The sequence below is a fragment of the Rhodoferax ferrireducens genome (assembly GCF_003347515.1).
Lineage (GTDB): Bacteria > Pseudomonadota > Gammaproteobacteria > Burkholderiales > Burkholderiaceae_C > Rhodoferax.
In genome coordinates this window covers 112409-168657 of record NZ_QEII01000303.1, presented here as the reverse complement: position 1 = coordinate 168657, position 56249 = coordinate 112409, and the positions used below count along the sequence as shown (strand labels likewise).

Genomic DNA, 56249 nt, shown 5'->3' with positions numbered 1-56249 from the left:
CCGCCACGATCAGAATCACCCACATCAGGCCGAGCGAAAAGCGCAGGCCGACCAGGATGCTGGACAGGGCGCCGGGCAGAATGATTTGCGTGTACAGCTGCCAACGCGACAGGCCGTAGGTGCACCCCATCTCGATCAGTCCCGGGTCCACGTTGCGGATGCCGTGGAAGGTGTTGAGGTAAATCGGGAAAAACACCGACACCGCGATCAAAAACAACTTGGCGCTCTCGTCGATGCCGAACCACAGAATCACCAGCGGAATCATGGCCAGCGCCGGGATGTTGCGCACCATCTGGATGGTGGAGTCCAGCAGCGTCTCGAAGAAGCGCACCGAACCGGTCAGCAGGCCCAGCAGCAGCCCCAAGCCGCCGCCGATGGCCAGCCCGGACAGCGCGCGCACGGCGCTCACCTGGACGTGCACCCACAACTCGCCCGACTCGGCCAGCGTCCAGGCTGCCGTGATGACGGCCAGCGGTGCCGGCAGCACCCGGGTCGACATCCAGCCCAGGCTGGAGGCGATTTGCCAGGCCACGATCAGGGTGACGGGGACGAGCCAGGGCAGCAGGTACTGCCATAGCGCCAGCGCATCGGCCCGGATCTTTGGCCATTGAACAGAGAGCGCGAGGCCGTCCTGAAGCAGCGGCCACGGTTGTTCAGGATGCACGGTGGTGGCAGCCGCGCCGGTCTGCAATTCTGGGGAAGGGCTGGTTGTGTTCATGAGGGAAGTCCTTGCGTCAGTGCGTGAATGGGGTTACTTGGCGGCGGCCTGGGTTCGCGGGGCGGTCGTGGTTTGCCAGACGATGTCGGCCACCTTGACCGGCTTGGGGATCAGCGCCAGGCGCGCAAAGGCATCGGCCACGCGCTGCTGGTCCGCCACCATGTCGGGCTTGAGCAAGCCCACGGGTGAGGGCGGGCGGCGCTGCAGAAACAGGCTGACCACGCCGGCGTCCAGGCCACTGAAGTCCGAGATCAGCTTGATCGCCTCTGGCCGGCGCGCCTGCGCAAACTGGTCGGCGCGCGTGAGTTCCTGGAACAGCGCGCCGATGGCGTCGGGATGCTGGCTGGCGAAGGGGCGCGACGCGAGATAGAAAGAGTTGTTGCCGGACAAGCCCTGGCCCGTGGTCAGCACGCGCGGCTGGATGGCCAGCTCGGTCGCCGCATAGAACGGGTCCCAGATCGCCCAGGCGTCCACGCTCTTGCGCTCGAAGGCGGCGCGCGCATCGGCCGGCGAGAGGTAGATGGGCTGGATGTCGGACCATTGCAGACCGGCCTTCTCCACCGCGCGCACCAGCAGGTAGTGCGCGCTCGACCCCTTTTGCAGCGCGATCTTGCGGCCCTTGAGCTCGCTGAGCATGCGAATCGGGGAATCCTTCAGCACCAGAATCGCCGAACTTTCGGGCTTGGAGGGCTCCGCCCCGGCGTACACCAGGTCCTTAGCCGCCGCCTGGGCAAACACCGGTGGCGAGTCGCCGGTCAGGCCGAACTCCAGGCTGCCGACGGCCAGCGCCTCCAGCAACTGCGGTCCGGCCGGAAATTCATGCCAGCTGACTTTGGTCTGCGGGAAACGCTTTTCCAGCACGCCTTGCTGTTTGAGGATCACCAGATTGACGGCCGCCTTCTGGTAGCCAATGCGCAGCAGGGCCGGGGCCTTGGCCGCAGCACCGGTCTGCGCCCAGGCGCTGGGCGCGCTAATGGGTGCCGACAGGCTCCAGACGCCGGCGGTGACGGCCAGCACCCGCAGCAGCTGACGCCGCGTGCCGCTTGTGGGGAGATGCGAGTGAGACATGGGCTTGCTCCTGATGGGTTGTTCAGCCCGGCGCCACCGGGGCGGCGTGCAGCAGGTTGAGCTTCTTCGGGATCAGCTTGAGTTCGAAGAAGGCGTCGGCAATCACTTGCTGCTCGGCCAGGATCTCGCGCGTCACCGGCGCGGTGCCGAAGGCGGTGCGGCTCAGGTAGAGCTCGGTGATGCTTTTGTCCAGACCCAGCACGGCGGCGAGTTCGCCCGCCGCCGCTGTCTTGTTCTTCGAGGCCCAGGTGTCGATGGCGTTGAGTTCCTCGATGGCGATCTTCAGCACGTCGGGGTTTTGGCTGGCGAAGTCGCGCGAGCTGAAGTAGTAGCTGCAGTTGTTGACCACGCCGGTGGCGTCCGCGAGCAGGCGGGCGTCCAGCGTTTTCTGCGCGGCGGCGAGGAAGGGGTCCCAGATGATCCAGGCATCGACCGCGCCCTTCTGGAAGGCGGCGCGCGCATCGGCCGGCGGCAGAAAAATGGGCTGCACATCGCCGTACTTCAAGCCGTTTTTTTCCAGCAGCTTGACCAGGAAGTAATGGACGTTGGAGCCTTTGTTGAAGGCAATCTTCTTGCCCTTGAGGTCGGCCACCGTCTTGATCGGCGAGTCCTTGGGCACGATGACCGCCTCCAGCTTGGGCCGCGGCACGGTGGCGCCGGCATAGACCAGCGGCGCGCCGGCGGCCTGGGCAAAGATGGGCGGGGCTTCGCCGACATCGCCAAAGTCGATGGCGCCCACATTCAGGGCTTCGAGCTGCACCGGGCCGGCGTTGAATTCGGTCCAGGTGATGCTCACGCCCAGCGGGCTCAGGCGCTTTTCCAGCGTGCCGCGCGCCTTGAGGATGGACAACCAGCCTTTCTGGTGGCCCACGCGCAGCACGCGGCCCGGCGGTTGGGCGAATGCCGCGCCGCTGCTGCCCAGTGCGGTGCTGGCGAGCGCGGCGGCCAGCAGCTGGCGGCGGTTCAGCGGGTGACTCGGTGCTTTACTGAGAGCGTTTAGGTGTGTCATGCGAGTGTCCTTGGATGCGAAAGTTGGGTGAGCGTCGGCAAGGCTTCTCCCTTGCCGCGAGCGCGGGTTTCAAAATAATCGGGTTGAGGGAGCTGCCCGGCCGTCAGGCGCGGGCATCAGCGTGCGGGGCGGCGGCGTTTAGACGCTACATCGCACCTGCGCAAAAGGCACGGACGCAAACTTGCCGGCGGGCACCAGCACCGGTCGCAGCGTTTCGGTGATCAAGGTGTTCACGGCCTGGTCCAACCGGGCGCCGATGTCTTCGTCAATCAGGTAGGTGCCTTCGGGCGTGAGCTTGATCTGCGCGTCGGTGGCATAAATGCTGGGCAGAATGTGCTTGGCACCCAGCGACTGCAGCACCGGCCGCAAGGCATAGTCCAGCGCCAGCATGTGGTTGGGGCTGCCACCGGTGGCCAGCGGCAGCACGGTCTTGCCGGCCAGCGCGGTTTGTGGCAACAAGTCCAGAAACACCTTGAGAACCCCGCTGTAAGCCGCCTTGTACACCGGTGTCGCCACCACCACGACATCGGCCGCCGCCACCCGTCGACTCGCCTCGATGATGGTGCGATTACCAAAGTCCGCCAGGATCAGCGCCTGCGGCGACAGGTCGCGGATGTGCAGACGCTCGACGTGCGCGCCCCGGGCATGCAGTCGCTGCTGCACGCCGTCCAGCAAGGCGGCGGAACGCGACTTTTCCGAGGGGCTGCCGGCGATGAGTACAACAGTCATTATTTTTCTCCCTGATGGATGCTTGAAGGCGTAGATGGGTGACAGCGCTTGGGCTTACTGTTTCAGGTAAATCTGGTCGAAGCTGCCGCCGTCGGCAAAGTGGTCCTTGTCCGCCTTGGCCCAGCCGCCAAAGGCCTGCTCGATGGTGAACAGATTGAGCTTGGGCAACTGCTTGAGGTACTTGGCCTGGGCTTTTTCCGAGATCGGGCGGTAGAAGTTCTTGCCGGCAATGTCCTGGCCCACGTCGGTGTAGAGGTAGTCCAGATAGGCCTGCGCCACGGCGCGCGTGCCCTTGCGGTCCACGTTCTTGTCGACAACCGCCACCGGCGGCTCGGCCAGGATGCTCAAAGACGGATAGATGATGTCGACCTTGCCGCCAAATTCTTTCTCCAGCAGATGCGCTTCGTTCTCCCAGGAGATGAACACGTCGCCCTGGTTGCGCTGGGCAAAGGTGATGGAGGAGCCGCGCGCCCCGGTGTCGAGCACCGGCACGTTCTTGTACAGGGCCTGCACGAAGTCCTTGGCCTTGGCGTCACCGCCGAGCTTGCGTTTGGCGAACTCCCAGGCCGCCAGATAGTTCCAGCGCGCGCCGCCCGAAGTCTTGGGGTTGGGCGTGATGACGCTGATGCCAGGCTTGATCAGGTCATCCCAGTCGCGGATGCCCTTGGGGTTGCCCTGGCGCACCACCAGCACGATGGTGGAGGTGTAGGGCGCCGAGTTGTGCGGCAGGCGTTTTTGCCAGTCCTGGGGAATCCACTGGCCGTTCTTGTACAAGGCGTCCACGTCGCCGGCCAAGGCCAGCGTCACCACGTCCGCATCCAGACCATCGATGACGGAGCGCGCCTGTTTGCCCGAGCCGCCGTGCGACTGCTTGATGGTCACGTCCTGGCCGGTCTTGGCCTTCCAGTGCTTGGCGAAGGCGGCGTTGAATTCGACGTACAGCTCGCGCGTCGGGTCGTAGGACACGTTGAGCAGCGAAACGGCTGGTTGGGCGCTGGCGCCCAGGGCTGCACCGAGCACGGTGGCGGCTAAAGTGGCCTTGAGAAACTGGCTTGAGAAGCGGCGACGGGTAGGCATGAAAGACTCCTTGAATTCACTGCAAAACTGCAAAACTGCAAAACTGCAAAACTGCATGTGCGTGAATTCTGGGAGTCAGCGCTTAAAACTGGAACTACCGATTTTTCAGTTCTAAATTACTCAATCATCTTTAGAGTTGCGCCAGGCCAGGCCAGGTCAGGGCCGCCGGGTGACGCCGGCCGTGCCTTGCTCTCTCTTACTTGGCGAACAGGGAGTCGAGATCGGCGAAGGATTTCAACTCCAGCGCATTGCCGGACGGATCCAGGAAGAACATGGTGGCCTGCTCGCCCGCTTCGCCCTTGAAGCGGATGTAGGGCTCGATGACGAACTTCGTGCCAACGGCGGTCAGCTTGTCGGCCATGGCTTGCCATTGGTCCATCGGCAGCACCGCGCCGAAGTGGCGCACCGGTACCTCGTGCCCATCGACGGCGCTGCTCTGCGTGTGGCCGCATTCGTCGGGAGCCAGATGCGCCACGATCTGGTGGCCGTAGAAGTTGAAGTCCACCCAGTTCGGCGCGCTGCGGCCTTCCGGGCAACCCAGCAATTCGCCGTAGAACTGGCGCGCGGCGGCGATGTCATGGACGGGAAACGCCAGGTGGAAGGGCGGGAGGGTGGCGGCGGGTGTGCTCATGGCAGTGTCCTTGAAAGAGGGGGGTTGAGAGGGCGTGATCTGCACTGTAGAAGCTTTCATTGATCATGAAAAGCGATATATATTTGCCCTGAGTAACGAAATAATTGATGATTTAAAGATGATCCCCGAACTTCGCACCTTTATCGCCGTCGCCCGCCATGGCACTTTTGCGGCGGCTGGCGAGCGCATTGGCCTGACGCAGTCAGCGGTGAGCAGCCAGATCAAGCGTCTGGAAGAGTCGCTGGGCTTTGCGCTTTTTGACCGGACCGGGCGTTCCGCGACGCTGAACGCGGCGGGGGGCGAGACACTGGCGCGGGCCGAAGAAATCGTGGGGCTCTTTGCCAAGCTCGGTGAACTGCCCGATGACGAGAACGCCCATGGCTTGCTGCGCATCGGCGCCATCGCTTCAGTCCAGTCCTCGCTGTTGGCGCGTGCCCTGGTGCCTTTTCGCCAACAGTTCCCGCAGCTGCGTTTGCGCATTGTCCCGGGCGTGTCGATGGACCTGATGAACCAACTCGACGCCGGAGAAATCGACACGGCCATCATGATTCGCCCGCCCTTCGGGATGCTGCCGGAGTTGACCTGGCAAGCGCTGGTCCATGAGCCTTACAGGCTGGTGGTACCTGCCGCAACCACGGGCGATGACTGGCGCGCACTGATCCAGGCGCACCCGTTCCTGCGCTATGAACGCACCTCGTTCGGCGGGCGCATGGTCGAGCGCTTCCTGCGGTCCATGCGCCTGGTCGTGCAGGAGTCGATCGAACTCGACGAAATCCAGGCCATGGTGCAGATGGTGGCGAACGGGCTGGGCGTGGCCCTGATGCCGATGGTCGAAGCGCACCTGCCGCTCCCCGACCCGGTGCGGGCCATTTCACTGGGAGAACACACTTTCTACCGCGAGATCGGCATCCTCCAGCGAGCGCCCCAGGTCAGCCAGCCCTTGGTCAACCAGTTGGCGCATTGCCTGCGCGATGCCGTCAGGCCCGTGGCTCAGGTCGGCGTAGGCGAAGCCTCGGGTCCCTGGTAGTCCCCACAAGCGCGATGGGCCTGGACGCGCTGCATCAGCACGCCCACCATCAAGGCCGCCGCAGCCGAACTCGCCATCAGCGGTGAAGGCATGAGCATGCGGGTAAGGGTATTGATGGACTCGATGTTGACCTGCTGGACATAGTCGACCAGCGCAACGACATGGCTGACGTGCACGCTTTGTGCATCCTCCAACTGGATCTGGTCCGGCCACCCACCGCGAAACCGCATGTCCGCGAAGATGCCGTCGGCCACGGCCGCCAGTGACAGCAGGCTCAAGGGTCGCAACAAGTGCTCCAGCAGGTGACTGCGCTCGGCCGGCGGCGCCGATTCGTAGACCTGACCCAGCAAGTGCGAGATCGGTGTGTTTTTAATGTCTGTCACGGTATGTCAACCTCTTTTTTATGTGAATGCCGCGCCCCTCGGGCATCCAGCCAGATTCAAGGGGATGAATTTATGACGTCTGCACCCTGCTGTATGTCAGGTGATCTTGACGATTCGCGCGGGCAATGTACGTATCGTGAGCGCGGCGGCGGGCCACTTCAATCTTGCGCGGAGTTGCCACGACGGCGCAATCGGTCTATTCTTGAAACCAAAGACGAAGAGGTTCTTGCTGAATGAATCTTCCGGGCGAGGAGGCCATGAACAAGCCAAACATCAAAATACAGCGTCTGGCAGCGTTGTTCGTGCTGGGCAGCCTGCTCTTCAACTATCCGCTGCTGGCACTGTTCAACCACCCCGCGCTGCTGGGCGGCATTCCGCTGCTGTACGTCTATGTGTTTGCTGCTTGGGCGCTGCTGATCGGCCTCTTGGCACTGGTGATCGAAAAGAAATAACGGCCATGGGTGAAGACCGGCCGACACCACCGCCTGTGCCCGGAGACTGAATCGTGCCGGCCTGGATCATCCTTCTCGTCGCCGCGGTGTACTTGGGCTTGCTCTTCTTCATCGCCTACCGCGGCGACAAGGCGGCCGATGCCGGGCGCAGCCTGATCGCCAGCCCCTATGTCTACGCACTCTCTCTCGGCGTGTATACCTCGGCCTGGACGTTCTACGGCAGCGTCGGGCGTGCCGCCGCCAGCGGCATCGGCTTCCTGCCCGTTTATCTCGGCCCGACCGTGATGGTGACTCTGTGGTGGGTTGTGATGCGCAAAATCATCCGCATCGCCAAGGACAATCGCATCACCTCGCTGGCCGACTTCATTTCCTCGCGCTACGGCAAGAGCGCGGCGCTGGCGGGACTGGTCACGGTGATCGCGGTGATCGGCGTCACGCCCTACATTTCGCTGCAACTGAAAGCGATTTCCACCAGCTTCAACGTCTTGCGCGGCTACCCCAAGATCCTGGCGCTGGCCCCGCCGGAGTTGGAGAGCGTCTGGGAGGACACGGCGTTTTATACGGCCCTGATCCTGGCGGCGTTCACCATCGTTTTCGGCACCCGCAAGCTGGACGCCGCGGAACGCCACGAGGGCATGGTGGCGGCGATCGCCTTCGAGGCGGTGGTCAAACTGCTGGCCTTTCTAGCGGTAGGGATATTCGTCACCTGGGGCATGTACGGCGGCATCAATGACCTGTTCGCCCGCGCCGCACAGGTGCCGCGCATCGTCGAGGTCTTCACCATCGGCGGCGGTTCGACCGACGTCTATCGCAGCTGGGCCTCGCTCTTCTCGCTGGCCTTCATCAGCATGCTGGCGATCATGTTCCTGCCGCGGCAGTTCCAGCTGGCGGTGGTCGAGAATGTCGACGAGGCGCATCTGAACAAGGCGATCTGGCTCTTTCCGCTCTACCTCTTCCTGTTCAACCTCTTCGTTCTGCCGATCGCCATCGGCGGCCTGCTGCATTTCGGCGCGGCCGTCAATCCGGATACCTTCGTCCTCACCCTGCCCATGGCCGGGCAGCAGAAAGCGCTGGCGCTGCTCGTGTTCCTCGGCGGCTTCTCCGCTGCCACCGGCATGGTGATCGTCGAGACCATCGCCCTGTCGACCATGGTTTGCAACGACCTGGTGATGCCGGTTCTGATGCGCATCAAGGCACTGCGCCTGTCCGAGCGCGCCGATCTCTCCGGTCTGCTGCTCGCCATCCGCCGCATCACCATCGTGCTCGGCCTGCTGCTCGGCTACACCTATTACCGGCTGGCGGGCGAGGCTTACGCGCTGGTCTCGATCGGCCTCATTTCCTTCGCCGCTGTCGCCCAGTTCGGGCCGGCGCTGCTCGGCGGCCTCTACTGGAAGGGCGGCAGCTGCCGCGGGGCGCTGGCCGGGCTCGGGGCCGGTTTCTTGGTCTGGGCCTATACCCTGATGCTGCCGGCTTTTGCCCGTTCCGGCTGGTTGCCGCTGGCGCTGCTTGAGGAGGGGCCGTTTGCCATCGCGCTGCTGCGCCCGCTCGCCCTCTTCGGCCTGGAGGGGCTGGACGAGATTACCCACGCCATGCTTTGGAGCATGCTCGCCAACGTCGGCGCTTATCTGGCGGTGTCACTCACGAGCGAGCAGAGCGCCGTCGAGCAGACGCAGGCGGCGCTTTTCGTCGATGTCTTCCAGCTTGATCGCGGTGCCGAGCGGGCCTGGCGGGCGAGCGGCTACCTGCCGGATCTGTATGCGGTGATGACGCGCTTTCTCGGCGCCGACCCTGCGCGGCAGGCGTTCGTTGCCTACGCCCGGCCGCACGGTCTGGACTGGCCGCAGGAGATCGACGCCGAACTGGCCCGCTATTGCGAGGCACAACTCGCCGGCGTCATTGGCGCCGCGTCGGCACGGGTCGTGCTCGCCTCGGTGGTGGAGGAAGAGCTGCTGCGCGACAGCCTGACCGGTCTGCCCAACCGCGCGCTGCTGCTGACGCGGATTGACGATGCCCTGGACCTGCTCCGGCTTGAATCCGGGCACGGCTTTGCGCTCATCTATCTCACCCTGGACCGCTTCCGAACGATCACCGACAGCCTGGGCGCTGCCGTCGGCGACCAGCTGTTGATTGCCGTCGCGCAACGCCTGGGCGCCGGCCTGCGCCCGGCCGACACGGTGGCCCGCGTCGGCGGCGACAGCTTCTCCATCCTGCTTGACGAAGCGAAGGACGCCGACGCGGCGGCGCGGTTTGCCGACAAGCTGCAGGCCGCGTTGGCGGCCGGCTTCATCCTCGATGGACACGAACTGTTCACCACCGCCAGCGTTGGCATCGCGCTCGGCCGGGCGGGCTACGGCGACCCCCGCGACCTCCTGCGTGACGCCGAGACGGCCGCCCACAACGCCGTGCGGCGCGGCGGGGCATGCCACGAGGTGTTCGCCGCCGACATGCGCGAGCGCGTCGTCGCCCTGCTCAAAATGGAGACCGAACTGAACCAGGCGGTGGCGCGCGGCGAGGAATTCCTCGTCTACTACCAGCCTGTCGTCTCGCTGCAGACGGGCCGGCTGGCCGGTTTCGAGGCCCTCGTGCGCATGCGGCGCCCCGATGGCAGCCTGGTGCCGCCGAGCGAATTCATCCCGCTCACCGAGGAGACCGGTCTCATCGTGTCAATCGGTCGCTGGGTGTTGAGCGAGGCCTGCCGCCAGATGCGCGACTGGCAGCAGCGCTATCCGGATCACCCGCCGATGCAGATGAGCGTGAACCTGGCCGGGCGGCAGTTCGCCCAGCCCGACCTGATGCAGCAGATCGAGGCGGTGCTGGCGGAAACCGGCCTCGACACCAGCAGCCTCAAGCTCGAAGTGACCGAGACCGTGCTGATGGCGCACGCCGAGGCGGCGGCGGTGGTGCTGGAGAAATTGCGCGCCCTGGGGATCAAGCTGCTGATGGACGATTTCGGCACCGGCTATTCGTCGCTCTCGTACCTGCACCGTTTCCCAATCAACACGCTGAAGATCGATGCCTCGTTCGTGCGCCGCATGGATGTTGATCGCAAGAATGCCGACATCATCCAGACCATCGTCACCCTGGCCCATACCCTGAACATGGACATCGTCGCCGAAGGGGTCGAGAATGCCGGGCAACTGGCGCAGCTGCGGGCGCTGCAGGTGGAATACGGGCAGGGCTACCACTTCGCCAAGCCGCTCGACGCGGCGGCGGCCGAGGCGATGATCGTCGCCCGGCCAATCTGGTAGCCCGCTCCGTTCACGCGATGGCTTGCCAGTGGCGCGGCTCCACAGGCGTGATGGACAGGCGGTTGCCTTTTTTCAGCACCAGCAGGTCGGCCAACTCAGGCCGGGCGCGCAGCCCGGCCAGCGTCAATGTCGGGATCTTGCGCAGCACCTGCACGTCCACCAGCAACCAGCGCGGCGCGTCGGGTTGGGAGGCCGGATCAAAGTAGGGCGACTTCGGGTCGAACTGCGTGGGGTCGGGCCGGCTGGTTGACGCCACGCGGGCGATGCCCACGATGCCCGGCTCGGCGCAGCTGGAGTGGTAGAACAGCACGCCGTCCCCCACCCGCATGAGGTCGCGCATGAAGTTGCGGACCTGGTAGTTGCGCACGCCTGTCCACGGCACGGTGGCATCGGGCGCGGCGAGCGCGTCGTCCACAGAGCATTCGGTGGGCTCGGATTTCATCAGCCAGTAGTTCATCGCCCCAAGTTTGCCAGCGTCCGGCCCCATTTGCACGCGCTGCTTCAACCCTCCCTAGAATCCTCTGTCCTGTTCCACACACGAGGGTTTCACCATGGGCAACATCCCGCTTAGCGACACACTTCCTGCAAAAAACAGCCTCAAGGTCGCCGTCATGGGCGCGGGCGCTGTGGGCTGCTACTACGGCGGCATGCTGGCCCGCGCCGGGCATGAGGTGGTGCTGATCGCGCGGCCCGAGCACGTGGAAGCCATCGCTCGCGACGGACTGCGCCTGCAGACCACGACCTTCGATGAGCAGGTGCGTCTGGTCGCCAGCAGCGAGCCCAGCGCCGTGCAGGGCGCGCAGCTGGTGCTGTTCTGTGTGAAGTCCACCGATACCGAATCGGCCGGTGCCCTGCTGCGGCCGCAGTTGGCGCCCGATGCGCTGGTGCTGACCCTGCAAAACGGTGTCGACAACGCCGACCGGCTGCGCACCGTGCTGCCGCAATACGCGGTGGCTGCCGCCGTGGTGTATGTCGCCGTTGAGATGGCCGGCCCCGGCCACGTCAAACACCACGGCCGCGGCGAACTGGTGATCGAGCCCGCTGCTTCCAAGTCCATTTCCAGCGAAGCCGTGGCGCAAGCCCTGATCGCCGCTGGCGTGCCAACCGAAATATCGGACAACGTGCGCGGCGCGCTGTGGGGCAAGCTGATCCTCAACTGCGCCTACAACGCCGTCTCGGCCATCGCCCAGCTGCCCTATGGCAAGACGGTGCAGGGCGAGGGCATCCAGGAGGTGATGCGCGACGTGGTGGCCGAATGCCTGGCCGTGGCCCAGGCCGAGGGGGTGCAGGTGGCGGGCGACGTGGAGGCCGCCATCCGCAAGATCGCCGAGACCATGCCCAGCCAGTTCTCATCGACCGCGCAAGACCTGGCGCGCGGCAAGCGCAGCGAGATTGATTACCTCAACGGCCTGATCGTGCAGCGCGGCGAGGCGTTGGGGATTGCGACGCCGGCGAACCGGGTGTTGTGGGCTTTGGTGAAGTTGATGGAGGGGACGCGCACTTAGGCTGCGCCGCCGGGCGTTGCATTCCGCCATCGAACTGCGTGCAAGGTTCAGACGCGTTCAAAGTCAATAAAGCTTTTTTCCGCATCCACCGCCAGCAGCCTGACGCGCGCCGTATCGCCCACGTCCAGCCCTTCGAAACCGCGCACCACCCGGCCTTCGAGCATGGGGCGGCTGATGCGCACGAAAGTGCCCTTGGCGGCTGCGCCGGTGACGAGCGCGTCGAAGACCTCGCCGATGCGCCCGTGCAACAACCAGGCGCCAGCGGCTTTGAGTACCTGGCGCTCGACCTTGCTGGCGTTGTCTTCCTGCAGCGTGCAGTGCTGGGCAATCTCGGTGAGCTGCCCGGCCGAATACGGCGGCGCCTCGCCCGCGATGGCGGCTTTCAGCAGGCGCTGGGTCACCAGGTCGGGAAAGCGCCGGTTGGGCGCGGTGGAATGCGCGTAATCGTTCACCGCGAGCCCGAAGTGCCCCAGTCCCGTGGTCGCCGCAGCGGGTGCGGCCGCGTACTCGCCCGAGCCCAGCAGTTTCACCACCGCCAGCGACAGATCGGCAAACCCGGCCGGATCCGCCAGGCGGCGCGCGCTCAGGAAGCGGTCCAGGGCCGGTGAGTCGGGCGTTGCAGGCAGCTGCACGCCATGACTCGCGGCCAGCGCGACGATGCGGTCCCAGCGGCGCGGCGCCTGCAGCAGGCGGCGCAGTGAGGGAAAGCCCTTGTCCACCAGAAAGCGCGCCGTCGCGCCGTTGGCCGCGATCATCAGGTCGGCGATCAGGTCCTTGGCGCGGTTTTTGTTGTCGGGGCGCAGGTCTACCAGCTGACCGTCCTCAAACACCGGGCGGGCGGACACCGTGTTGACATTCAGCGCGCCGCGCGTCTGGCGCCATTGCCGCAGCTGGCCGGCCAGGGCGTCGTGCAGGCGAAGCTGATCCTCCAGCCCATCCACGCTGGCGATCTGCGGCGGTGGGGGCGCCTCGCCGTCCAGCCACGCCGACACGCCGTCGTAGGTGAGCTTGGCGCGGTTCAGCACCGTCGCCCGGTAGACGCTGGACGCCGACACCGTGCCATCCGTTTCCACCTGCATCTCGACCACCACCGTCAGGCGCTCCAGGCCTTCATGCAGCGAGGTGAGGTCGGTGGACAGCGCCTCGGGCAGCATCGGGAACACACCGGCGGCCGTGTAGACCGCGGTCGTGTTGACGGCCGCATGCCCATCCACCGCGCCGCCGGGCCGCACCAGGGTGTCGACATCGGCCACCGCCACCAGCAGGCGCGTGGCGCCATCGGGCAGCGCTTCGGCCACGCTCAGCTGGTCCAGATCGCGCGTGTCGTCGTTGTCGATGGAAAACCAGGTCAGGTGGCGCAGGTCGAGGATGGCGTTGTTGCGTTCGGGACGGGCTTGGCGCGCGTCCTCGGCCTCTTGCAAGGCCTGCGGCGCAAAGGCGGGCAGCAGGCCTCGGGAACGCATGGCCTCGACGGCGATTTGGTGCAGGTTGATGGGGTTCATGGGATGCCCGTGGTTGAGTCGCCCAATGTAACCGCTGGCTCGCCTCCACCGGGTCCCGCGTCTGCTGCAGCACACCTCTTTGCAGCGCAAGATCGCTCGCCGCAAGCACAACGAGATTGACTACCTCAATGGACTGATCATGCGGCGAGGCGAGGCGCTGGGGATTGCGACGCCGGCGAATCGGGTGTTGTGGGCGTTGGTGAAATTGATGGGGGAAACGGGCGTCGCCCTGTCGTAATATATCCAACAAAGAGCTAGGTTGCATCCTTCTGCACGGCCGTAGCTTCTGACAGCACCCGGCGTATGAATGGCTCCTTGGCCTCTGTGTACGCCTCTCGATCTGTCGCGAACTTTTCGGCTAAACGTTTCTTGAGAGCGGCATACTCTGAAGCGAGCACCGCGTTCTGGCGGAGTGCGTCGCGGAACTTGAGGCGTTCATGCCAGAGTGGACTGTCAAATGGCACCAAGTGGAGATGATGCGTGCGGTGGCTTGCCGAAGGTTTGCAGAACCAGTGCATGACCTGCGCCTTGTATGGGTAATACACATACCCCACTCTTGTTGCCGCAGTAATGGCAGAACGCGACTCTTCCAAGGTGCGTACCGGCGCCATGATGTCAATAACGGGCTTGGCAGCTAGATTAGGCACGGCAGTACTTCCAATGTGCTCGATACGCCCGACAAGCCATGGCGCCAGCGCTGCCTCAAGCAATGCTCTCTCAATTTCAAACTTCGCAGGCCATGATGGGTCGTACTCCACAACTTCGATACGGGCTTCTGGTTGGCATTCGTTGGTGGAGACATTGGTCATCTATTTCCTCTGAAATTCTCGCTGCTTTTAAACATGCAAAAAAAAGCCATAAACCCCGGCAGCATTGATTGGTCGATTCTAGGAGCAAGGTGCGAGCAAACTCACCTCGCAGAGCGAGTGAACGACAGCAATGAGGCAATACGTTGAACGTCGGGTCATGGTCGAAAACCGCCATCACCGCTGGCTGGCAAGACGCTATCCATTGCAGTTGACTTCACGGCTGTGAAAAATCCACCGCGTCCGGACGCCCCGCCAACTGCAGCGTCGCCACCACCTCCGCCGTCTCCGCCACCAGCATCCCCTTCCTCCATACCTTCAAGCGATTTGCCCGCAGCCGGATCGCCTCCACCGGGTTCCGCGCTTGCAGCAGCACAAAACTCGCATCGCAGCCTGCCTCCAGCCCGTAGCCCTGCAGGTGCATCACCTTGGCCGCGTTGGTTGTCACCGCGTCGAAGCACTGGCGCATGGCGGCCTGGCTCGTCATCTGCGCCACATGCAGGCCCATGTGGGCGACTTCCAGCATGTCGCCGCTGCCCAGCGAATACCAGGGGTCCATCACGCAGTCGTGGCCAAAGGCCACGTTGATGCCGGCGGCCAGCAGCTCGGGCACGCGCGTCATGCCGCGGCGTTTGGGATAAGTGTCGTGCCGGCCCTGCAGCGTGATGTTGATCAGCGGATTCGCCACCACCTGCAACTGCGCCTCGGCCATCAAGGGCAGCAGCTTGCTCACGTAGTAGTTGTCCATGCTGTGCATCGAGGTCAGGTGCGAGCCGGTGACGCGCCCGTGCAGCCCCAGGCGTTGCGTCTCGGAGGCCAGCGTTTCGATATGGCGTGACAGCGGGTCGTCGGACTCGTCGCAGTGCATGTCCACCGGTTTGCCCAGCTCGGCGGCCAGTTCGCACAACAGCTTGATGCTCAACGCACCATCCGCCATGGTTCTCTCGAAATGCGGAATGCCGCCGACCACGTCCACGCCCATGTCGAGCGCGCGCGTGAGGTTGTCCATGTGCTGGTCCGGTCCCAGCGGGCCGCGCAGCACGCCGTCCTGCGGAAACGCCACCAGCTGCAAATCCAGGTACGGCGCCACCCGGCGTTTCACCACCAGCAAGGCCTCCACCGCCAGCAGGCGTGGGTCGCACACGTCGACATGGGTGCGAATCGCCAGCAGGCCCTTGGCCACGGCCCAGTCGCAGTAGGTCAGTGCCCGCTCGATCAGCGCATCCTGCGTCAGCAGGGGCTTGAGCTCGCCCCACAGCGCAATGCCCTCCAGCAGCGTGCCGGATTCATTGACGCGCGGCAGGCCGTAACTCAAGGTGGCGTCCATGTGGAAGTGGGCGTCGACAAACGGCGGGCTGAGCAGCCGGCCTTGGGCGTCGATCAGCTCATGCGCCGGGACATCCAGGCCGGCGCTGACTTCCACAATCTTCCCGGCGCGCACGGCGACGGACATGTCTTCGCGCCCATCGGGCAAGGTGGCGTTTTGAATCAGCAGATCAAGCATGGCGATGGATGATGAGTTGGTTGCTATAAAAACAGTAGCTAGTTGCGCATACTACACGAGGGCTACAGTCTGTTTTTTCATAAATTATCAGGCTGGGCGTGTTCCGCTCTTATTGTGCTTGATCCGGCTCGTGCCTGGCACTCAAAGAGCCTGGCGCCACCCGACCGGCGGCCCGCTTGCGAAATTCGTCCGGCGTGCTCCCCATCAGCCGCTTGAACATGGTGATGAAGGCCGAGGCGCTGCCGTAGCCCAGGTCCAGCGCAATGGTTTCCACTGTTTGCCCCGCTTCCAGCAGCGGCATGGCCTTGACCACGCGCAGGCGCTGGCGCCACTCGGCCAGCGACATGCCCAGATCGCGCTGGGCGCGGCGCATCAGGGTGCGCTCGGTGGTGTGGGCCGCGCGGGCCAATTCGGGCAGCGCGCGGTTGTCGCTGGGCTGGGCTTGTAGCAGGCGCAGCACCGCGCCCAGCGCGGGGTCGTCCGAGCCGGGCAGGTAGCTGCCGGCGCGCGGCGCCAGGGCCAGCTGGTCCACCAGCACCTGCAGCAGGCGCTCAGTCTGCGGGCTGATCGGTGCCTCAGTGGGCTGCTGGTGCAGGTGGTCGAGCAGGGCGCGCACCAGCGGGCTCACGGTCAGGGCGCAGGGCGTGCGCGGCAGCGCGCGGCCCTGCTCGGGCGCGATGTAGAGCGAGCAATGGCAAGCCTCATGGCGGTTCAGCCCGACATGGTCCAGATCGGGTGGCAGCCAGATGCCGTATTGCGGCGGCGCCAGGAAGTGGTGCTCGGCCACTTTCACCTCCATCACGCCGCTGAAGGAATACACAAACTCGCCCCAGGCGTGCTGATGCTCCGGGTAGAGGCCGTGCGCCGGCACATAAGCGCTGCGAAACATGATGGGCGCCGGCAAATGTGGGCTGGACAGGGGGATGTCGAGCTTCGGACTCAGGATGGGCATGGTTTGTCGGCTGGGTGCTATGGCTTGTCAGTTTCTCACTATATCAATGAAAGCTGTCAGATGAATAATCTGTTCCTTGTTGACTACCGGTAAGAAAACCCATGGATACGCGCAAAGCGCTCGACTCTCAGGCCATCGCATTGATGCTGGTGCTGTGCCTGATCTGGGGCTTGCAGCAAGTCGTGCTCAAGGCCACGGCGGCGGACATCGCGCCCATTTTTCAAATTGGCCTGCGCTCGGGCGTGGCGGCGCTGTTGGTGGGGCTGCTGATGTTTGCCCGCGGCGAGCGCATGCGCGTGAGCGACGGCACCTGGCGCCCCGGCGTGGTGGTGGGCTTGCTGTTTGGACTGGAATTCTTGCTGGTGGGCGAAGGTCTGCGCCACACCGGCGCCTCGCACATGGTGGTGTTCTTGTACACCGCGCCGATTTTTGCGGCGCTGGGCCTGCACTGGAAATTGCCCGCCGAGCGCCTGAGCGCCGTGCAGTGGTTGGGCATCGCACTGGCCTTTGCCGGCCTGGCCATAGCATTCTTTGGCCGCAGCCAGCCTCCAGGTGTGACGCCCGGCAATATGCTTTGGGGTGACTTCCTGGGGCTGATGGCCGGCGTGGCCTGGGGCGCCACCACCGTGGTGGTGCGTTGCTCGACATTGGCCAGAGCCCCCGCCACGCAGACGCTGCTGTACCAGTTGGTGGGCGCTTTTGTGCTGCTGCTGGGGGCGGCCTTCGCCACCGGTCAGACCCACCTCAACCTCACAACCCAGGTCTGGGCCAGCCTGGCGTTTCATTCGCTGGTGGTGTCGTTTGCCAGCTTTCTGGTGTGGTTCTGGCTGCTGCGGCATTACCTGGCGTCCCCGCTGGGCGTCTTCTCGTTCATGACACCGCTGTTTGGCATCGCCTTCGGCGCATGGCTGCTGAGTGAGCCGATCGAGATGAGCTTTATGCTCGGAGCGGTGCCGGTGTTGGTGGGAATTGTGTTGGTGAGTGGCGGCAGGTGGGTGACGCAGGCGTTGCGGGGCATGCGGCGGTGGGGTGTCCGCGTCGGCCGGTAAAGGGAATTCACAATGAACACCATGAAGGACCCGATGACACTTGTCTCCATGCCCCCGATCCTCACCTATAAGGTCAACCCCAGTGCGCCCACGCTGAAGCTGCCGTCCCTGGCTTGCGACAGCCATGTGCACGTGTTTGGCCCTGCAGCACGTTTTCCTTTCGCTGAAAACCGCAATTTCACCCCCGTGGATGCACCCAAGGAAACTCTGTTTGCGCTGCACAAAAGACTGGGCATTGGCCGTTGCGTGATTGTGCAATCGGTCACCCATGGCTTTGACAATCGCGTCGTGGAAGACGCGATGGCCGCCGGCGAGGGGCGCTATCTCGGCGTGGCGCTGGCGCCGGCCAATGTGGCTGACGCAGAACTCCAGCGTCTCGCGGCGGCCGGATTTCGCGCCGTGCGTTTCAACTTCATGACGCACCTGGCGGGTTCAAGCGGCATGGACGAGGTGCTGGCCCTCACGCCTCGACTCAAGGCCGTGGGCATGCACCTGCAAGTGCATTTTGAAAGCGGCTTGATGCACCGCCTCGCGCCAGCGTTGTCGCGCAGTGCCGTGCCGGTGGTGATTGACCACATGGGTCGGGTGGACGCGGCGCTCGGCACGGACCAGCCGGACTTTGTGGCCCTGCAGGCCTTGCTGAACAACCCGCTGTTCTACGTCAAGGTCAGCGGCATTGACCGCATCGACCCGCATCCAGTGGGAGAGGGCGCACAGCCCTATGCCAAGGGAGTCGCGCTGGCCCGCTTGCTCGTGCAGAGCTATCCCGACCGCTGTGTCTGGGGGACGGACTGGCCGCATCCCAACCACACGCATGTCCCCGATGACGGCGTGCTGGTGGATGCCCTGGCGCGCATCGCCCCGACCCCTTCTTTGCTGGACAAGTTGCTGGTGCAGAACCCGCAAAGTCTGTACCGCTTTAGAGCTTGAACTGCCGCCAAATTTCGACGAAACCCCTTGCAGGAAACGCCGGCCTTCCCTTCCATTACGTGGCGGAGATGGGCCCTGACATCGCGCCATCAAAGCCCTGCACGTTGTTTCTTCCGGCCTGCTTGGCCTTGTACAGCGCTTTGTCGGCGTTATTCATCAATTGTTCGAACGACAGGCCGCCGCCCTCCACGGTGGCCACGCCGATGCTGACGGTAAACGTGACGCTGGCACCTTCGTCGTTCGCCGCCACCTTCTGTGCCGCCACCGCCTGGCACAGCGATTCGGCCAGAATGCGGGCGCTGGGGTGATCGGTTTCGGGCAACACGATGACGAACTCTTCGCCGCCCACGCGGGCCGCCGTGTCCAGGCCATGGCGTATGCGGGTACGGCAGGCCTCGGCCACGGCACAGATCACGTGGTCGCCGACCAGATGCCCCCAGGCGTCGTTGACGCTTTTGAACAAATCAATATCCACCATCAGTAAGGAAAGGGGATGACTGAAGCGCTCGGCGCGTTTGCATTCATTGCCCCCCAATTCCATCAGCGTGCGCCGATTGGCCAGCCCGGTGAGGGAGTCGCTCGCGGCGAGCAGCTCCAGTGCGGTGTTGTAGCTTTGCAGCAAGGCGTTTTGCTGGGCCAGTTGCCGGTTGATTTGCGCGAGTTCGTCTTCCTTGCGTTTTCTGTCGTCGATGTTGAAGGTCACACCAATAAAACGCTTGCCGGGGGAGTCGCTGTGCCCATCCATGACTTTGCCGTAATTGGCATACCAAACCCATGCGCCGCTTTTGGCGCGCAGCCTGAATTCGCAACGGTACTGGGGGGTCCGGCCCGACAGGTGGTCATCCACGGCGGTCTTGACCGTCATGACGTCGTCCGGGTGAAAGAGCTTGAAGATGTCGTGCACATAAACAGCCATTTCGCGCTCGCTGTAGCCCAGCTCGGACAGGGTCTTCATCGCCTTGCGGGTGACCTCGCCGGTCAGCAGGTTGTTCTCCCACAGGTCCAGTCCCGCGGCTTCCAGCGCCAGCTCCAGCCGCTCTCGGTTGAGGTCCGCTTCGCCCATGTGGGGGCCCTCAGACCGAGGGCATCGCGCTGGCGGCGATGAATTCAAAGTCGGCTATCCCGTACTCAAATCCGCTCATTGATTTCCCCCTCCCTGTTTGTGTCGAACACAAGACGCCTCGAAAGACGCGTATCAAACTGTAACAGGAAGAGGGTGGGGCAGTACCCCCATCAGTCTCCGGTTGTCAGACCACCTTGGCGCGCTCCAGCATGGCATGCAGCAGCACATTGCAGCCGGCCGTGATGTGTTCGGGCTCGGCTGATTCAATCTCGTTGTGGCTGATGCCGTCCTTGCAAGGGATGAAGATCATGCCGCTGGGCGCGAGCTGCGCCATGTAGACCGCGTCGTGCCCGGCACCCGAGACTGCCGGCATATTGGAGTAGCCCAGCTTGGCGGCGGCGCGGGCCACGGCGTCCACGCAATCGGGGTGGAACACTTGCGCGGGGTAGCTCGATACCAGTTCGATTTTCACGTCCAGCCCACTGTCCTGGGCCACCTTGGCCGCAAAGGCTTTCACCTCATCGGCCATCTGGTCCACCAGCGCGTCGCTGGCGTTGCGCAGGTCGATGCTGAATTTCACACGGCCCGGAATCACGTTCCGGCTGTTGGGGAAAACCTGCACCATGCCCACCGTGCCGCGCCCGTGCGGCGCATGGCGCAGTGCGCTGGCCACCACCTCCTGCATGATGCGGGTAGACACCTGCATCGCATCCTTGCGTAGCGCCATGGGCGTGGGCCCAGCGTGCGCCTCCATGCCGGTCACGGTGCAGTCGAACCAGCGGATGCCGAGCACGCCCTGCACCACGCCGATGGTTTTGTCGTTGTCTTCCAGCACCGGGCCTTGCTCGATGTGGGTCTCGAAGTAGGCGCCGATCGGATGGTTACCCGGCTCCTGCTCGCCGACATAGCCGATGCGCGTCAGCTCGTCCTTCACCGACTTGCCGTCCACGTCCTTGGCGGCATAAGCGTGTTCCAGCGTGAAGGCCTTGGCGAACACGCCCGAGCCCATCATCACCGGCACAAAGCGCGAGCCTTCTTCGTTGGTCCAGAAAGCCACCTCGATCGGCGCCTCGGTCTCGATGCCGTGGTCGTTCAAGGTGCGCACCACCTCGATCCCCGCCAGCACACCATAGTTGCCGTCGAACTTGCCGCCGGTCGGCTGGGTGTCGATATGGCTGCCGGTCACGATCGGCGGCAATGCATTGTTGCGTCCCGCGCGGCGCATGAAGCCGTTACCAATCTTGTCGATAGTGACAGTCAAATCGGCCTGCTTCGCCCAGGCCAGCACAAGGTCGCGCCCCTGCTTGTCCAGGTCCGTCAGCGTCAGGCGGCACACACCGCCCTTCGGCGTGGCACCAATTTTTGCGAGCTCCATCAATGTGTCCCACAGGCGCGGACCGTTGATGCGCAGCCTGTCGATATCGAAGGGATGTGAAGTGCTCATGTTGTCTCCCGAAAATGATGAACTGTATATAAAAGAAAAGTACGCCCACAGCAATGCCACTTGTCGCCGGGGAGGGAAATGCCGGGGGCCGATTTTCTGGCCTGCAGGACAGATGAGGCCCACGGCATTCCCCTCCCCGGCAGGCCCCACCACGACCCATCAGCGAATAACAGCAACCGGCTCCAGCGTTTCAGCCCGCAGCCGGTTCGCCGCAAAATTCGGACCAAACGCCGGTCGCTTGATATAACGCCCCGCGCCCGTTTTGGCCCGCAGATCGCCTTGAATAAACACCAACTCGCCCTGACTCACCGTGTGGCTCGGAATGCCGCGCACGGTACGGCCCTCAAAGATGTTGAAGTCCCCCTTGCTATGCTGCGTCTTGGCCGACAGCGTCTTGGTGCCCGCGGGGTCCCACACCACCAAATCGGCATCCGCCCCCACGGCCACACAGCCTTTTTGCGGATAGATGTTGAACAGCTTGGCCGTGTTGGCGGAAGTGATGGCAACAAACTCCGAGGGCGTCAGGCGCCCGGTGTTCACGCCCGCATCCCAGATCACCGCCAGCCGTTCTTCGACACCGCCACAACCATTCGGGATCTTTGAAAAATCATCCTTGCCGGCCGCCTTCTGCGCCGCGCAGAACGTGCAGTGATCGGTGGCCGTCGTATGCAGATTGCCCGACTGCAGACCTCGCCACAAAGCTTCCTGATGGCCCTTGGGCCGAAACGGCGGGCTCATCACATGGGCTGCCGCGGTGGCAAAGTCGGGATGGCGGTACACGCTGTCGTCCACCACCAGATGCCCGGCCAGCACCTCGCCATAAACGCGCTGACCGCGGGCGCGGGCCCGGGCAATCGCCTCCGCCGCCTCAATGCACGACACATGCACCACATAGATCGGCACATTCAGCACCTCGGCAATGGCGATGGCGCGGTTCGCCGCTTCGCCTTCCACCGTCGGCGGGCGCGACAGCGGGTGGCCCTCCGGCCCGCTGATGCCCATGGCCGCCACCTCCTTTTGCAGCAAAAACACCAGCTCGCCGTTTTCGGCATGCACGGTCGGCATGGCGCCGAGTTCGACAGCGCGCTTGAAGCTGTTCACCAAGGTTTCGTCGTCGCACATGATGGCGTTTTTATAGGCCATGAAATGCTTGAAGCTGTTGATGCCTTCCTGCTGCACCAGCGTGCCCATGTCGCGCCGCACGGACTCATCCCACCAGGTGATGGCCATGTGAAACGAATAATCCGAGGCCGATTTTTTCGCCCATTCGCGCCAGATCTGATAGGCCTCGATCAGCGACTGTTGCGGGTTCGGGATCACGAAATCGATGATGCTGGTGGTGCCGCCCGCCAGCCCGGCGGCCGTGCCGGTGAAGAAGTCGTCCATCGTCACCGTGCCCATGAAGGGCAGCTGCATATGGGTGTGCGGGTCGATGCCACCGGGCATCACGTACTGGCCGCCGGCGTCCACCACGGTCGCGCCGGACGGGGCTTGCAGGTTCTCGCCCACGGCGATGATCTGGCCGTCCTGGGTCAGGACATCGGCTCGGAAGGCGCGGTCGGCGTTCACCACGGTGCCGCCTTGAATCAAAATATGGCTCATGAGTGCTCCTGAATTAATAGCTTCTTGCGCAATGAGTACGTGGGCTAGAGGCTTATTTTATATAAAATTAGACCGATTGGGCGACGCGCAGGGGGTTGTTGGGGTGTGTCGTCCAGTCTGCATGTTTATCGCTGACCACCTGATTGGTGCGCAAGTCCTTTTCACCAGGCTTGAGATCGCGCAAGCTAATGCACTCCGGCACCGGGCACACCAGCACGCACAGATTGCAGCCCACGCATTCCTCCTCTTTGACCTCAAAGTGGCGTTGGCCATCTTTCATAGCGGTGATGGCCTGGTGCGAGGTGTCTTCGCAGGCAATGTGGCAGCGCCCGCACTGGATGCAGGCGTCCTGCTTGATGACCGCCTTGCTGATGTGATTCAGGTCCAGGTAACGCCAATCCGACACGGTGGGAACCGCCCTGCCGCGGAAGTCTTCAATCGACGTGAAGCCCATTTCGTCCATGTAGTTCGACAGGCCGTCGCTCATTTCCTGAACGATCTTGAAGCCATAGACCATGGCGGCTGTGCACACCTGCACGTTGCCCGCGCCCAAGGCGATGAAGTCCAGCGCGTCGCGCCAATTGCCGATGCCGCCAATGCCCGAAATCGGCAGGCCGGCGGTCAGCGGGTCGCGCGCAATCTCGGCCACCATGTTTAGGGCAATCGGCTTCACGGCCGGGCCACAGTAGCCGCCGTGCGAGCCTTTGTCGCCGGTGGACGGGCTCATCTTCAGCGTGTAGGGGTCCACGCCCATGATGGAGTTGATGGTGTTGATGAGTGACACCGCGTCGGCGCCGCCTTTTTTGGCCGCGCGGGCCGGCAGGCGCACATCGGTGATGTTGGGCGTGAGTTTCACGATCACCGGCAACTTGCTGTACTGCTTGCACCAGGCGGTGACCATCTCGATGTATTCCGGCACCTGGCCGACCGCCGCGCCCATGCCGCGCTCGCTCATGCCGTGCGGGCAGCCGAAGTTGAGCTCGATGCCGTCAGCACCGGTGTCCTCCACGCGCGGCAATATGGCTTTCCACGAGGCCTCTTCGCAGGGCACCATCAGCGACACCACCATGGCGCGGTCCGGCCAGTCGCGCTTGACCTGGGTGATCTCTTTCAGGTTCAGCTCCAGGTCGCGGTCGGTGATCAGTTCGATGTTGTTGAAGCCCAGCAGGCGGCGGTCCGGCGTGAGCAGGGCGCCATAACGCGGGCCGTTGACGTTGACGATGGGGGGCCCGGCTTCGCCCAAGGTCTTCCAGACCACGCCGCCCCAGCCGGCCTCAAAAGCGCGGTTGACGTTGTAGGCCTTGTCGGTCGGTGGCGCCGAGGCCAGCCAGAACGGGTTGGGGCTGTGGATGCCGGCAAAAGTGGTGTGCAGATTGGCCATGGTGTTCAGCTTATTGGGGGTTGGAGAGGGTGGCGTGGATGGCCAGGGCGGACTGCTTGCCGTGCTCCACGGCTTCCACGGTCAGGTCCAGTCCGCCGGCGCGGCAGTCGCCGCCGGCCCAGACGCCAGGCAAGTTGGTCAGGCCTGCCGCGTCGGTGGCAATGCGCCCGCCGTCCAGTTTCAGCCCGCAAGCGCTCAGCACCGGGTTGCCGAGCCGCTGGCCAATGGCTTTGAACACCATGTCGGCCTCCATGACTTCGGTTTCACCGGTCGCGGTGAGTTGGCCGTCCACCAGCGCCTGGCGCGCAAAGGCGACCGCACCCGCGTGCTGGCTATTGCTGGGGTTGGCCATGATCTTGATGGGTTGCAGCCAGTGGTGAATCGTCACGCCATGGGTTTGTGCCCATTCCTGTTCCGCGGTGGAGGCCGACATCGCCTCCGGTCCGCGCCGGTAGACCATGTGCACCTCTTGCGCGCCCAGCAGTCTGGATTGCACGGCCGCGTCCACCGCCGTCATGCCGCCGCCAATCACCACCACCCGGCGGCCGATCGGCAGGGAGGACAGGTCTTGCGTCTGGCGCAAGGTGGCGATGAAGTCAATCGCATCCTGCACGCCGCCCAAATCTTCGCCGGGCACGCCGAGCTGGTGCGTGGTGCTCAGGCCCATGCCCAAGAACAGGGCGTCGTGGTCCTTTCGCAGTGCATCCAGTTGGGCAACGCTCTCCAGCTTCCAGCCGGCGCGGATCTCAATGCCGCCGATGTCCAGCAGCCATTGCACTTCGCGTTGGGCAAAGTTGTCCGGGGTTTTGTAGCTGGCCAGACCGTATTCATTGAGGCCACCGGCCTTGGGCCGGGCGTCGAACACCACGACGTCGTGGCCGAGACGCGCCAGCGTGTGGGCGCAGGCCAGACCGGCCGGGCCGGCGCCCACCACCGCAACCTTTTTGCCGGTGGCCGCTGCGCGGGTAAATAGTTGGGGGCGGGGGCTTTCCATCAGCGCGTCCACCGCATGGCGCTGCAGGCGGCCAATGGCGACCGGCTTGCCTTCCTGCGTGTTGCGCACGCACACCGCTTCACACAGGTTCTCGGTCGGGCAGACCCGCGCGCACATGCCGCCCAGCGGGTTGGATTCCAGTATGGCGCGGGCCGAGCCGCGCAGGTTGCCGTCGGCAATGCGCTTGATGAAGGAGGGCACGTCAATGCTGGTCGGGCAGGCCGTGGCGCAAGGCGCGTCAAAGCAGTAGAGGCAGCGCTCGGCTTCCAGCACGGCTTGCGCCGGGGTCAGGCGGGGGGATGCATCGGCAAAGTGCCGGGCGTAATCGTCGGCGTTCAGGCGGCCGGAGCGAATATCTGGAGCGGATAAGAGAGACACGCTGGCAACTCCTGTAAAGGTGGGCGGAGAGATCAAGGTAAACCAAAAAACTGACCATTTAGTCAAGTTCTGGAGTGAATACTAGCAATACATGTGCCACGGTGTAACTAGGGGTTTGCCCCAGCACGGTGTGGTGTCGGCGCAACTTTGTGTCGATTTCGGTCCATATGCGAATGCGCAGCAATTGCGCCGCCATTGCGCGAGATAATTTCAGTCATTCAGCGGATGACGGCGTCGTCGAATCCGCATTAGCAGCTGGCAACGAGTTTCAGGGTGATGCGCATGTGGCAAAAGTGGGTTTCGTGGTTGTTCCGGTTCCGGTTTAAATTGGCGCTTTTGGGGCTGGCAGTGCTGGCAGTTATCGGGGTCTTGGTCGCCCGGGAAATGCGAACCTCGGCCTACCAGGCGCGGTTTTTTGCCGAACTGGCCCGCAAGGCGACCTACACGGTGGACGTGGGCCCAAGTCCATCCATCCGTTTCCCCAAGAGCGCGCCGTATGACGATCGTCTCGGTTACTCGCAGTTGCCGGTGTTTTTGGAGAAGCTCAAGACCCGTGATTTCGTGATCGCCCGGCAGGCGCGGATTTCCAGCACCCTGGCCGAGATTGTTGATGACGGCTATTTCGCCCCCTATCCGGAAAAGACCCAGGGCGGCCTGCGCATCCTCGATTGCCACAACGACAGCCTGTTTCAGGAGCGCTATCCGAAACGGGTGTTCGAGCGCTTTGAGGACATCGCGCCGATTCTGGTGGAGAGTTTGCTGTTCATTGAAAACCGTGAGCTGCTCGACCCCGAGCATCCCCAGCGCAATCCGGCGGTGGAGTGGGACCGGCTGGCCAATGCGGTGCTGATCAAGGCCAAGAACACCCTGACCGGCGACAGCCGCTCGCCCGGCGGCAGCACGCTGGCGACCCAGATCGAAAAGTACCGCCATTCGTCGGAAGGGCGCACCTCCTCGATCGAGGAAAAGCTGCAGCAAATGGTGTCGGCGGCCCTGCGCGCCTACCAGCAGGGGGAAGACACCAGCGCGGTGCGGCGCCAGATCGTGCTGAGTTACATGAACACCATGCCGCTCTCCGCCAAGGCCGGTTTTGGCGAAGTGCATGGCATGGGCGACGGGCTGTGGGTCTGGTACGGGCGTGATTTCAAGGACGTCAACCGCATTCTGAGCAACGCAGCCGCACACAACGGCGATTTGAGCGAGCAGGCACAACTGTTCAAACAGGCCCTGAGCCTGTTGATCTCGCAGCGCCGCCCGTCCTACTATTTCGACGCAGAAGAAGCCGAGCTGGAGCAGTTGACCGACAGCCATCTGAACCTGCTGGGCAGTGCCGGCGTGATCTCGCCCACACTGCGCGATGCGGCGCTCAAGGTCAAGCTCAATCGGCGCGCCCAACGCGTGCCCGCCGCGGCCATTTCCTTTGTCTCGCAAAAAGCGGCCAATGCGGTGCGCACGCATCTGGCCGGCTTGCTCGGTGGCAACCGGCTGTACGACCTGGATCGTCTGGACCTCAGCGTCGCCAGCACCCTGGATGCACCGGTGCAGATGGCCGTGACCACCTTGTTGCGCGAGTTGCGCGACCCGGACAAGGCCCGAGCCGCCGGGCTGTCCGCCAAGCAACTGCTGGCGCGCGGCGATCCGGCCAAGGTGGTGTACAGCTTCACCTTGTACGAGCGCGCCAAGGACACCAATTACCTGCGCGTGCAAACCGATAATTTCGACCAGCCGCTCAACATCAACGAAGGTACCAAGCTCGACCTCGGATCGACAGCCAAACTGCGCACGCTGGTGACCTATCTCGACGTCATGGACAAGCTGCACCAGCGCCTCGCAACGCTGGATGCCACCCAGTTGCGCGCGCTCGAGATCGACCGGAAAGACGTGCTGACGCGCTGGGCGGCCGACTACTTTGCGGCGGTCGAAGACAAGAGCCTGGGCGCGATGCTCGACGCGGCGCTGGAGCGACACTATTCGGCCAGCCCCGGCGAAGGCTTCATGACCGGCGGCGGCCTGCATCACTTCAATAATTTCAACAAAGAGGACGATGGCCGGGTGATGTCGGTACGTGACGGCCTGCGCAACTCGGTCAATCTGGTGTTCATCCGGCTGATGCGCGACATCGTGCACCACTACATGTTCCTGACCCCGGGCTCTTCGGCCAAGCTGCTGCAGGATGCCGATGATCCACGCCGCGCCGACTACCTGGCGCGTTTTGCCGATCGCGAAGGGCAGGTCTTCATGCGCCGCTTCCTGGTCAAATACCAGGGCAAAACCGCGCCAGAGGCGCAAGAGCTGTTGCTGGGCAATGTGCGCCCAACCCCCGCGCGCCTGGCGGCCATCTTCCGCACGCTGTTTCCAGAGGCGCCGCTGGACAAGTTCACGGTCTGGGTGAAGGACAACTTGCCGGACGGCGTCGACCCCGCCGAGCCCAAGCTGGCCAAGCTGTATGAGCAGTACGCGCCGCAGGCGATGTCGCTGGCGGATCGCGGCTACCTGGCGGGCGTGCATCCGCTGGAGCTGTGGCTGGTCGGCTACCTGCAAAACCACGCGGACGTGAGCCAGACGCAGGTGATGCAAGCCAGCGTGGCCGAGCGCCAGGCGGTCTATGCCTGGCTGTTTTCGACCCATCGCAAGCAGGCGCAGGACAAGCGCATTCTGGGCCTGCTCGAAGGTGAAGGCTTTCTGGAAATCCAGCGCCAATGGGCGCAGATGGGCTACCCCTTTGATTCGTTGGTGCCCTCGTATGCGACGGCGCTCGGGGCCTCGGCCGATCGTCCCGCCGCGCTGGCGGAAATGATGGGCATTCTGGTCAATGACGGCGTGCGCAAACCCAATACACGCATCCAGTCGCTGCACTTCGCGGTGGCCACACCTTACGAGACCCTGCTGCAACACCAGGCCGGCAAGGCGGAGCGGGTGCTGGCGCCCGAAGTCGCGCAGGCGGTGCGCGGTGCCATCCGGCGGGTGGTGGAGGAGGGCACGGCCAAACGCGTGAACAAGGCCTTTGTCCGCCCGGACGGCAGCCTTGTTTCGGTCGGCGGCAAGACCGGCACCGGCGATCAGCGCTTTGACACTTACGGCGCCGGCGGGCGCCTGATCAAGTCGCGCGTGGTGAACCGCTCGGCAACCTTTGTGTTCAATATCGACGAGCGCTTCTTCGGCACCATCATTGCCTACGTGCCGGGTGCGCAGGCCGCCGGCTACGACTTCACCAGCGGCTTGCCGGTGCAATTGCTGAAGGTGCTGGCGCCCCAGCTGATGCCCTTGATCAATGGCGGTGCCGGCGCAGTGGCCACACCGGGTAGCTGTGTGAGCGGCGGGGGCTGACCGGGCGCCTGTCACAGCGCTGTCACGCGCCTTGCCTACAGTGCGCTCATTCCATTGCATCCAAGGTGTTTTTTCATGTTGCTACGAAGTGTTGTGAGCGTCCTGGTGGCGCTCAGTCTGATTTCCTGCGCTGCGACCGGGCCTGCCATGGCACCAGCTGTCGGCCAGCCGTTCTCGTTCGGCCTGTGGGGCGACATGCCCTACAAAAAGGCAGGTGACGATGCCAAATTGCCGGCGGTACTGCAAAGCATCAACCAGTCCGATATTGCGTTCTCGCTGTACGACGGCGACATCAAGGACGGCAGTTCCAAATGCACCGACGACATTTACACCGATGCGCTGAAGATGTTTGGCAGCATGGCCAAACCGGTGGTGTACGTGGCCGGCGACAACGAATGGACTGACTGTCATCGCCTGAACAATGGCGGCTACGACGGCCTGGAGCGTCTGGCGCATCTGCGCCGCGTGATGTATCCCACCCTGAACAGCCTGGGCCAAAACCCGATGCCGCTGGAGCACCAGGGCAAGCCCGACGAGAAGTTTGTGGAAAACACCCGTTTCAGCCAGGGTGGCGTGGTGTTTGTGGGCATCAACATGCCGGGCAGCAACAACAACCTGGTCCTCAACGCCAAGGAGTGCAGCGCCAAGAGCGCACGCAATGCCGCGCAGTGCGATGCGGGCAATGCCGAATACCTGGAGCGTGATGCCGCCAATGTGGCGTGGCTGGCCGCCTCCTTCGCCCAGGCCAAGGCGCACAAGGCCATCGGTTTGGTGCTGGTGGTGCAGGCCGATCCCGGCTTCGACTTGCCCGAGACCGAAGACAGGGATGAAAGCACTGCGCCCGGGGTAAGCGGCTACCGCCATTTTATGAACCAGCTGGTGGCGCAAACCGAACAGTTCAAAGGCCAGGTTTTGTTCGTGCACGGCGACACGCACTTCTTCAAGATGGACAAGCCCCTGCACGGCCCCGGCAAGATGCTCACCAACCTGACGCGGCTGCAAACCTTTGGCAGCCCGTCGCTGCACTGGGTCAAGGTGACGGTGGACCCGACATCCGCCAACGTGTTTCAAGTGCAGCCGGTGATCGTGCGCCACTGAGGCCCGATGACTCAGACTTGCAGTTCAGTTCAGAAGTCTCTCGGCAAGGGCTGCAAGTCCCCATCCAGTTCCGCGGACCGGGTCTCCGCAAACAAGGATTCGCGGAACTCGACATTTTCATGGCGATGATCATCCAGGGCCAGCCGTTCAAGCTCATTGGCCGTGATCGGCATCGAAAAGAGATAGCCCTGCAGTTCATTGCATCCCATGCTGACCAGCAGTTCACATTGGCCAACGGTTTCCACGCCCTCGGCCACGACACGCAGATTGAGTGCGGTTGCCATGTTGATGATGGATTTGGCGATCGATCGGGCATCTTCGCTGTGTTCGAGGTCGGTGACGAAAGCCCGGTCAATTTTCAACTCGGCCGCGGGAAGCCGCCGCAGGGACGCCAGACTCGAATAGCCGGTGCCGAAATCGTCGATGGAGACATGGAAGCCGGCCTGGCGCATCTTGTCGAAGGTGAGCTGGGTGACCTTGGTGTCCTCCATGGCAACCGATTCGGTGATCTCGCAGGTGAACCGTCCCGGCTTGATGCCGTTGCGCCGCAAGGCCGCTTCAATGCGATCAACCAGATCATCCTCGCGCATCTGGTAGCCCGAAATATTGACGGCCACGCGCATGCGCAAACCGCGTTCACGCCAGCGGGCGGCATTGCGGCAGGCCTCCTCAATCACCCAATTGCCAATAGCACCGATCAAGCCATATCGCTCAGCCAGCGGAATGAAAACCAGCGGGCTCACCAATCCGCGTTCTGGATGGTGCCAGCGCAGCAGGGCCTCCGCCGCCGTGACTTGCAGGCTGATGGCGTCGATCTTGGGTTGAAAGTAGAGCTCCAGCTGACCCAGCTCCAGCGCGCTGCGCAGCTCGTTGACCAAAATGGCTTGCTCGCGCACGTCGGCACCCATCTTGAGGTCGTATTGGCAGAAGTCGCCCCCGCCGTGGAGCCTGACGCTGCGCATCGCCAGGGCCGCGTGCCCCAGGAGCATGGCGCGCGACCCATGCGCCGGATACATGGCGATGCCGATGGAGCAAGTCAACGGGGTCTGGATCAAGTCAACAGCAAAGCGTTCGGCAAAAACCTGGCTCACGCGGTTGGCCGTTGACCGCCCGACGGTCATCTCGCCACGCACAGCGAGTGCAAATTCACCGGCCGCAAGGCTGCAGACTTCGGTATCTGCACCGGTGAACGCCGCCAGCCGGTTTGACACATTCTTCAGCAGGCCGTCGGCAAAGTCGTTGCCAAAGGCGTCGTTGAGCATGAAGAAATTGTCCAGTGAGACATACAGGACGCAGAATGCCCCGCCACTGCGGTCCACCTTTTGAACCCATTGGTCCAGCACGGCGTCGAAGCCCGAACGGGTCAGCAGGCCCGTGACATTGTCGCGAGCCAACTGGGGAGACATTTCGCGAGAGACCCGGTCCAGTTCCACAGCCAGAGCCAAGCTGCGCTGGCGTTCACGCAAATACATTCCCACCGCGACGGTGGCCAGCAGCAAGCTCGCGGCCAGAAGGCCAAGCCAGGCACCCGTGTGATCAGACAGGAGGTTTGCGCTCATCCAGTGAAGCGTGCCGGCAGAGATAAATAAAACCGAGGGCGTGACATACTTTTTGTTCAGCTATCCATGGGTTGGCAGGCCACTGCGCAAAGGCGGGGATTCAGGCCTCATCTGTCCGAGAAGTTGGCTGAGTATAGTAACGGAGTGGGATGGCTAATTGCTCAAAATCAATAATCAGCCGAAATCTGCGGATCGTCTTGATCGACTGGCAGCGCTGGCTTTCAGGTGTTCAAAAGCGTCGCCGCGACAGGCTGTCATTGAGCTTGAATTAGGTCCCCGCGCTGCCTAAACTGGATTATTCCTTGCTGCCGCGAGGTGCGGTGACAAGCCTGTGTCCATCTGACTCCAACGGAGGTCCTTATGAGCTATCACCTGGAAGGTCGTCTGCTTGAGGTGTGCAATTGCAATGTCTTGTGCCCTTGCTGGATCGGCGAGGATCCGGACAACGGCACCTGCGACACCATCGTCGCGTGGCGCATCGACAAGGGAACGGTCGACGGCGTCGATGTGGGCGGCAACACCATTGCGGCCGTGGCCCATGTGCCTGGCAACATCCTGGAAGGCAACTGGACCGCCGCCATCTTTGTCGACGAGAACGCCTCCAAGGCACAGGAAGAGGCGCTGCTCAAGGTCTACACCGGCCAGGCCGGCGGCCCGGTCGCCGATCTGGCCAAGCTTATCGGTGAGGTTGTTTCGGTGGAGCGGGCGCCCATCCGTTTCACCGTGAACGAGGGCAAGGGCGAACTTGAGATCGGCAAGAACTACTACGCCGAACTCGAACCCTATCGCGGCGCGATGGGTGGCCTGACGACCCTCTCCGACACCGTGTTCTCGACCGTGCCGGGGGCACCGGTATTTGTCGGCAAGGCCCCGACCTACCGATCCAAGAACGCCGCGCTCGGCATTGACCTCGACATCAAGAACCACAACGCCCTGCAGAGCACGTTCGTCTTCGACGCATGAAACCTCCGCCGGCCGGCCTCGCGTTCGGCGGCGCCGCCCGTCATCGGCGCGTGTTCCTGCCGGTTCTGGTCGCGCTGATTGCGCTGGCATGGGCGACCTTGTGGGCGTGGGCGCGCAGCCCCTACGGACGCTATCTGGAGCACGGTGACTGGACCGCGTCGGGACCGGCCGCGTTTCTGTGCCGTGTCGTTCCCGCCGGCGATGTGGTCGTGCCCATGGTGCTCTACGCCAGCGCCTGGATACTGATGACGGCGGCCATGATGCTGCCGACCACCTTGCCCTTGTTCAACACCTTCGACCGCTTGACGGCCCAGCGCCCGGACCATGGGCGCCTCCTCACGCTGCTCGGCCTGGGCTACATGGCGGTGTGGGGCGCTTTCGGGCTGTTGGCGCATGCACTGCACAGTGCCGTGCTGTCTCTGTTCGCCAGCGTGCCCGCACTGGCCTGGCATGGCTGGCTGATCGGCGCCGCGAGCATTGCGTTGGCCGGTGCCTTTCAGTTCAGCAAGCTCAAGTACCGCTGCCTGGACAAGTGCCGCACGCCCTTGAGCTTCGTCATCGAGCATTGGCGTGGTGCGGGCCAGGCTTGGCACGCGTTCGCGCTGGGCGCGCACCACGGCCTGTTCTGTGTCGGCTGCTGCTGGGCGCTGATGCTGTTGATGTTCGCGCTCGGCACCGGCAGCCTCGGCTGGATGCTCCTGCTTGCGGCCGTGATGGCGGTCGAAAAAAACGTTCGCTGGGGCCAGCGCCTCAGCACGCCGCTCGGTGTTGCGCTGCTGTCTTGGGCCGCTGTCCTGGTGGCGACCCATGCGTGAAGAAAATGCCCGCATTAACGCGCGTGCGGCTATTCCTGATGCCAGACGGGCGTACCCGCCGTTTGCGCCAGCCACCCCCTGAACGCCGTCACCACCGGCCGCTCGTCCATGCGCTCCGGCGTCACCAGGTAGTAGGCCCGCTCGCCTTTGAGCGCCTGGTCGCAGGCCACCACCAGCTCACCGCGCGCCAGTTCGGCTTCGATCAGCAGCCGGGGCACCAGCGCCAGCCCCAAGCCCTGGGCGGCGGCCGCGGCGGTCATGGAAAACAGCTCGTAGCGCGGACCGGACAAGGCCAGCGGCGCGTCGGCCACGCCCATGGCATCAAACCATTGCCGCCACGCGCCCGGGCGCGTGCTCTGCTGCAGCAGCGGCAGTCGGGCGATGGCCTCGGGCGTCAGCGCCGCTTGCGCGCCCAAATAGCGGGGGCTGCACACCGGCACCACTTCTTCGTGCAGCAAGCGCACCGCGCGGGTGCCGGCCCAACGGTTCACCTGTTCGGCCGTGCCGGCGTAGAGCGCGGCGTCAAACGGCGTGTCGGCAAACATGAAGGGGCGGGTGCGGGTTTCGATGTGGACCGTGATCTCCGGGTGCAGCGCTTGCAGCCCGGGCAGGCGCGGAATCAGCCAGCGCGTGGCAAATGTGGGCACCGCGGCCAGATGAAGGGCGCCGCCGCTGCCTTGGGCTGACATCACGTCCAGCGTGTCCTGCTCCAGCCCCTGCAGGCGCGATGCCACTTGCAGCGCGTAGTCGGCGCCGCGCTCGGTCAGCGCCACGCCATGGCGGGTGCGACGGAACAGGGCCACGCCCACAAACTCTTCCAGTGCCGTGATCTGTCGCGACACCGCGCTTTGCGTCAGCGCCAGTTCCTGCGCCGCCCGTGTGTAACTTTCGTGGCGGGCGGCGGCTTCAAAGCAGAGCAGGGTGTGGGTGGAGGGGATTTTGCGGCGCATGGGTGCAGGCTGGGCAGTCGTGTGAAGCGCCTATTGTGCAGACCCCCGACCGCCAGCGCGCGTCAGGCGCCGTCCGGTTTGATCTGCGCTCGTGCAATCACCGGTTTCCAGCGTGCCTGCTCGGCCTTGATGAAGGCGTCGAACTCGGCGCTGGTGTTGCCCACCGCGATGGCCGTGTCCTGGCTCAGCTTGTCGCGGACCACCTGGCCGCGCGTCGCCTTGATGGCCTCGGCTTCCAGTTTGGCGATGTTGGCCTTGGGCCATTTGCTGGGCGCCAGCAGACCGTACCACTGCGTCATCTCGAAGCCCTTGTAGCCCTGCTCGGCCACGGTCGGCACATCCGGCAGTTGCGGCAACCGGCTGGTGGTACCGGTGGCAATGCAGCGCAGCTTGCCGGCCTTGATGAATTGCAGCAGCGCCGGCGCGCCCACCGAGGCGGCTTGCAGGCGACCGGCCATCAGGTCGGTCAGCATGGGGCCGGTGCCGCGGTAGGGCACATGCAGCATGAAGGTCTCGGTCGCCATCTTCAGGTATTCAAAAGCCAGGTGCCCGGCGCTGCCGTTGCCGGCGGAGCCGTAGTTGAGCTGGCCGGGTTTGGACTTGGCGTAGGCGATGAATTCCTTGAGGTTTTTCACCGGCAGATCGGGATGCACCACATACAGGCTGGGCACCTTGGACACCAGCGTGACGGGCACGAAGTCGCGCGCCGCGTCATAGGGCAGCTTGCTGAAGATATAGGGGTTGACCGCCAGCGTGCCGATGTGGCCCAGGATCAGCGTGTGGTCGTCGGTGGAATTTGCCACTTCCTGCATCGCAATATTGCCGGCGGCGCCGGGTTTGTTGTCCACAAACACGTTCTGGCCAATGGTCTTGGCCATTTCACCGGCCACGGCGCGGGCCACGATCTCCGAGCTGCCGCCGGGTGCGAACGGCACCACCAGGCGCAAGGGCTTGGACGGCCAGGCGGATTGCGCCTGGGCCATGAAGGGAGCGGTGGCCAGCGTCAGCGCGCTGGTCTGGGCCAGCCACTGGCGGCGCGAGAGGGAGGATTGGAAGTCTGTCATGGGGATTGCCTTGTGAAGGTTGAGGGGTGCTTGCGGACTTGACGATGGCTTATTCCAGCGCGATGCCGCGTGCCTTGATCACACGCGCCCAAAGCCCGATTTGCTGACGCACAAAGCGTTGCGCGGCGTCGGGGTCGCCTTTTTGAATCTCGCCGCCCAGTTGCGCAATGCGCGCCTTGATGTCGGGTGATTCCAGTGTTTTTTGCAGGGCGGCAGACAGTTTGTTCACCACCGCCTCCGGTGTGCCGGCCGGGGCCAGCAGCACGTTCCATTCATACACTTCGGCGCCTTGGATGCCGGCCTCGGCCAGCGTCGGCACCTCCGGCAGGATGGGTGAGCGTTTGGCGCTGGTCACGGCCAGCGCGCGCAGTTTCCCGCCCTGGATGTGGCCCAGCGTGGAGGCCAGGTTGCCGAAAAACACCGGCACCTGCCCGCCGACCACATCGTTGAGCGCCGGGCCGCCGCCTTTGTAGGGAATGTGCGCCATCTCCACCTTGGCGGCCGACTCGAACAGCGCGCCCGCCAGGTGCTGCGCCGAGCCGTTGCCCGACGACGCATAAGCCACGGCGTCGGGCCGTGCTTTGGCGGCCGTCACCAGATCAGCCACCGACTTGGCGGACCACTGCGCGTTGACCAGCAGCACATTGGGGAACAGCGCCACCACGCCGATCGGGCGAAAGGCCTTATCGGTGTCGTAGGGGATCTTGGCGTAGAGCGCCGGGTTCACGGCGAATGAAGAGGCATCCAGCATCAAGGTGTAGCCATCCGGCGCCGCCCTGGCCACGGCGGTCGCGCCAATCTGCCCGCTGGCGCCGGGCTTGTTCTCGACCACCACCGTCTGGCCCAGCGCCTCTCCCAGCTTGGGTGCCAGCAAGCGCGCCATGGTGTCGGCGCCACCGCCCGGCGGGTAGGTGACCACGAGGATGATGGGCTTGCTGGGCCAGGCCGGTGCGGTCTGGGCGTGGACTACGGCCGGTGCCAGCAGGGCTGATACCGCTATTGAAATAGTAGCTACTTGCGCAGGTAGTACGCTGGCTAGAGGCCTGTTTGGCTTGAAATTCAGGATGTTCATGGGTTTTTTGAGGAAGGGGGAAGGATCAGCGAACCTGGGCGGTGTATTGAAAGGCAAACGCATCGCCGAGCGTGGTGCGCAGCTCGACGCAATGGCCACCGAGATCGAAGGCGCGCCTTTGCACCTGGACACAGGGGTGGCCGGCTTCAAGCTGCAGCAATGCCGCTTGCTCGGCGTTCAACAGGCCAAAACTCAGCTGGTCCTCGGCGCGGTTGATAGTGACGCCGCAGACGCGTTGGTACATGGGGTAGAGCAGGTCGTCCCAGGCGGCGGTGTCGGACTGGGCCAGGGCGTCGAACACCGGCAGCGGCAGTGCCAAGTGCTCCAGCAGGCAGGGCCGGCCGTTCACGCTGCGCAGGCGCTGCAACTGCAGCACGCTGGCGCCGCTGGGCAAACCCAGAGCATCGGCGGTGTCGGCGGCGGCCAGTTGCACCTCGCGTTGCAGGATCGTTGATTGGGGCGTGCCGCCCCGTTCGTCACTCTGGCGAAAGCGGAAGAAGCGCAGCATCGACGCGCCGCCCAAGCCGGCGCGCACAAAAGTGCCGCGTCCGTGCTGGCGCTCCAGCAGTCCCTCGGCCACCAGCAGCGCCAGGGCCTGACGCAGGGTGCCCAAGGCCACGCCATGCTCTTTGGCCAGTGCCGCCTCGGCCGGCAAGGCGGTGCCGGGCACCCATTCGCCTTGGGTGATGCGCGCCCGCAAGCTCGCGGCCAGCCAGCCATAGCGGCTCTGGCCCGGGGCGGGGTGGTCCGGCGTTGGCCCGGTGCCGCCCGCTACGCCCGCGCTATCGATAGGAAATGAATTCATTGATTTAGTCCTCTAGATGACTAGAATATAAGCCATGAATTCTCAAAAGTCAAAAAATTCGATGCCGCAGGCAAGCGTGACCTCGCACCTGCCCGTCAGCACAGCGCAACCCACGACGTTCAGCGTGGACAGCCACTTTCATGTGTTCGAAGCCGGCCAGTCCCTGGCGGGCGCGCGTTACACCCCGCCTTACGCCGCGCCCCTGCGGGCCTGGCAAGCGGCGGCCGAGTCCGTCGGCGTCAGCCACGGGGTGCTGGTGCAAACCAGTTTCATGGGCACCGACAACCGTCTGCTGCTCGCGCAATTGGCACACCACCCGGACACGCTGCGCGGCGTGTCCGTGCTGCCGCCCACGGCCACCTTGGCCACGCTGGCGCCGCTGCAGGCCCGGGGCGTGCGCGGCATCCGCCTCAATCTGGCCGGGCGGTCGCATGACATGCGCGCCTGGGCCTCGGCCGCCCCTTTGTGGGACGCCATCCTGCAACTGCGCTGGCACGTGGAATTGCACACCGACGCCGGCGCGCTCCCCGACGTCATGGCGGCCTTGCCGCTGGCGCTGCCGCTGGTGGTCGATCACTTCGGCAAGCCGGCGCAGGCCTCGCCGCAGGATGCCACGGTGGCCGCCTTGCGCCAGCGCAGCCGACACGGCGGGACCGGCCGCAGCGCGTCACTTGGGCAAACAATGCCAAATGTGCACGTCAAGCTCAGCGCCGCCTATCGTCTGGCCTTGGGCGTGAAACCCCAGACCCTGGCCCGGCTGTGGCTGGAAGAACTGGGGCCACAGGCCCTGTTGTGGGGCAGCGATTGGCCCTGCACCAACCACGAATCAGAAGCCGACTACCCGGCATTGCACGCGGCGCTGGAGGACTGGCTGGGCCAGGCACCCGGTGTGGTGGAGGCGGTGCGGTCCCGCAATGCCAGGCGCCTGTATTGGGACGCGTCGTTATGGAATGCGTCCGTGGGTTGAGTTTTCATATGTGCGTTTGACGCATAACTGGATGAAAAACGATTGATTGTGGATTGTCCGTGCCGGCCCTAATATCGGCCTCACGCCCACCTTTCATCTGACTTTTTCAAATCCGGAGATATCCCATGGCCCACGCTTCATTCAACTGGCAAGATCCCTTTCTGCTCGACCAGCAACTCAGCGATGACGAACGCATGGTACGTGACGCCAGCGCCGCCTACAGCCAGGACAAGCTGCAGCCGCGCGTGATCGAGGCCTTCCGCAAGGAACAGACCGATGTCGCCATCTTTCGCGAGATGGGCGAACTCGGCCTGCTCGGGCCCACCATCCCGGAAGCCTACGGCGGCCCGGGCCTGAACTACGTGGCCTACGGCCTGATCGCGCGCGAAGTCGAGCGTGTCGACTCCGGCTACCGCTCCATGATGAGCGTGCAAAGCTCGCTGGTGATGGTGCCGATTTTTGAATTCGGCACCGAGGCGCAAAAACAGAAATACCTGCCCCGGCTTGCGACCGGCGAATGGATCGGCTGCTTCGGCTTGACCGAGCCGGACCACGGCTCCGACCCCGGCTCCATGGCCACGCGCGCGCACAAGGTGGCGGGCGGCTACAAGCTCTCCGGCAGCAAGATGTGGATCTCCAACAGCCCGATCGCCGACGTGTTCGTGGTCTGGGCCAAGGAGGTCAGCGAAAGCGGCCAGGTCGGCCCGATCCGCGGCTTCGTGCTGGACAAGGGGGCCAAGGGCTTGAGCGCCCCGGCGATCCACGGCAAGGTCGGCCTGCGCGCCAGCATCACCGGCGAAATCGTGATGGACGGCGTGTTCTGCCCGGAAGAAAACGCCTTCCCCGAAGTACAGGGTCTGAAGGGTCCGTTCACCTGCCTGAACAGCGCCCGCTACGGCATCGCCTGGGGCGCCCTGGGCGCCGCCGAAGACTGCTGGTTCCGCGCCCGCCAGTACGTCATGGACCGCACCCAGTTCGGCCGCCCCTTGGCTGCGAATCAGTTGATCCAGAAGAAGCTGGCCGACATGCAGACCGAGATTGCGTTGGGGCTGCAAGGCTGTTTGCGGCTGGGGCGCATGAAGGACGAAGGTACGGCTTCGGTCGAAATCACTTCTTTGCTCAAGCGCAATTCTTGCGGCAAGTCGCTGGATATCGCCCGGCTGGCACGCGACATGATGGGCGGCAACGGCATCTCGGACGAGTTCGGTGTCGCGCGGCATCTGGTGAACCTGGAGGTGGTGAACACCTATGAAGGCACGCACGATATTCATGCGCTGATTCTGGGGCGGGCGCAGACCGGGATTGCGGCTTTCGGTAACTGATTGGGTTTTTTGCGGGGTCGCTGTTCGGTCTGTGAGGCAGTGTTGGGGCTGTGGGGGCCCGCCTCATACTGTCAAAGGCCCAGAAATCGGCGGGCCCCCACAGCCCCAACACTGCGGCGACCGTGTCAGTACGCCAAGGTTGGAATACCCAGTCCCGGTAGTCGGTAGTCCCTCGTCGAGCACCACAACTTCACCGGTCGTGCGGGGTGGTCCGGGGGGGGCCGATTTCTGGGCCTTTGACAGTATGAGGCCCCCCGGACTGCCCCGCACGACAGCTACCAAAGCACCAAAGAGCCAACCTGAATCAGAACCCGTACGGAAAGCAACAAAATGACCACGAAACCAGCCGCATTGCAGCACCTCAAGGTACTGGACCTGTCCCGCGTCCTGGCCGGCCCCTGGTGCACCCAGATGCTCGCCGACCTCGGCGCTGACGTCATCAAGGTCGAGCGCCCGGGCGCCGGCGACGACACACGCCACTGGGGGCCCCCGTTCCTGCAAGATGCCCAGGGCAAGGACACCGACCAGGCTACCTATTTCACCGCCTGCAACCGCAACAAACGCTCCATCACCATTGACATGGCGAAGCCGGAAGGGCAGGCCTTGATCCGCCAGATGGCTCTGAGCAGCGACATCCTGGTGGAGAACTTCAAGGTCGGTGGACTTGCCGCTTACGGACTGGACTACGCCAGCCTCAAAGCCCTCAACCCGCGCCTGATCTACTGCTCGGTCACCGGCTTTGGCCAGGACGGGCCCTATGCCGAGCGCGCCGGCTACGACCTGATGATCCAGGCCATGACCGGCATGATGAGCATCACCGGCAAGGCGGACGAGGTACCCGGCGGCGGCCCGCAGCGCGTGGGCGTGGCCTTGACCGATCTGTTCACCGGCGTTTACGCCTGCAGCGCCATCCTTGCCGCCATCGAAGTGCGCCATCGCACGGGCGCCGGTCAGCACATCGATATGGCTCTGCTCGATGTCGGCATGGCGATTCTGGCGAACCAGGCGGCCGGCTTTTTGAACACCGGCAAGGTGCCGCAGCGCCAGGGCAATAGCCACCCGAGTCTGGCGCCGTACCAGGACTTTCCCACCGCAGACGGCGCCATGTTGCTGGCCATCGGCAACGACGGCCAGTTCGTCCGCTTCTGCCAGGCCGTCGAACACCCCGAGTGGGCGGCCGACCCGCGTTTTGCCACCAATACCTTGCGCGTGAAACACCGCGAGGCATTGATCCCCGCCCTGCAGGCCGTCACCCGCACACGCAGCACGGCGCAGTGGATCACCCTGCTGGAAGACAAGGCCGTGCCCTGCGGTCCGATCAACGATATGGGCCAGGCGTTTGACGACGCCCAGGTCAAAGCACGGGGTTTAGTGGTCAATCAGCCTCTAGCCCCCGTTGTTAGTTCGCATACAGCTATTGAATCAATAGCGACCGTGGCCAGCCCGCTGCGCCTGGGCGCCACGCCGCCAGTGCTGCGCCGGGCGCCACCGGCCTTGGGCGAGCACACCGAGGAGGTGCTGGCCGAGCTGGGGCTGGACGCGGCGCAGAGGGCGGCATTGCGCCAGGCGGGAGTGGTCTAGCCCGAGCGTCCTAAAATCGACGGGCGCATGTGAGCGCTACAACACCAAGGAAGATCAGACATGGGCGCGCAGTGGAAAGCAAAAGGTAAGGAACTGGCTGCAAATGCCAAAGGCAAATTGTTCGGACGGTTGGCCAAAGACATCATGATCGCGGCGCGCAGCGGGGCCGACCCGGCGTCGAACTCGCGCCTGCGGCTGATCGTCGAGCAGGCCCGCAAAGTCTCCATGCCCAAGGAAACTTTGGACCGCGCCATCAAGAAAGGGGCTGGCCTCACCGGCGAGGCCGTCAATTTTGAGCACGTGATTTACGAAGGCTATGCGCCGCACCGCGTCGCCGTCATGGTGGAATGCCTGACCGACAACGTGAACCGCACGGCGCCTGAAATGCGCGTGCTGTTCCGCAAGGGTCAGCTCGGCACCTCCGGCTCGGTGGCCTGGGATTTTGACCATGTGGGCATGATCGAAGCCGAGCCCGCGGCCGCCGGTGCCGACGCCGAGGTCGCCGCGATCGAAGCCGGCGCGCAGGACCTGGAGCCGGGCGAGGAAGAGGGCAGCACGCTGTTCCTGACCGACCCGGCCGATCTCGATCTGGTGAGCCGCGCGCTACCCGCCCATGGCTTCAAGGTCCTGTCCGCCAAGCTGGGCTACAAGGCCAAGAACCCGATCGACCCGGCCAGCCTGAGCGCCGAGCATCTGGAAGAAGTAGAAGCCTTCCTGGCCGCCATTGACGGGAATGACGATGTGCAGAATGTGTATGTGGGCTTGGCGGGCTGAAGCTGCTTTCCAGCCGCCCCATGCGGGACATCGGCAACTGCCGTTTGGCGACATTTCCCCCGCGTGACTGGCGATGACGGACGGCTGCACCAACGTATCTGGGTATATTCAATTCAAGGTATTCCGATGTGAGGAAGTGTTCTCTATTACTGCTCGCCCTCGCATTCACTGCCCTGTCGGCCGCGGCCGATGGGGTCGATCTCCATCGTTACTGGGATCAGCGTTGCGAGAGCTGTCATGGACACGCTGGCACCTTCGCCCGGCGCTTCTTACGAATTGACGATGGTCGTTTGGTGGGCACGCATCACAAGGAATATCTGGAACGGTTTCTTCACAATCACTACTTGACCGATGCGCTTGTTGGCCCCATCAGTGCCATGCTGATGGCTCAGGTGGCGAGTCCGCCGCTGTTTAGTGAAAAATGTGCAGGCTGCCACGGCAACGCTTCAGAATTTGCGCGCGAGTCCCTGCTCATTCAGGACGGTGTGCTGATGGCGCGCGCCAATGGGCGCAAGGTCGTCGATTACCTGGCAACACACGGCAAGCTCAATCCCGATGAGGTGCAGATGGTTGTACGCAGTCTGACCAGATTGCGAATGGAAGTGTCCAGTTCCATCAAGTGAATTGGAGACAAGGCCGGGCGTCCTACCCCGGGAAAAACTCCGGGTGCGCCTGGATGATCTTCTTCAGATGCTCGAAGCAGTCGGCATCAATCGCCGTGCCCACCGTCTCCGCCATGATGGTCAGCGTTTTCTCCACCGGCACGGCGCCGCGGTAGGGGCGCTCGGCGGTGATGGCATCAAAGATGTCGGCGGTGGTGATGATGCGGGTTTCCAGTGCGATGTCCGCTGCCTTCAGGCCCAGCGGGTAGCCGCGGCCATCGAGGCGCTCATGGTGCGCGGACGAAACGCGTGCCAGTTCGTCGAAGTGGCGGATGCGTCCCAGGATCGACTGGGTGTAACTCGCGTGCCGCCGTACCGCCGCCCACTCAAGCTCGTCCAGCTTGCCGGGTTTGTCGAGGATGGTATTGCTCACGCCCAGCTTGCCCACGTCATGCAGCAGTGCACCGCGTTTGAGCCAGCGCCGGCGTGCTTCTGGAATATCTAGCGACTCACCGAGCAGCGCCGTGTACAGCCCGACCCGGGCACTGTGGCCGGCTGTGTAGGGGCTTTTGGCGTCCACCACCTGGCCAAAGGCCTCGGCGATGTCGTCGAGGTAGTCCTCGTCCAGCACCGCTTCATGGCCGCCCGGCTCCATGGCGAACACGCGCGACTCGAGCTCGGGCGCGTTCAGAGTGTCCCAGAACGGCACGGCGCTGGCCACGGCCAGAAAGGCGTCCACCACCTCGGGGTCGAACCACTTGCCGCGTCGCGCCTGTACTTCTGCGCTGGCCGCAGCCTGGCCGTCGGAACAATTCACCACATCCACCACCTGCGCCAGCAGGGCGATACGCGCAAACAGGGGGATGGCATCGCCCGCCAGCGCAGCTGGCCGGCCTTGCCCGTTCCAGTGCTCGTCCAGCGAATGGATGCCTTGCGCCACGCCTTCCGAAAAGCGCAACTGCCGGGCAATGTCGGCGCCACGGGTGCAGCGGGTCTGGATCAGCTCCTGGGCGATCGCGTCGCCGTTGGACAGAATGCCGCCCAAGGCTTTCAGCCGCTCCATCAAGCCCGAGGCGGGGCCGGTGTGGCGCAGCAAAAAACGCAAGACCTGCGGCAGGCTGCCGTCCACCCACTTGAAATCGCGCTTGAAGGCCAGGTCGTCGGTCAGGTACAGCTCGCAGATGCGCGAGGCATTGCTGCTGCAGCCCAGGTCTTTCAGCAGCAGGGTGTAGTACAACTCCCACAGCTGCTCCGTGGGCAAGGCCAGTTGGTGGCCGATGTGCATGCCGATCCAGCAGCAGCGCACGCAGTGCCCCTCGGGTTGGCCTTCGGTGATGTCCAGCGCATGACTGAGTGCGCCCATGAGTTCCGACAGTTTCAAGGCCTGCATAAGTCCTTTTAAAGAGGATGCTCGGTGTAGAACTTGCCGCCGTGAAACAACAGGGGCGATGCGCCTACGCGGTGCGAGCAGCGCTCGACCTCGCCGACAAAAATGACGTGGTCGCCCTCCGTGTAGCGGCTGCGGTTGAAGCATTCAAAGGTGGCGGCCGCCCCGGCCAGCAGGGGTGCGCCACTCACGCCATCGACAAAAGCCACATTGGCAAAACGGTCCAGGTCTTTGGCGGCAAAACGCTTGGCCAACTCTTTCTGGTCCGCCGCCAGAATGTTGATGGCGTAGTGCGAGCCGGTGCTGAACGCCGGCAGGGAGGCGGCCGCGCGCGCCAGACTCCACAGCACCAGCGGCGGGTTGAGCGACACCGAGTTGAAGGAATTGGCGGTCAGCCCCACCAGCGCGCCCTCGGCGGTGCGGGCGGTCACGATGGTCACACCGGTGGCAAACATGCCCAGGGCGGTGCGAAACTCGGGTTTGGAAAAATTGGGGGGGCGGGCCCGGGGAGCCAGATCAGACAAAGACATGACTGCAATTTACCCGAGTTTTGCGCAGTCGCTTGTCAGCCCGGCTTTTTGGAGCTGACGGCGCTCAGGGTTTGTACGAATGTTTAATTTATTGAACGTTTGTTCAAATAGCGCTGACTATTTTGTGAAACCCTTGGAGGATCACCTGACCATGAGCACCCGCAGACACTTTATCACCGGCGCCGCCGCACTGCCTTTGGGCGGTGTGTTGGCATTGCCATCCCTGGCTTGGGGCCAGGGTCTTGAACTTGGCCGTATCGTCAGCGGCTTCCCGCCCGGCGGCACGGTGGACGTGCTGGCCCGGCGCGTCGCCGACAAGCTGCGCGGTAGCTACGCCACGAACATGGTGGTGGAGAACAAGCCCGGTGCGGCGGGGCAGATTGGCGTGATCACGGTCAAGGACGCCAACCCCGACGGCAGCACCTTGCTGCTCACGCCCTCGTCCATGCTGTCGATCTACCCCTACACCTACCCCAAGCTGCAGTACAAGCTTGAGGATGTGGCCCCGGTGTCGGTGGGCGCCTACATCAACCACGGTCTGGCAGTGGGTCCCGCCGTGCCGGCCAGCGTGAAGACGCTCAAGGACTTCCTGGCCTGGACCCGGGCCAACCCGGACAAGGCCAGCTACGGCAGTCCCGGCGCCGGCTCCATGCCGCACATGATCGGCGTCTTGATTGACAAGTTTGGCGGGGCGGGCTGGCGGCACATTCCGTACCGGGGCACGGTGCCGGGCGTGCAGGACTTGCTGGGCGGCCAGATCTCGGCCTTTTGCGGCCCGATTGGCGACTACCTTCCCCATCTAAAGACCGGCAAACTGCGGGTGCTGGCCATCTCGGGCAAGAGCCGTTCGCCCTTCCTGCCGGACGTGCCTACCTTGCGCGAGCTGGGCATGCCGCTGGCGGTGCGTGAGTGGTATGGCTTTTTCCTGCCCGGCAAGGCTTCCGCCACGACCGTGCGGCGTGCCGCCGCCTACCTGCAGCCGGCACTGGCCCAGCCTGATCTGGTGGACTACGGCCGCCAGTTCGGGCTGGATATCCAGTCGTCCAGCGCGCCGGCGCTGGGCGAGTTGCTGCAGGCGGACGCCGAGGAATGGCGCCGTCTGATCAAGCAGATCGGTTTTACCGCAGAGTCTTGAGGCGCCGCAATTCAGACAGAGGGGCTTGAAGCCGCCTCGTGCATGGCCGCCAGCAAAGTAGCCGGGTCTTGTGCGCCGGACAGGCTCAACTTCTGGTTGAAGATGAAGAAGGGCACACCGCTGATGCCCAGGCGCCTGACGTGGGCGTCGGCCTGAGCCACCACGTCCAGATGTTCGAGATCGGTCACAAAAGCGCGGGCATCGTCGCCGTTCAGTCCCGCTTCTTCGGCAATCTCGGCCAGCACATCGGGGTCACCGATAAAACGGTTTTCGATGAAGTAGGCCTTGAACAGACGTTCCTGGATGTCGCTGGCATCAGCGTCACCCGACTGGGCAAAGGCCAGCAGGGCGTGCGCGGCCAGCGTGTTGGGCTGGCGCGTGATGCCGTCGATATTCAGTGTCAGGCCCGCGGCTTTGCCCGCCGTGCGCACCCGCTCATAGATTTCGGCAGCGCGCGCCGGCCCGCCAAACTTGTCTTCCAGGTACTGCTGGCGCGGCATGCCTTCGGCCGGCATGTCCGGATTCAGCTGGAACGGGTGCCAGCGAATCACCACATTGGGCAGGTTGGCGGCCTCGGGCAGGGCCAGGGCGGCTTCAAGTTTGCGTTTGCCGATGTAGCACCAAGGGCAGACGACGTCGGACACCACGTCGATGGTCAGGGTAGGGCTGTTCATCGCCAAATTGTAGGCGGCGCATCCCGCGTGGTGCGTCGTGAAGGCTATTCGGCGGTCGGCCCCGCTGGCGGCAGCGCCACGCGCAGAACCGGATTTTTCTGCGCGTCAATGAAGGTTTCAAGCGAGTCGAACAGGTCGTCGAAAACCTCCCGGCCAAAGGCTTGTTCGATATGCTGGTACTGCAAGTCGATCAAGGGCGCCATCGTATTGACAAGCTGGTCCCCTTTGGGCGCCAAACGCACCACCACGCGACGCTGATCGCCAGCCACGCGGCTGCGCTGAATCAGCGCCATCTCTTCCATGCGCGCCAGCACGCCCGCCATGCTGGCGCTCAGAATCTGGCACAGCGTGCAAATTTCACGGGGCTCCAGCTGACCATGCTCGTCCAGAGCGCGCAGGATGCGCCATTGCTGATCCGTCAGACCAAAGTGATTGAGGATCGGCCGAAAGTGGGACATCAGACTGTCCCGGGCCTTCAGGAAAAGCTGGGGCAGGTTGCGGTAGGTAATGCGGGGCTTCACGGGGGAGGGTGCCATTTCAAGTCTTGTTTTGTGGTCAGGGAATCTGGGCTGCAAAAGGCAGGCGGTTTTATCTGCTCACATATTAGTGATTAAAATACTAATATGTTTGTGAATTTCTCTGAAAGTCGGTCCCCAACGGGGCCTTGGGCATGATTGTCAGAGACCGCCCGTCCGCGCTCAAGATGTTCTTGCTGCTGCGCGGATCCATCCTGCCGCGGATTCTGCCATCCTTGCTCGTCAACACCGTGCTCGCCACGCTGGTCACCATCAACCATGGCGACCTGTTTGCACTCAAGATCACCTTGACCACGATTCCCTTTACCCTGATCGGCCTGCCGCTGGCGATTTTTCTGGGCTTTCGCAACAATGTCGCTTACGACCGGTTCTGGGAAGGGCGCAGGTTATGGGGCGAACTGGTTCACAAAAGCCGCAGTCTGTCACGCCAGTGCCAGAGCCTGATTGTTGATGCGGCGCCGGCCCACGCGAATCGTGGCTTGAGCGATACGCGGGTGCGCATGATTTACCGCGCCGTTGCGTTCGCCCATGCCTTGCGCCAGCAGCTGCGCAACTCCAACACGTCGGCTGAATTGAAGGACCTGCTGCTCGAATCGGAATGGCAGCAGATGGAAAAATCATCCAACAAGCCGGATTTCCTGATGCTCAAAATGGGGGAGGATCTGGGGCTGTGCCTGAAAGAGGGCCGGATTGACAGCTGTCTGGCGGCCTCCATTGATGCCACCCTGTCGTCCATGACCGGCGCGGCGGGTGGCTGCGAACGCATCAAAAGCACACCGGTGCCCTTTTCCTACACGCTGCTTTTGCACCGCACCGCCTATCTTTATTGTTTCCTGCTGCCATTCGGGCTGGTCGACTCCATCGGCTTCATGACCCCTTTTGTGGTGGCCATCGTGGCCTACACCTTCTTCGGCCTGGATGCCCTCGGCGATGAAATCGAGGAACCTTTTGGCACCGATTCCAACGACCTGCCGCTGGACGCCATCTGCCGCACTATTGAGATCAACCTGCGCGAATCACTGCACGACGAGCACGTTCCGGCACCACTGGTCCCGATCAACTATTGCCTGACCTGAAGGCCGGCAAAACTTCCACAGCGCCCGGCGAACCATGGGTCGCTGCCCTCTTCCACTTTACAGACATAAAAGGAAATCAAAAAATGCAAGACAAGCATCAGGACCGAATTCGTTGTCCGCTCTTGAGAACGCGTGTGACCAGTGCCGCCACGGCCGCCGAATGGATACAGGACGGCATGACGATTGGCATGAGCGGTTTTACCCGCGCCGGCGACGCCAAGGTGGTGCCCTTGGCGCTGGCCGAACGGGCGCGCAAGGAAAAGCTGAAAGTCACGCTGATGACCGGTGCCTCACTGGGCAGCGACGTGGATAAAACGTTGACTGAAGCCGGCGTGCTGGCGCGCCGCATCCCTTTCCAGGCCGATCCGGTGCTGCGCGCCGCCATCAACCGGGGCGAGGTGATGTATGTGGACCAGCACCTGTCTGAGACGGTGGAGCTGTTGCGCACCCGGCAAATGGCGCCGATCGACATCGCCATCATCGAGGCCATCGCCATCACCGAGACCGGCGCCATCATCCCCACCACCTCGGTCGGCAACAGCGCCAGTTTTGCGATTCTGGCGGACAAGGTGATTGTTGAAATCAACGTCACGCAGTCGCTGGAACTGGAAGGCCTGCACGACATCTTTATCCCCAAGCATCGCCCGCAACGCGAACCGATGCCCTTGATGACGCCGCATGACCGCATCGGCACCACCGCCATCGAGATCCCGGCCGACAAAATCGTCGCCATCGTTTTCACGGAAAAGCTCGACAGTTCCTCGACCATCCTGCCGCCCGACACGGAGACGGCGGCCATCGCCGCGCATCTGGTGGAGTTTTTCAAGGAAGAAGTCGCGCAGGGGCGGCTGACCGAGAGCCTGCTGCCGATGCAGGCCGGCATCGGCACCATCGCCAACGCCGTGATGGGCGGCTTTATTGACAGCCCGTTCAAGCACCTGAGCATGTATTCCGAGGTGCTGCAGGACTCGACCTTCGATTTGTTCGACGCCGGCAAGCTGGATTTCGCCTCCGGGTCCTCGATCACCCTGTCATCGCAGAAAAGCCGGGAAGTCTTTGGCGACATCGGTAAATACAAGGACCGGCTGGTGCTGCGCCCGCAGGAGGTGAGCAACCATCCCGAAATCATCCGGCGTCTGGGCATCATCGCCATCAACACCGCGCTGGAAGCCGATATCTACGGCAACGTCAATTCAACCCATGTGCTGGGCACGCACATGATGAACGGTATCGGCGGCTCCGGGGACTTTGCGCGCAACGCCTATCTGTCGGTTTTTGCTACCAAATCGATTGCCAAAGGCGGAAAAATATCGAGCATCGTGCCAATGGTGTCGCATGTCGATCACACCGAGCACGACGTGGACATCATCGTCACCGAAGTCGGCCTGGCCGATTTGCGCGGACTCGCGCCGCGCGAGCGCGCCGAGCTGATCATTAACAACTGCGTCGCCGAACCGTATCGGCACATGCTGCATGACTACGTGACCGAAGCCCAGCTGCGCGGCGGACACACGCCGCATGTACTGGAAAAAGCGCTGTCTTGGCACACGCGTTACCGGGAGACAGGCTCGATGCTGACCCATGAGAAAGAAGCGGAAATCCTGGCGCAAGAGGCCATCAGTCTGGCCAACGCCTAGGGCCGCATAGGTTATTGCGCCGTCTGCATGCGCAGGCGGCGCGCCGCGTCCTCGGCGCGGGCGTCGTCAATCTCGCGCATCAAGCCGCCCACATCGACGGCGCCGGCCTTGCGCTTGAAGCGGCCGGTGAGCACCACGGCAGGGTCCAGCACGCCGCGTTGGTACAAGTCCCAGATCTCGGGGCCAAACTCGGTGTGCAGCAGCTCGGGCGCAAAGCCGCCAAAGAAGCCGCGCAAATTGGCGACATCGCGCAGCAGCATGCGCTGCGCGTGGTTGTTACCGGCCGCGTCGACCGCTTGCGGCAGGTCGATGATCACCGGGCCGTCTTCCGCCAGCAGGATGTTGAATTCCGACAAGTCGCCGTGCACCACGCCCGCGCACAGCATGCGCATCACCTCGATCAACAGTGTGCCGTGGTGCGCCCGCGCCTGCTCGGGCGTGAGCACCACGTCGTTCAGGCGCGGGGCGGCGTCGCCGTGCTCGTCGGTCACCAGCTCCATCAACAGCACGCCGTCGCAAAAATTGTGCGGCTTGGGCACGCGCACGCCGGCATCGGCCAGGCGGTAAAGCGCATCGACCTCGGCGCTCTGCCAGGCAGCCTCTTGCTTCTCGCGGCCGAAGCGGGTGCCCTTGGCCATGGCGCGTGCTTCGCGCGAGTTTTTGACTTTGCGGTTTTCGGTGTAGTCCACCGCCTGGCGGAAGCTGCGATTCGTGGCCTCCTTGTAGATCTTGGCGCAGCGCGTTTCGTCGCCGCAGCGCACCACGTAAACCATCGCCTCCTTGCCGCTCATCAGCTGGCGCACGACCGTGTCGATCAGGCCTTCTTCGATCAATGATTGCAGTCGCTTGGGTGGTTTCATGGGCCACATTTTGCACTGTGCGCACCATCAACCGAACCGTACCGCCTGCAAATTCATTCAAAAGCGGACAGCGACGATTAGCGCTGGCAGAAATTGAAGCGTTTGCGAGGCGGGTTGGACGCCACTGTGGCACTTTGGGAATAGCGCTTGAGAAGTATCAAGCTGCGCCTGACCCAGCGTCATAGAGTGGAAATTTTCTGTTGCCCCAAGGAACACCATGCCATGTCTCTGATCCTGAGTTCCACGTCATTCCCGCACAAGGGCACGATTGCATTGCGTCAAACCTGTGACGGTGAAGATCTTTCGCCGCAGCTTGTCTGGTCGGGTGTCCCTGCGAACACGCAAAGTCTGGTCCTGATTGTTGATGACCCGGATGCGCCGGACCCGAAAGCGCCAAAAATGACTTGGGTGCACTGGATTCTTTACAACATCTCCCCGGATGTCCATGAATTGCCGGAGGGCGTCGCTGACAAGGCCTTGCCCGAGGGAACCCGGCAGGGGCTGAATGACTGGCGGCGTACCGGCTATGGAGGACCCTGCCCGCCGATTGGTGCGCATCGCTATTTCCACAAGCTGTTCGCCCTCGATGCCCTGCTCCCGGACCTCAGATTACCCAGTAAAGCGGCATTGGAAAAAGCCATGCAAGGCCACGTGCTGGCGCATGCCGAACTGATTGGCTTCTATCAACGGCGAGTGGCCGTCATGCGGTAATTCAAAATATGTGAATTTAAAGTTCAATTCAATTGAACTTGTTTGCATTTGCTGACCTCTAAACTTTGACCAAGTCAAGGATTCGCCTTGATGCATCGATTTTTGGAAGTCTGACGTGACCGTATCTCCCCCTACCGGCCCGACGCAAGTTGGGCTCCGCTACTCGCCTTTGGCAATCGCCCTGCACTGGTTGTTGGGGCTGGTTGTTTTGGCCATGTTTGCGGTCGGCTTTTATATGGCCGATCTGCCTTTTTCACCCTTGCGCCTGAAACTCTACAACTGGCACAAATGGGCGGGTGTGACCTTCTTGGCGCTGACGGTTGTGCGTCTGCTGTGGCGTGCCACCCATCGGCCGCCGGCCCTCCCGCACGCCATCACGCGGGCCATGCCGAGCTGGCAAACCCGGGCCTACCATGCGACGCATTATCTTTTGTACGTGCTGTTTTTTGCCGTACCGCTGATCGGATGGGCCTATAGCTCGGCAGCCGGCTTCCCGATAGTCTGGTTTGGCCAGATTCCCCTGCCTGATTTGTTGTCCCCCAACAAGGACCTGGCCGACATGATCAAGCCACTGCACGGGCTCGCCGCCTTTGCACTGGTGGGTTTGGCGGGCTTGCACATCGCCGCAGCGCTCAAGCACCACTGGATCGATCGTGATGGCCTGCTGTCGCGCATGTTGCCGGGCCGTACCTGAAACCACTCTAAAGCATTCAATCCATGAAATTATCATCCTTACTGTTTCCGCTGGCGGCCACTTTTTTGGCAGCCACTGCCGTGCCCGCCGCCGCCCAGCAAAAGCTGGTCCCAGCCCAAAGCGACATCGGTTTTGTTTTCAAGCAAATGGGTGTGCCTGTAGAGGGGCATTTCAAGAAGTTTGATGCGCAAATCAGTTTCGATGCCGCCAAGCCAGCGACCAGCAAGGTCGCGTTCACGGTTGATATTGCCAGCGCCACCCTCGGCGCGCCCGAAACGGATGCCGAGTTGCCCAAAGCGGTCTGGTTCAACACCGCCAAGTTTCCCCAAGCCACTTTTGCCTCATCCAGTTTCAAGGCCCTGGGCGGCGGCAAATATGAAGTGGCCGGCAAGCTCAGCGTCAAAGGTCAGTCCCGCGATGTGGTGGTGCCCCTCACCATGACGCAAACCGGGGCCGTCACCAACGCCACCGGTGCGTTTCCGATCAAGCGCCTCGCCTTCAAGATTGGCGAAAACGAATGGGCCGACACCTCCATGGTGGCGGACGACGTGCAAGTCAAATTCAAGCTGGCCTTGAGTGGCGTGGGCAAGCTTTAAGCGGCTTTGTCCAGGTAATTCCCCCCCCCCGCAACTTCGTTCTCAAACTTTTTCTCAACCCTTACTTCTGGAGTTTTCTGATGCGTTTTTCTCTTTTGTCCATTGCTGCTGCGGCCATGCTGTTGACCGGCGTTACCCAAGTCCAGGCGGCCAATTACGCCATTGACCCCAACCATACTTTCGTGACGTTCGAGATCGGCCATTTCGGCACCTCGACCAACCGTGGCCGCTTTGACAAAAAGGAAGGCAAGGTCGAGTTTGACCGCGCGGGCACCAACGGCAAGGTCGAGATCGTGATCGACACCACCTCCATCAACACCGGCACCGCCGCGTTTGACAAACACCTGCAAAGCGCCGATCTGTTTGACTCAGTCAAGCACCCCACAGCCAAGTTCGTCGCTGACAAACTCAGCTTCAGCGGCGACAAGGTGGCAGATGTGACCGGCACCCTGACCTTGCTGGGCAAGACCCAGCCCGTCACGCTCAAAGCCACCAGCTTCAATTGCTACAACAGTCCCATGCTCAAGCGTGAAGTCTGCGGCGGCGATTTTGAAACCACCATCGATCGCACCCAGTTTGGCATGAACTACGGCATCGACTGGGGCTTCCCCAAGAACGTGCGCCTGCTGGTCCAGGTCGAAGCAGTCAAGCAGTAATTCAACTCAGCAAGGTATTGGGGTTCACATAGGTGTAGCCCAAGGCCAGGGCGACCGCTTCGTACGTGACGTGGCCATTGGCCACGTTCAATCCATGGCGCAAATGCGGATCGTCCTTGAGCGCCTGTTGCCAGCCCTTGTCGGCCAGCGCCACGGCATGCGCAATGGTGGCGTTGTTGAGCGCAAAAGTTGAGGTGCGTGCGACCGCGCCGGGCATGTTGGCCACGCAGTAGTGCACCACGCCGTCCACCACGAAGGTCGGTTCGGTATGCGTGGTGGCGTGCGAGGTCTCAAAGCAGCCGCCCTGGTCAATCGCGACGTCCACCACCACCGCGCCTTTCTTCATGCGCGAGACCATATCGCGTGTCACCAGCTTGGGCGCCGCTGCGCCGGGAATCAGAACCCCCCCGATGACCAACTCGGCGTCAAGCACGGCATCGTCCACGCTTTGGGCGGTCGAATAAACGGTATTGATGCGGTTGCCGAAGACCAGGTCCAGCTGGCGCAGGCGCTCCATATTCTTGTCCAGCACGGTCACCCGTGCGCCCAGGCCCACCGCCATTTGCAGTGCATGGGTGCCGACGACGCCCGCGCCAATGATCACCACATGGCCGGCCGGCACACCGGGCACGCCACCCAGCAACACACCCATGCCGCCCTTGGATTTCTCAAGATGTGCGGCGCCCGCCTGCACCGCCATGCGCCCGGCCACTTCGCTCATGGGCGCCAGCAGCGGCAGTCCACCCCCGGGGCCGGTGATGGTTTCATAGGCAATGCACACGGCGCCCGATTTGATGAGGGCGGCGGTCTGGTCCGGGTCAGGGGCCAGGTGCAGGTAGGTGTACAGAATCTGCCCCGGTCGCAACATGGCGCACTCCTGCGGCTGCGGCTCTTTTACCTTGACGATCATGTCGGCCTGGGCGAACACATGCGCCGCGTCCGCCACCAGCAGGGCACCGGCCGCCTGGTACTGCTCGTCCGTCAGGCCAATCGCGGCGCCGGCGCCGGTTTGCACCAGCACCTGATGGCCGCGCGAACTCAGCTCGCGCACGCTGGCCGGTGTGAGGCCGACACGGTATTCGTGGTTCTTGACTTCCTTGGGTAGTCCGATTCGCATGTTGTTCTCCTGCTTTCCCGTTGTGGAAGACGCGAGTGTGTGACAAGACGCACAACACAGGAATAAGAATCAGACTTTGCAACGCTTCATTCTCGTGGCTAATGATGCGGCGGTTCCTATTTGACGCATTGCATGAGGTTCGAATTCCTGCCTTGCCCGGTGTTCTCGCTGACGACACAGGACATGCCTCCGCAAAGGCAATGAACGACGCTGGTTGACATGCTGGGGATAGCGGTCGGCGCTGAACACTGGCAGGCCGGCGCCGACATGACTCCTTGTGCCTCAGCCTGGCCCCAGCGCAAACCCAGTAGTGCAAAGAGAATTACCGCGGCCGAACCGAGAAGGATGGCAGCAAGCTGCGCGTAGCGTATGGGACGTATGAGCATGAAGACCCCCTTTCTTGCCATGGGTAGGCGGATTGAATGAACCTGGCTATTTTCGAACTTGAACTACTCGCCGCGCACACGGTGATGGGCACGCTTATGGGCACAGACCCAGAATTCGTTCCTGCTGCGAGCACGCTCTCACGGCGCGCGATTTTGCCTGTGTTCGCGCGAGCGACTCTCCGGCGGTGCAGGAGCGGATTTCACGTGCTGCAGGGGCATAGTAGAACCAGCCGCGACCGAGATCCGGCAGGGTAAGGTCAACCTCGCGCCACTTCGGGTGTCCTTTTTCCTGCAAGGTCGAGAAGTTCTGGCACAGTGAACGTGCCATCTGCCGCAGGTGGCCCGCGGTGTCCTTCACCTGGAAGTCATAGGTGACAAGGAAGGCCTTGACCGCCAACCCGGGGAGATCCTCGGTGAGCAGGTTGGGATAACTGCTGGCCCGCACAGTCGCTTGAAAATAGGTCTTGAGCGCCGTTTTGCTCGATGGATGGTTGGGATCAAACTTGAGCAGTTTGATCAATTGGCGCGACTCGGGCTTCATGTCAACGAGCAGCTTGGTGGGCTGGCCGCCGACGACTGCCACCACGTCGAGGGTCTTGTCCGTGACCAGCTTGGCCAGCGCCTCTTCATTGGAAAGGTAGCTGGTGTTGGCCTCCGCCATGGGTTGGCCAAACATCAGGCGGTACAGCGTCGCCGAGGTCAGCGCAGTGCCGCTGCCCAACTCGCCAGCATTCATCTTCGCATTCTGGATCTCGTGGACGAAGTTCCGGTCCGAGTCAGCCCGCACGATGAAGTAGATCTCCTCGTTATAAAGCGGCATGATCACACGCAGCGGTCGGATCATGGCGCCGGCCGTTGTGTTGCCGCCGGCTGCCATGTCAAGAAAAGACTGGTAGACGTCGGACTGCACCAAAGCCAGTTTCACGCCCGGCTCATAGCGTAGCCGCCGAACGTTTTCTGCCGACCCGGCCGAAGGCACCGCATCGAGCTTGATGTCCGCCGAAGGCGCCACGAACTCGGCGATATCACGCCCGATTTTGATGTAGGTTCCCCGCTCGGAGGCGGTCACGATCTTGTAATCCACCACCTCGGCGACGGCCGGCGTGCCGTGGCACAGAATTCCTGCCAGCAGCAGCGTGCCTAAGACAACTTTTTTCATGCTATTTCCCCTCGGTTTTGCTAGTCGGATTGCAGAACCCGAGCGCCGCGACTGCGTCCGGGCATTCTCTGAACACTGGTGGATCCTGCCGGGGCATGACCTCAGCCTCAGTCACCGGCAGTGGCCGCGTGGTTCTTGCGACGCCTGCCCCTGGAGGGGCGAGCGACAGCGTTTTGTCGAGGCTTGACGTGCCGGCCACAATTTTTGGCGGCGGGTCCACAGGAACCGATGCGCCCGCAACCGGCGTTGCCACGGCCGGGGCTGTGGCAACGCCGGAAATCGCGGTGTCGGACATATTGGGGGCAAACGGTATGACACCCTGCGTCTTCGTGAACTCGGCAGACTGCTCGGAGTAGTATTCGCCCGACATCACAATCGCCAAGAGCAATATCGCCACTGCGGCGATGCGCACCGCGCGGCGTGAGCCGATCGCCGTCGCCCAGTGTCTGAACGAAACCGTGTCATTTACCGGCGGCGCCACGGACTCGGGGAATGGCGTTGGCTCCCTGGCGATGCTGACTTCGTTCCTGGGTGGCGCTGCGGGCTGGTGGTCCAGAACCGGTGGCTCAGGCTCTAGTTCGGGCGCCAGTCCGGAGGCTCCTGGCAGGGTAAATCCGGCGCCGCATTTGTAGCAAGTTTTGGCAGTTCGTTTGTTGGTCGCGCCACATCGGTCGCAGGGCTGCAGGTGCAACTGCGAGCCACAGTCATTGCAGAACCTGGCACCCGCCGGATTGAGATGGTTGC

General features: G+C 63.3%; 52 protein-coding genes and 1 pseudogene (2 of these 53 running past the window's edge). 23 read left to right on the top strand and 30 right to left on the bottom strand.

The window, feature by feature from the left end; translation table 11 throughout:
• The 6 genes from ssuC to C5P05_RS23945 all read right to left on the bottom strand — a co-directional run.
• Positions 1-718: the 5' portion of an aliphatic sulfonate ABC transporter permease SsuC gene (gene ssuC / locus C5P05_RS23970; RefSeq protein ID WP_114972370.1), read on the bottom strand. 182 nt of this gene lie to the left of the window's left edge; 718 of the gene's 900 nt are visible here — the first part of the coding sequence; the start codon lies at positions 716-718; its stop codon lies beyond the left edge, outside the window.
• A 33-nt stretch (positions 719-751) separates the two neighbouring features.
• Positions 752-1786: a sulfonate ABC transporter substrate-binding protein gene (locus C5P05_RS23965; RefSeq protein ID WP_114972369.1), complete on the bottom strand. Its 1035-nt coding sequence runs from the start codon at positions 1784-1786 to the stop codon at positions 752-754.
• A 22-nt stretch (positions 1787-1808) separates the two neighbouring features.
• Positions 1809-2795: a sulfonate ABC transporter substrate-binding protein gene (locus C5P05_RS23960; RefSeq protein WP_114972368.1), complete on the bottom strand. Its 987-nt coding sequence runs from the start codon at positions 2793-2795 to the stop codon at positions 1809-1811.
• A gap of 138 nt (positions 2796-2933) precedes the next feature.
• The gene (gene ssuE, locus C5P05_RS23955; RefSeq protein WP_114972367.1) at positions 2934-3524 is read right to left on the bottom strand and encodes an NADPH-dependent FMN reductase; all 591 of its coding nucleotides are present in this window, start codon (positions 3522-3524) and stop codon (positions 2934-2936) included.
• Positions 3525-3578: 54 nt separating this feature from the next.
• On the bottom strand, positions 3579-4601 hold the full coding sequence (locus C5P05_RS23950; RefSeq protein WP_114972393.1) for a sulfate ABC transporter substrate-binding protein: 1023 nt from the start codon (positions 4599-4601) through the stop codon (positions 3579-3581).
• A gap of 196 nt (positions 4602-4797) precedes the next feature.
• Complete coding sequence (locus C5P05_RS23945; protein WP_114972366.1) at positions 4798-5232, bottom strand: VOC family protein; 435 nt, start codon at positions 5230-5232, stop codon at positions 4798-4800.
• 118 nt (positions 5233-5350) lie between these two features.
• On the opposite strand from C5P05_RS23945, the gene C5P05_RS23940 reads away from it, so the two are divergent.
• On the top strand, positions 5351-6259 hold the full coding sequence (locus tag C5P05_RS23940; RefSeq protein WP_114972392.1) for a LysR family transcriptional regulator: 909 nt from the start codon (positions 5351-5353) through the stop codon (positions 6257-6259).
• Here C5P05_RS23940 and C5P05_RS23935 read toward each other — a convergent pair.
• Positions 6223-6642 (bottom strand): hypothetical protein, encoded by a 420-nt coding sequence (locus tag C5P05_RS23935; RefSeq protein WP_114972365.1) that lies wholly within the window; start codon positions 6640-6642, stop codon positions 6223-6225. The two genes, C5P05_RS23940 and C5P05_RS23935, sit on opposite strands and share 37 nt — an antisense overlap.
• Before the next feature lie 257 nt (positions 6643-6899).
• Here C5P05_RS23935 and C5P05_RS23930 point away from each other — a divergent pair, with 257 nt between their 5' ends.
• On the top strand, positions 6900-7094 hold the full coding sequence (locus tag C5P05_RS23930; protein ID WP_114972391.1) for a hypothetical protein: 195 nt from the start codon (positions 6900-6902) through the stop codon (positions 7092-7094).
• Between the two features lie 53 nt (positions 7095-7147).
• Complete coding sequence (locus tag C5P05_RS23925; RefSeq protein ID WP_114972364.1) at positions 7148-10342, top strand: EAL domain-containing protein; 3195 nt, start codon at positions 7148-7150, stop codon at positions 10340-10342.
• A 10-nt stretch (positions 10343-10352) separates the two neighbouring features.
• On the opposite strand, the gene C5P05_RS23920 is transcribed toward C5P05_RS23925, so the two are convergent.
• Complete coding sequence (locus tag C5P05_RS23920) at positions 10353-10799, bottom strand: EVE domain-containing protein (RefSeq protein WP_114972390.1); 447 nt, start codon at positions 10797-10799, stop codon at positions 10353-10355.
• A 94-nt stretch (positions 10800-10893) separates the two neighbouring features.
• Here C5P05_RS23920 and C5P05_RS23915 point away from each other — a divergent pair, with 94 nt between their 5' ends.
• Complete coding sequence (locus tag C5P05_RS23915) at positions 10894-11847, top strand: ketopantoate reductase family protein (RefSeq protein WP_114972363.1); 954 nt, start codon at positions 10894-10896, stop codon at positions 11845-11847.
• 47 nt (positions 11848-11894) lie between these two features.
• On the opposite strand, the gene C5P05_RS23910 is transcribed toward C5P05_RS23915, so the two are convergent.
• Positions 11895-13349, bottom strand: a complete 1455-nt coding sequence (locus C5P05_RS23910) for an RNB domain-containing ribonuclease (RefSeq protein WP_114972362.1) — start codon at positions 13347-13349, stop codon at positions 11895-11897.
• Positions 13350-13416: 67 nt separating this feature from the next.
• Between C5P05_RS23910 and C5P05_RS23905 the strand changes: the two are divergent.
• Positions 13417-13587: pseudogene (locus C5P05_RS23905) on the top strand (ketopantoate reductase family protein); the annotation flags it as partial.
• 16 nt (positions 13588-13603) lie between these two features.
• Here the strand turns inward: C5P05_RS23905 and C5P05_RS23900 are convergent.
• From C5P05_RS23900 to C5P05_RS23890, 3 genes are all read right to left on the bottom strand, one after another.
• Positions 13604-14158 carry a GrpB family protein gene (locus C5P05_RS23900; RefSeq protein WP_114972360.1) on the bottom strand — a complete coding sequence of 185 codons (555 nt, stop codon included), beginning with the start codon at positions 14156-14158 and terminating at the stop codon, positions 13604-13606.
• 214 nt (positions 14159-14372) lie between these two features.
• Positions 14373-15659 carry an amidohydrolase family protein gene (locus C5P05_RS23895; RefSeq protein ID WP_114972359.1) on the bottom strand — a complete coding sequence of 429 codons (1287 nt, stop codon included), beginning with the start codon at positions 15657-15659 and terminating at the stop codon, positions 14373-14375.
• A gap of 109 nt (positions 15660-15768) precedes the next feature.
• Positions 15769-16611, bottom strand: coding sequence for an AraC family transcriptional regulator (locus C5P05_RS23890; RefSeq protein WP_114972358.1), 843 nt, complete (start codon positions 16609-16611; stop codon positions 15769-15771).
• Positions 16612-16712: 101 nt separating this feature from the next.
• On the opposite strand from C5P05_RS23890, the gene C5P05_RS23885 reads away from it, so the two are divergent.
• Together C5P05_RS23885 and C5P05_RS23880 are read left to right on the top strand one after the other, a co-directional pair.
• Positions 16713-17660: a DMT family transporter gene (locus C5P05_RS23885; protein ID WP_114972357.1), complete on the top strand. Its 948-nt coding sequence runs from the start codon at positions 16713-16715 to the stop codon at positions 17658-17660.
• A 21-nt stretch (positions 17661-17681) separates the two neighbouring features.
• Positions 17682-18590 (top strand): amidohydrolase family protein, encoded by a 909-nt coding sequence (locus C5P05_RS23880; RefSeq protein WP_232834646.1) that lies wholly within the window; start codon positions 17682-17684, stop codon positions 18588-18590.
• 55 nt (positions 18591-18645) lie between these two features.
• Here C5P05_RS23880 and C5P05_RS23875 read toward each other — a convergent pair whose 3' ends face one another.
• The 5 genes from C5P05_RS23875 to C5P05_RS23855 all read right to left on the bottom strand — a co-directional run bounded on the left by C5P05_RS23875 (position 18646) and on the right by C5P05_RS23855 (position 25452).
• Complete coding sequence (locus tag C5P05_RS23875) at positions 18646-19653, bottom strand: sensor domain-containing diguanylate cyclase (RefSeq protein WP_114972356.1); 1008 nt, start codon at positions 19651-19653, stop codon at positions 18646-18648.
• 184 nt (positions 19654-19837) lie between these two features.
• On the bottom strand, positions 19838-21097 hold the full coding sequence (locus C5P05_RS23870; protein WP_114972355.1) for a Zn-dependent hydrolase: 1260 nt from the start codon (positions 21095-21097) through the stop codon (positions 19838-19840).
• 159 nt (positions 21098-21256) lie between these two features.
• Positions 21257-22699: a dihydropyrimidinase gene (gene hydA, locus C5P05_RS23865; RefSeq protein ID WP_114972354.1), complete on the bottom strand. Its 1443-nt coding sequence runs from the start codon at positions 22697-22699 to the stop codon at positions 21257-21259.
• Between the two features lie 67 nt (positions 22700-22766).
• Positions 22767-24080, bottom strand: coding sequence for an NAD-dependent dihydropyrimidine dehydrogenase subunit PreA (preA, locus tag C5P05_RS23860; RefSeq protein ID WP_114972353.1), 1314 nt, complete (start codon positions 24078-24080; stop codon positions 22767-22769).
• A 10-nt stretch (positions 24081-24090) separates the two neighbouring features.
• Positions 24091-25452 carry an NAD(P)-dependent oxidoreductase gene (locus tag C5P05_RS23855; RefSeq protein ID WP_114972352.1) on the bottom strand — a complete coding sequence of 454 codons (1362 nt, stop codon included), beginning with the start codon at positions 25450-25452 and terminating at the stop codon, positions 24091-24093.
• Between the two features lie 276 nt (positions 25453-25728).
• On the opposite strand from C5P05_RS23855, the gene C5P05_RS23850 reads away from it, so the two are divergent.
• Entirely contained in the window at positions 25729-28779 is a 3051-nt protein-coding gene (locus tag C5P05_RS23850) for a transglycosylase domain-containing protein (RefSeq protein ID WP_420130771.1), read from the top strand.
• Positions 28780-28854: 75 nt separating this feature from the next.
• Positions 28855-29877 carry a hypothetical protein gene (locus C5P05_RS23845; protein WP_114972351.1) on the top strand — a complete coding sequence of 341 codons (1023 nt, stop codon included), beginning with the start codon at positions 28855-28857 and terminating at the stop codon, positions 29875-29877.
• Positions 29878-29906: 29 nt separating this feature from the next.
• Here C5P05_RS23845 and C5P05_RS23840 read toward each other — a convergent pair whose 3' ends face one another.
• On the bottom strand, positions 29907-31436 hold the full coding sequence (locus C5P05_RS23840; protein WP_114972350.1) for a putative bifunctional diguanylate cyclase/phosphodiesterase: 1530 nt from the start codon (positions 31434-31436) through the stop codon (positions 29907-29909).
• Between the two features lie 360 nt (positions 31437-31796).
• Here C5P05_RS23840 and C5P05_RS23835 point away from each other — a divergent pair, with 360 nt between their 5' ends.
• Together C5P05_RS23835 and C5P05_RS23830 are read left to right on the top strand one after the other, a co-directional pair.
• A complete protein-coding gene (locus C5P05_RS23835; RefSeq protein ID WP_114972349.1) occupies positions 31797-32399 on the top strand; it encodes a DUF1326 domain-containing protein in 603 nt (200 codons plus the stop codon).
• On the top strand, positions 32396-33214 hold the full coding sequence (locus C5P05_RS23830) for a DUF2182 domain-containing protein (protein ID WP_114972348.1): 819 nt from the start codon (positions 32396-32398) through the stop codon (positions 33212-33214). The genes C5P05_RS23835 and C5P05_RS23830 overlap by 4 nt, the downstream gene beginning before the upstream one ends.
• Before the next feature lie 29 nt (positions 33215-33243).
• On the opposite strand, the gene C5P05_RS23825 is transcribed toward C5P05_RS23830, so the two are convergent.
• The 4 genes from C5P05_RS23825 to C5P05_RS23810 form a co-directional block, all read right to left on the bottom strand.
• Positions 33244-34164 carry a LysR substrate-binding domain-containing protein gene (locus C5P05_RS23825; protein ID WP_114972347.1) on the bottom strand — a complete coding sequence of 307 codons (921 nt, stop codon included), beginning with the start codon at positions 34162-34164 and terminating at the stop codon, positions 33244-33246.
• A gap of 62 nt (positions 34165-34226) precedes the next feature.
• Entirely contained in the window at positions 34227-35228 is a 1002-nt protein-coding gene (locus C5P05_RS23820) for a Bug family tripartite tricarboxylate transporter substrate binding protein (RefSeq protein WP_114972346.1), read from the bottom strand.
• A 49-nt stretch (positions 35229-35277) separates the two neighbouring features.
• Complete coding sequence (locus C5P05_RS23815; protein WP_114972345.1) at positions 35278-36300, bottom strand: tripartite tricarboxylate transporter substrate binding protein; 1023 nt, start codon at positions 36298-36300, stop codon at positions 35278-35280.
• A 25-nt stretch (positions 36301-36325) separates the two neighbouring features.
• Entirely contained in the window at positions 36326-37105 is a 780-nt protein-coding gene (locus tag C5P05_RS23810) for a GntR family transcriptional regulator (RefSeq protein WP_114972344.1), read from the bottom strand.
• 34 nt (positions 37106-37139) lie between these two features.
• Here C5P05_RS23810 and C5P05_RS23805 point away from each other — a divergent pair, with 34 nt between their 5' ends.
• From C5P05_RS23805 to C5P05_RS23785, 5 genes are all read left to right on the top strand, one after another.
• Entirely contained in the window at positions 37140-38072 is a 933-nt protein-coding gene (locus tag C5P05_RS23805) for an amidohydrolase family protein (protein WP_232834639.1), read from the top strand.
• Between the two features lie 125 nt (positions 38073-38197).
• The gene (locus tag C5P05_RS23800) at positions 38198-39394 is read left to right on the top strand and encodes an acyl-CoA dehydrogenase (RefSeq protein ID WP_114972342.1); all 1197 of its coding nucleotides are present in this window, start codon (positions 38198-38200) and stop codon (positions 39392-39394) included.
• Positions 39395-39724: 330 nt separating this feature from the next.
• Complete coding sequence (locus C5P05_RS23795; RefSeq protein ID WP_114972341.1) at positions 39725-40975, top strand: CaiB/BaiF CoA transferase family protein; 1251 nt, start codon at positions 39725-39727, stop codon at positions 40973-40975.
• 60 nt (positions 40976-41035) lie between these two features.
• Entirely contained in the window at positions 41036-41749 is a 714-nt protein-coding gene (locus tag C5P05_RS23790; RefSeq protein WP_114972340.1) for a YebC/PmpR family DNA-binding transcriptional regulator, read from the top strand.
• Positions 41750-41877: 128 nt separating this feature from the next.
• Positions 41878-42372: a hypothetical protein gene (locus C5P05_RS23785; RefSeq protein WP_157979444.1), complete on the top strand. Its 495-nt coding sequence runs from the start codon at positions 41878-41880 to the stop codon at positions 42370-42372.
• A gap of 22 nt (positions 42373-42394) precedes the next feature.
• On the opposite strand, the gene C5P05_RS23780 is transcribed toward C5P05_RS23785, so the two are convergent.
• Positions 42395-43741, bottom strand: coding sequence for an HD-GYP domain-containing protein (locus C5P05_RS23780; protein WP_114972338.1), 1347 nt, complete (start codon positions 43739-43741; stop codon positions 42395-42397).
• A gap of 8 nt (positions 43742-43749) precedes the next feature.
• A complete protein-coding gene (locus C5P05_RS23775; RefSeq protein WP_114972337.1) occupies positions 43750-44268 on the bottom strand; it encodes a flavin reductase family protein in 519 nt (172 codons plus the stop codon).
• Positions 44269-44419: 151 nt separating this feature from the next.
• Between C5P05_RS23775 and C5P05_RS23770 the strand changes: the two genes are divergently transcribed.
• The gene (locus C5P05_RS23770; protein WP_114972387.1) at positions 44420-45403 is read left to right on the top strand and encodes a tripartite tricarboxylate transporter substrate-binding protein; all 984 of its coding nucleotides are present in this window, start codon (positions 44420-44422) and stop codon (positions 45401-45403) included.
• A gap of 11 nt (positions 45404-45414) precedes the next feature.
• On the opposite strand, the gene C5P05_RS23765 is transcribed toward C5P05_RS23770, so the two are convergent.
• Positions 45415-46077, bottom strand: coding sequence for a DsbA family oxidoreductase (locus tag C5P05_RS23765; RefSeq protein WP_114972336.1), 663 nt, complete (start codon positions 46075-46077; stop codon positions 45415-45417).
• Between the two features lie 44 nt (positions 46078-46121).
• The gene (gene hpaR, locus C5P05_RS23760; RefSeq protein ID WP_232834638.1) at positions 46122-46613 is read right to left on the bottom strand and encodes a homoprotocatechuate degradation operon regulator HpaR; all 492 of its coding nucleotides are present in this window, start codon (positions 46611-46613) and stop codon (positions 46122-46124) included.
• Positions 46614-46747: 134 nt separating this feature from the next.
• On the opposite strand from hpaR, the gene C5P05_RS23755 reads away from it, so the two are divergent.
• Both C5P05_RS23755 and C5P05_RS23750 read left to right on the top strand, forming a co-directional pair.
• Complete coding sequence (locus C5P05_RS23755) at positions 46748-47689, top strand: bestrophin family protein (RefSeq protein ID WP_114972334.1); 942 nt, start codon at positions 46748-46750, stop codon at positions 47687-47689.
• An 83-nt stretch (positions 47690-47772) separates the two neighbouring features.
• Positions 47773-49326: an acetyl-CoA hydrolase/transferase family protein gene (locus tag C5P05_RS23750; protein WP_114972333.1), complete on the top strand. Its 1554-nt coding sequence runs from the start codon at positions 47773-47775 to the stop codon at positions 49324-49326.
• A gap of 11 nt (positions 49327-49337) precedes the next feature.
• Here C5P05_RS23750 and C5P05_RS23745 read toward each other — a convergent pair whose 3' ends face one another.
• The gene (locus tag C5P05_RS23745) at positions 49338-50186 is read right to left on the bottom strand and encodes a PA4780 family RIO1-like protein kinase (RefSeq protein WP_114972332.1); all 849 of its coding nucleotides are present in this window, start codon (positions 50184-50186) and stop codon (positions 49338-49340) included.
• A gap of 222 nt (positions 50187-50408) precedes the next feature.
• Here C5P05_RS23745 and C5P05_RS23740 point away from each other — a divergent pair, with 222 nt between their 5' ends.
• The 4 genes from C5P05_RS23740 (at position 50409) to C5P05_RS23725 (ending at position 52843) form a co-directional block, all read left to right on the top strand.
• Positions 50409-50897, top strand: coding sequence for a YbhB/YbcL family Raf kinase inhibitor-like protein (locus C5P05_RS23740; RefSeq protein WP_114972331.1), 489 nt, complete (start codon positions 50409-50411; stop codon positions 50895-50897).
• Positions 50898-51012: 115 nt separating this feature from the next.
• On the top strand, positions 51013-51591 hold the full coding sequence (locus tag C5P05_RS23735) for a cytochrome b (protein WP_114972330.1): 579 nt from the start codon (positions 51013-51015) through the stop codon (positions 51589-51591).
• Between the two features lie 23 nt (positions 51592-51614).
• A complete protein-coding gene (locus C5P05_RS23730; protein ID WP_114972329.1) occupies positions 51615-52187 on the top strand; it encodes a YceI family protein in 573 nt (190 codons plus the stop codon).
• A gap of 80 nt (positions 52188-52267) precedes the next feature.
• Complete coding sequence (locus C5P05_RS23725; protein ID WP_114972328.1) at positions 52268-52843, top strand: YceI family protein; 576 nt, start codon at positions 52268-52270, stop codon at positions 52841-52843.
• A gap of 1 nt (position 52844) precedes the next feature.
• On the opposite strand, the gene ald is transcribed toward C5P05_RS23725, so the two are convergent.
• The 3 genes from ald to C5P05_RS23705 all read right to left on the bottom strand — a co-directional run.
• Positions 52845-53960, bottom strand: coding sequence for an alanine dehydrogenase (gene ald / locus C5P05_RS23720; protein WP_114972327.1), 1116 nt, complete (start codon positions 53958-53960; stop codon positions 52845-52847).
• Positions 53961-54440: 480 nt separating this feature from the next.
• A complete protein-coding gene (locus C5P05_RS23710; protein WP_114972325.1) occupies positions 54441-55505 on the bottom strand; it encodes a TAXI family TRAP transporter solute-binding subunit in 1065 nt (354 codons plus the stop codon).
• A gap of 1 nt (position 55506) precedes the next feature.
• Positions 55507-56249: the 3' portion of a zinc ribbon domain-containing protein gene (locus C5P05_RS23705; protein WP_157979443.1), read on the bottom strand. It continues 43 nt past the right edge of the window; only the last 743 of its 786 coding nucleotides appear in the window; its start codon lies beyond the right edge, outside the window — the gene reads right to left on this strand; the stop codon is at positions 55507-55509.

Coding starts and splice junctions, on each gene's coding strand:
- C5P05_RS23730 (WP_114972329.1), top strand. CDS start 51,615: ATGAAATTATCATCCTTACTGTTTCCGCTGGCGGCCACTTTTTTGGCA.
- C5P05_RS23825 (WP_114972347.1), bottom strand. CDS start 34,164: ATGCGCCGCAAAATCCCCTCCACCCACACCCTGCTCTGCTTTGAAGCC.
- C5P05_RS23910 (WP_114972362.1), bottom strand. CDS start 13,349: ATGAACCCCATCAACCTGCACCAAATCGCCGTCGAGGCCATGCGTTCC.
- C5P05_RS23930 (WP_114972391.1), top strand. CDS start 6,900: ATGAACAAGCCAAACATCAAAATACAGCGTCTGGCAGCGTTGTTCGTG.
- C5P05_RS23960 (WP_114972368.1), bottom strand. CDS start 2,795: ATGACACACCTAAACGCTCTCAGTAAAGCACCGAGTCACCCGCTGAAC.
- C5P05_RS23790 (WP_114972340.1), top strand. CDS start 41,036: ATGGGCGCGCAGTGGAAAGCAAAAGGTAAGGAACTGGCTGCAAATGCC.
- preA (WP_114972353.1), bottom strand. CDS start 24,080: ATGGCCAATCTGCACACCACTTTTGCCGGCATCCACAGCCCCAACCCG.
- C5P05_RS23725 (WP_114972328.1), top strand. CDS start 52,268: ATGCGTTTTTCTCTTTTGTCCATTGCTGCTGCGGCCATGCTGTTGACC.
- C5P05_RS23805 (WP_232834639.1), top strand. CDS start 37,140: ATGAATTCTCAAAAGTCAAAAAATTCGATGCCGCAGGCAAGCGTGACC.
- C5P05_RS23780 (WP_114972338.1), bottom strand. CDS start 43,741: ATGCAGGCCTTGAAACTGTCGGAACTCATGGGCGCACTCAGTCATGCG.
- C5P05_RS23795 (WP_114972341.1), top strand. CDS start 39,725: ATGACCACGAAACCAGCCGCATTGCAGCACCTCAAGGTACTGGACCTG.
- C5P05_RS23875 (WP_114972356.1), bottom strand. CDS start 19,653: ATGGGCGAAGCGGACCTCAACCGAGAGCGGCTGGAGCTGGCGCTGGAA.
- C5P05_RS23810 (WP_114972344.1), bottom strand. CDS start 37,105: ATGAATTCATTTCCTATCGATAGCGCGGGCGTAGCGGGCGGCACCGGG.
- C5P05_RS23870 (WP_114972355.1), bottom strand. CDS start 21,097: ATGAGCACTTCACATCCCTTCGATATCGACAGGCTGCGCATCAACGGT.
- C5P05_RS23775 (WP_114972337.1), bottom strand. CDS start 44,268: ATGTCTTTGTCTGATCTGGCTCCCCGGGCCCGCCCCCCCAATTTTTCC.
- C5P05_RS23820 (WP_114972346.1), bottom strand. CDS start 35,228: ATGACAGACTTCCAATCCTCCCTCTCGCGCCGCCAGTGGCTGGCCCAG.
- C5P05_RS23800 (WP_114972342.1), top strand. CDS start 38,198: ATGGCCCACGCTTCATTCAACTGGCAAGATCCCTTTCTGCTCGACCAG.
- C5P05_RS23765 (WP_114972336.1), bottom strand. CDS start 46,077: ATGAACAGCCCTACCCTGACCATCGACGTGGTGTCCGACGTCGTCTGC.
- C5P05_RS23740 (WP_114972331.1), top strand. CDS start 50,409: ATGTCTCTGATCCTGAGTTCCACGTCATTCCCGCACAAGGGCACGATT.
- C5P05_RS23835 (WP_114972349.1), top strand. CDS start 31,797: ATGAGCTATCACCTGGAAGGTCGTCTGCTTGAGGTGTGCAATTGCAAT.
- C5P05_RS23890 (WP_114972358.1), bottom strand. CDS start 16,611: ATGCCCATCCTGAGTCCGAAGCTCGACATCCCCCTGTCCAGCCCACAT.
- C5P05_RS23770 (WP_114972387.1), top strand. CDS start 44,420: ATGAGCACCCGCAGACACTTTATCACCGGCGCCGCCGCACTGCCTTTG.
- C5P05_RS23880 (WP_232834646.1), top strand. CDS start 17,682: ATGAAGGACCCGATGACACTTGTCTCCATGCCCCCGATCCTCACCTAT.
- C5P05_RS23945 (WP_114972366.1), bottom strand. CDS start 5,232: ATGAGCACACCCGCCGCCACCCTCCCGCCCTTCCACCTGGCGTTTCCC.
- ssuE (WP_114972367.1), bottom strand. CDS start 3,524: ATGACTGTTGTACTCATCGCCGGCAGCCCCTCGGAAAAGTCGCGTTCC.
- C5P05_RS23840 (WP_114972350.1), bottom strand. CDS start 31,436: ATGAGCGCAAACCTCCTGTCTGATCACACGGGTGCCTGGCTTGGCCTT.
- ald (WP_114972327.1), bottom strand. CDS start 53,960: ATGCGAATCGGACTACCCAAGGAAGTCAAGAACCACGAATACCGTGTC.
- C5P05_RS23920 (WP_114972390.1), bottom strand. CDS start 10,799: ATGAACTACTGGCTGATGAAATCCGAGCCCACCGAATGCTCTGTGGAC.
- C5P05_RS23950 (WP_114972393.1), bottom strand. CDS start 4,601: ATGCCTACCCGTCGCCGCTTCTCAAGCCAGTTTCTCAAGGCCACTTTA.
- C5P05_RS23815 (WP_114972345.1), bottom strand. CDS start 36,300: ATGAACATCCTGAATTTCAAGCCAAACAGGCCTCTAGCCAGCGTACTA.
- C5P05_RS23900 (WP_114972360.1), bottom strand. CDS start 14,158: ATGACCAATGTCTCCACCAACGAATGCCAACCAGAAGCCCGTATCGAA.
- C5P05_RS23940 (WP_114972392.1), top strand. CDS start 5,351: ATGATCCCCGAACTTCGCACCTTTATCGCCGTCGCCCGCCATGGCACT.
- C5P05_RS23915 (WP_114972363.1), top strand. CDS start 10,894: ATGGGCAACATCCCGCTTAGCGACACACTTCCTGCAAAAAACAGCCTC.
- C5P05_RS23885 (WP_114972357.1), top strand. CDS start 16,713: ATGGATACGCGCAAAGCGCTCGACTCTCAGGCCATCGCATTGATGCTG.
- C5P05_RS23745 (WP_114972332.1), bottom strand. CDS start 50,186: ATGAAACCACCCAAGCGACTGCAATCATTGATCGAAGAAGGCCTGATC.
- C5P05_RS23850 (WP_420130771.1), top strand. CDS start 25,729: ATGCGCATGTGGCAAAAGTGGGTTTCGTGGTTGTTCCGGTTCCGGTTT.
- C5P05_RS23710 (WP_114972325.1), bottom strand. CDS start 55,505: ATGAAAAAAGTTGTCTTAGGCACGCTGCTGCTGGCAGGAATTCTGTGC.
- C5P05_RS23755 (WP_114972334.1), top strand. CDS start 46,748: ATGATTGTCAGAGACCGCCCGTCCGCGCTCAAGATGTTCTTGCTGCTG.
- C5P05_RS23895 (WP_114972359.1), bottom strand. CDS start 15,659: ATGCTTGATCTGCTGATTCAAAACGCCACCTTGCCCGATGGGCGCGAA.
- hydA (WP_114972354.1), bottom strand. CDS start 22,699: ATGAGCCATATTTTGATTCAAGGCGGCACCGTGGTGAACGCCGACCGC.
- C5P05_RS23830 (WP_114972348.1), top strand. CDS start 32,396: ATGAAACCTCCGCCGGCCGGCCTCGCGTTCGGCGGCGCCGCCCGTCAT.
- C5P05_RS23750 (WP_114972333.1), top strand. CDS start 47,773: ATGCAAGACAAGCATCAGGACCGAATTCGTTGTCCGCTCTTGAGAACG.
- C5P05_RS23965 (WP_114972369.1), bottom strand. CDS start 1,786: ATGTCTCACTCGCATCTCCCCACAAGCGGCACGCGGCGTCAGCTGCTG.
- C5P05_RS23845 (WP_114972351.1), top strand. CDS start 28,855: ATGTTGCTACGAAGTGTTGTGAGCGTCCTGGTGGCGCTCAGTCTGATT.
- hpaR (WP_232834638.1), bottom strand. CDS start 46,613: ATGGCACCCTCCCCCGTGAAGCCCCGCATTACCTACCGCAACCTGCCC.